The sequence below is a fragment of the Rhodospirillaceae bacterium genome (assembly GCA_016712715.1).
GTDB lineage: Bacteria > Pseudomonadota > Alphaproteobacteria > Dongiales > Dongiaceae > Dongia.
In genome coordinates this window covers 881,943-938,335 of the sequence record JADJQM010000001.1, presented here as the reverse complement: position 1 = coordinate 938,335, position 56,393 = coordinate 881,943, and the positions used below count along the sequence as shown (strand labels likewise).

The following is a 56,393-nucleotide window of genomic DNA, read 5'->3' as shown; positions in this document are numbered from 1 at the left end:
GGCCAGCATTTTCAAGACGGCCTCATTGGCACCGCCATGGGCCGGACCCCAAAGGCAGGCAATCCCGGCCGCAATGCAGGCGAACGGATTGGCGCCCGAGGACCCCGCCATGCGCACCGTCGAGGTCGAGGCATTCTGCTCGTGATCGGCATGGAGGATGAAGATCTTGTCCATGGCTTTCGCCACGACCGGGTCGATCTTGTATTCCTCGGCCGGCACCGCGAACGTCATGCGCAGGAAGTTCTCGGCGTAGGACAGGTTGTTCTGCGGGTAAACGAAGGGTTGGCCCACCGAGTATTTATAGGCCATGGCGGCGATGGTCGGCACCTTGGCGATCAGTCGGTGCGAGGCGATCATGCGCTGGCGCGGGTCATGGATATCCGTACTGTCGTGATAGAAGGCGGACAGGGCGCCGACGACGCCGACCATGACCGCCATCGGATGCGCATCGCGGCGGAAGCCTGAAAAGAAGCGGGCGATCTGCTCATGCAGCATCGTGTGATAGGTAATATTCTTCTCGAACTCGACCTTCTGCTTGGCGGTCGGCAATTCGCCTTCCAGCAGCAGATAGCAGACTTCCATGAAGTCGCTGTTTTCCGCGAGGTCCTCGATCTTGTAGCCGCGATGGGTGAGGACGCCGACGTCGCCATCGATATAGGTGATGGCAGACTGCGTGGATCCCGTCGACCCGTAGCCGGGGTCATAAGTGAACAGGCCCTGTTCACCATAGAGCTTCCGGATGTCGACAACGTCCGGACCGACCGTGCCCTTGAGGATCGGTAGTTCGAAATTCTTGCCGTTGCGGCTGTCTTTGACGGCAACCGATGCATAGGCCTTCGGCGCCGACGGTTTGATTCCGCTGTCGACTGTCTTTGAGCGCGGCTTGGCCGATTTGGCCGCGACCTTGGCGACCGTCTTTGCCTTTGCTGCGATGTTTTTCTTCTTGCTCGTCTTGCCAGCCATATCGCTTCCCTTCGTCGAATCCGGGGCCGTTCGACGCGGGCGCGCGAACGGGAAACCGCAGGTGTTGCTGCAGATGCTAATGCCAATAAGGTTAACGGATGGTGACGCTTCTGTCATCTGGCGTAAAATCACTATTCTACCGCCCAGTTGGCACCAGCCTCCCCATTGATCCGTAACGGAAAACCCACACACCTGGGGGGAAGCGGGGGGCTTTTCAATTTGGTCGAAAGCCGCAAGACTTGAACCATGTTGCGGATTGAAAACCTGGTTTTCGACTATCCGGGCCATCGTGCCTTGGACAACGTGTCGCTTGAGCTTGGCGTTGGCTCGATCACGGCTCTCGTCGGGCCTAACGGCGCCGGGAAGTCGACCTTGATGCGGATCTGCGCCGCTCTCGATCAGCCTTTCTCCGGCTCTGTCTTTCTCGATGATCTTGATGTTCACGAAGATCCGCGCGGCGCGCATCGGCGCATGGGGTTTCTGCCGGATTTCTTCGGGCTCTATGATGAACTCACGGTGTCGCAATGCCTGTCGTATCGCGCCGCCTCGCAAGGTGTGCCTGCCGCGCGACGCAAAGCCGTCGTCGACTCGGCCGCCGAACGCCTCGAGATCGCTGATCGGCTGGAGCAGAAAGCTGGTTCCCTGTCGCGCGGCTTGCGTCAGCGGCTGGCTATTGCCCAAGCGGTTCTGCACGAGCCGCGCTTTCTGATGCTCGACGAGCCGGCCGCCGGTCTTGATCCATCGGCGCGCATTGGGCTGTCCGGGGTTTTGCGTGCCTTGGCGCGGGACGGGATGACCATCCTGGTGTCGTCTCATATCCTGGCGGAACTGGAAGACTACTCGACCCATATCCTCATGCTGAAGCAGGGACGGGTGGTGGACCACGCACCGCTGACGACGATGGGGGCAGTCACGGGTCGGCGCATCGAAATCCGCCTGGATTTTGCCCGCGTGGTGCCTGACCTGCGTTTGCGCCTGATTGCCGTCGCGGGCGTTGAAGTGGTGAGTTGCGGGATTGACGAGGCCATTGTGATGTCGGATCCCAATCCCGCCGAACGCGCGACAATGCTGGCAGCGGTTCTCGCTGCCGGGTTGCCATTGGCATCATTCTCGCCCGAGCGGCGCAGCCTGCAGGACATCTACCTGGCACGCATGAAGGCCGTGGCAGAGCGACCGCCCTTGCGACTGGTTGGTCCGCAATGAGCCTGGATCTGAACCCTGAGTTCCAGCGAAACCTGTGGCTGCATCTCGGCTGGCAGCGGATGATGGCTGCTTTCATTGTCGGCGTGACGATCGCCTATGCCATCTTCCTGGTCAGCGACTACGACAAGGTTTCCTATGCCGCAAATCTCATTTCAACCATGGTGCTCGGCATGTGGGGGCCACGCCGGGCGGCAGATTCGCTGGCTGAAGAGGTCGCCGGTGGGACCTGGGAATCCCAACGCATGTCCGGCCTTTCCGCCTGGTCGATGACCTGGGGCAAGCTTGTCGGTGGTTGCAGCTTCGTCTGGTATTGCGGGCTTCTTGCCTTGGCGATCTACATCTTCGCCGGCATCAAGCTTGGCTTTCCGGCGGGACGTGCCGGGAATTTCTGGCTTGGCATCTATCTTGTCCTGGTCGGTGCCTGCCTCGCCCACGCTGTCGCCTTGGCCGTTGCCCTGGTGCGCTTGCGCAAGACGGTGCAGTACCGCCGCCTGACCATCACCCTGGCGCAGACCTGCGGCCTCGTTGTCTATCTCGCCGTAAGCGGCGTTGGAACGGCGCCGGTGCTGGACGAAAGCAGCTTTTCTCCAGGTTCCGGTTATGTCTTTGACAGCGCTTATTCCTGGCCGTTGATCCGGGCAGCTTGGAACCCTCTTCGTGATCTGGGCCATTGCCGCCGTGTTCCGCCTGATGCGGAGCGAATTGCAGTATCGAGCCTGGCCGTGGTTGTGGAGCCTCTTTCTGGTGTTTTGTGCCGTCCTCGCCGCCGCCATCGCGCCTTGGCCGGGGGGCGGTGCAGTAGGGGCCTCATTGCCGGTTCTTGTCACGATGATAGCCTTGACTTATCTCGCTGCCCTCGCTGATCGTCGCGATCCAATCCGATATCGCTCGGGCCTGTTGGCCCTGCGCCGGGGGGACCTGGGCCGGGCAGTGGCTGAATTGCCCTGGTGGCTGATCAGTTATGTGGCGGTGCTCCTGGCAGCAGCTTTCTGCTTTGCCGCGCTGGCAACAATGGGAACGGGTGATTGGCCCAGCAGTCTGTCGGAGCTTCTGCTGCGCCTGCAATTGCTCTCATTCGACCACCTCACCGAGACGATTGTGCTGGTGCTGCTGTTTATGACGCGCGATCTGATCGTGCTGCTCTGGCTCAGCTTCGGCAGCTGGCGCAACCGCTCGGACATAACCTGGCTGGTCTATCTGGCTCTGATTTATTGGCCCATCGGCATCATTCTGATCTTTGCCGGTTATGTCGACTTTATCACCCTGGTGCTGCCTGTCGCGGGCGAGAACGTGGTGTGGAGTTTCGGCCCGATCATCATTCAGGTCACCGTTCTGGGCGTCATGCTGCAACAGCGTTGGCGGCAGGCCACGCGCGGTGGTGTATTGGCATAGTCCGCGTCCCACATATCGGCCATGGACACTCAGACTTTATCCCTGTCATACTAGCGTCAAATAAGAAGTCGCTCATGGGTGAGGCTGGTTGTGTCGCGGGTGATGGCGCGTCCATATTTGTTGCTCTCTCCGGCAATTCTCTCGCTGGCGCTGCTGATGGTGGCGCCGGTGGTGTTTGTGCTGATCTATTCCTTCTGGCTGCGGACGGCCGAGGGGTTGGATGTGCCGGCCTTCCAGTTTGGCAATTGGGTCAATTTCTTCACCGACGGCTTCTATTGGCGGGCCCTGGCGAGCACCTTCAAGACGGCCCTAATCACGACGGTAATCTGCATTCTCCTTGGCTATCCCACGGCCTATTTCCTGGCGCGCGCCCAGATCAGGAACCGCGGCTTGCTTCTGTTCCTGATGTTCCTGCCGTTCTGGGTGTCCTACATCATCCGCACGATGTCCTGGATCAACGTTCTGGGGAAGAACGGCTTCGTCAACGCGGTGCTGGTGGGATCGGGTCTGATCGATGAGCCGATGAAGCTCCTCTACAACGATTTCTCGGTGATCATGGGGCTGGTCTATTTCATGCTCCCTTACATGATCATCAACGTCTATGTCAGCCTCGACGGGATCGACCGCAATCTTGAATCAGCGGCGCGCGTACTGGGTTGCACGCCTTGGCAGAGCTTCAGGGAAGTGACGCTGCCGTTGTCGCTACCCGGCCTTGGTGCTGGCTCACTCCTTTGCTTTGTCCTCGCCGCAGGGTCCTATGTGACGCCGCGCCTGCTGGGCGGCACGGACACCCTGTTCTTTCCGGATCTCATCTACGAAGCCATCATCTCACAGCTTGATTGGCCATTCGGCGCGGTCCTTTCCATCGTCATGCTCCTGGCATTGGGCCTGGTAATTGCCGTCTACAACAGGTTCATGAACTTGTCGGACGTCTATCGGAGTTTCGCGCGATGAGCGCCGCCGCTCCTCGCGCGAATTCTCGCCCGCCGCGGGAGGGGGCCTTTGGCTGGGCTTTGCTGAGGTTGTGCTCGATCGCTGTCTACATCTTTATGTTCGCCCCAATCGTCGTTGTGATCTTGCTCGCGTTCAATTCGTCGCGTAGCGGTGCTTTTCCGATGGAGGGGTTCAGCTTGCAATGGTTTGGCAAACTCTTTGCCAATGATTCCATAGTCGAGGCCTTCAAGACCTCACTCATTCTTGCCGCGACGTCTTCGGCCTTGGCCACCGTTATAGGCGTTATGGCTGCGCTGGCGCTGGTGCGCTATGACTTCCGCGGCAAGGAAGGTATCCAGACATTCCTCTCGCTGCCCTTGCTGATGCCGGAAGTGGTGATGGGCGTCGCATTGCTGATGTTCCTCAAGTTCCTCAGCATGCCACGCAGCTTTGCCGTCCTGCTGCTCGGCCATACCGTGCTGTCGCTGCCCTATGTCGTGTTGCTGGTGCAGGCGCGACTTGTCGGGCTGCGGTCGAGTTATGAGGAGGCCGCCTGGACCTTGGGCGCCAACCGTATCCAGACGTTCTTCGAGGTGACCCTGCCGTTGATATCGCCGGCCATCGTCGGCGGCTTCCTCTTTGCGGCAACCTTGAGCTTTGACAACATTACCGCGACCCTGTTCTGGAAGAAGCCCGGAATCGAGACGGTGCCGACAAAGATCTTTGCCATGCTGCGCACCTCGGTCAGTCCCGAGATCAACGCACTGGGTGCCGTGATGATTGTCATTACCATCCTGCTGCCGCTGATCGGCGGCTACATGGTGCGCCGTTTTGCCAAAGCTAGGTGAGAGTTGTTCAACGAGGCATTTTTCTTAACCCTGGGAGGAAAGCATGAAGAAGTTGACGGACCAAAAGCGCTATGAGCGGCTGCTCGCAGCCGTACAAAGTGGCGATATCGATCGCCGTTCGTTGCTGCGTATCATCGGTGCGACCGCCGCTGCGGTTGGCGTGACTGGCGGGCCAATGGGCCTGCTGACGCGCAAGGCGATGGCAGCGGGTGTCGAGTCCATCCGCTTCGATGGTTGGGGCGGGATCGTCTCAGAGGCATTCCACAACAATGCCTTCCCGCAGTTCACCGAGAAGACCGGGACCAAGGTGGTCGAGGGCGAGTTCGGTGATACCGACGAGTTCATCTCGCTGGTCAAGGCATCGCAGCCCGGTGAATACAACGTGTTCCTGGTGAGCGGCGTCTACGATTATTTCCGCTTCATCAAGATGGGTCTGGCTGACTTCGTGAACGAGGCCAATATTCCCAACCTCGACAAGCTGCTGCCTGCAACGCTTGCCGCTTTCCGCAATGAAAGCGAAGGCAAGCTCGCGGCCGTGCCCTTTGATTACGGCACGACGGGCATCGCCTATAACCGGAAGTACATCTCGGACGAAGAGGCTCAGGCTGGTCACAAGCTGCTCTGGGACGAGAAGTACAAGGGCAAGATCGGTCTCTATGACGGTTTCCAGACCCGTGCCTGGATGTCCAGCCTCTATACCGGCCAGGATCCGCAGGGGGCGACCGACACGGCGGCGATGTGGGAGGCGACCCGCAAGCAACGTGACCTGGTGCTGAAATACTGGGGTTCGGGGCAGGAATTCATCGACCTCATGTCGAAGGAGGAGATCATTCTGTCCGATGGTTGGTCGGGCCGTGTGGCCTTCCTGCAGCAGAATGGCCATGACATCGGCTTCATCGATACCGCACAGGCGGGCTTCGCCTGGATCGAGGGCCTGATGGTGCTGAAGGGCAGCCCGATGGAAGCGGCCGAGCAGTTGATCAATTTCTGCATCGAGCCCGCAGTTGCCATTGCCATCGCCGAAGGGCAGAACTATCCGCCTTCGCTCGACCCCACCAAGGTGGAACTGACCGAGAAAGTGAAGAAGTTGCCGGGCTTCGACCCCACCGGCAAATTCGATAACTATATCTGGGAAAAGGCGTCCTATTGGTTCGACAACCAGGATGCCTACAAGAAGGAATGGGACCGCATTTCAAAAGGTGCGTAACCATTCGTGACGCCCGGCTGCCCTGGGACGGTGGCAGCCGGGCGTCCAATCTTTTCGCTGGCGGATGGGTCTGATCGAGATGAGTTCTGTTGAACTGAAGGCCGTTGAGAAGCACTTTGCGGGCGGCGTTATCGCCGTGGATGCGATTGATCTCGATGTGCCGGATGGCGCTTTTGTAACGCTTCTTGGGCCCTCGGGCTGCGGCAAGACGACGACCTTGCGCATGGTGGCGGGACTTGAGCACCCGACCGGTGGTGAGATCCTGATCAAGGGAAAGCGCGTCAATGAAACGCCGATCCACCAGCGCAATCTCGGCATGGTGTTCCAGAACTATGCGCTGTTTCCGCACAAATCGATCTTCGACAATGTGGCGTTCGGTCTGAAATATCGCGGTGTCGAGAAGTCGGACATCGCCGTCCGCGTAAGGCGTGCGCTTGATATCGTGCGGCTACCGGGTGTCGAGGAGAGGTTTCCGACGCAATTGTCTGGTGGCCAGCAGCAGCGCATCGCACTCGCGCGGGCCTTGGTGATCGAACCGGATGTGCTGCTGCTTGACGAGCCCTTGTCCGCGCTCGATGCCAATCTGCGCGAGGAGATGCGCGGCGAGATCAAGGCCATCCAGCGCCGCATCGGTGTCACCGCGATCTTCGTCACTCATGACCAGGGTGAAGCCTTGGCCATGTCTGATCTGGTCGTGGTCATGAACAAGGGCAAGATTGAACAACGTGGTGCCCCTGCCGAGGTTTACGAGCATCCGCGTTCAGAATTCGTCGCCAACTTCCTTGGCAATGCGAATTTCCTGCCGGCAATTGTTGTCGCCGTGGCGGGGGGCGGGATCAGCGTCTCACTGGCAGACGGATCTCATCTTGCGGTCGCCGACGCTGCGCGCCCGGTTCAGGCCGGCGAGAAGGTGAATGTCGTCGTGCGCGCCGAGAAGATCCAACTCGATGGCAATGACGCATCCCATGCCTCGGTGCTGAAAGGCACGATCAGCGCGGTCGATTATCTAGGCTCGACCGCCCGCTATGACGTGACGCTGGCTGGTGGCGAAAAGGTCACCACGCTTGCCACCATCCGCGATGGCGCCAGGCGGGTGGGGGATCAGGTATCCCTGTCGATCGCCCCAGAGCATTGCCGCATCCTTTAGGTCTCATTTTTTTCGCCGTTCTCGTTTTGTTGCATAATGCGGGAAAATCCTGTATAGGATGCAGCGAAAGAGTGTAAGCGAAGAGAGGGACTGTGATGGGCTACGACATTGTTTCGCTGATTCCGGCTTTCTGCGCAGCGTTCCTGGGTGAAGGCGACTTCGAGGACGGCGGGATAGTCTTGCGCGACCAGATCAATGTTCCTGCGATGAACTATTCTGTCAGCTCCTTGGAAGAGGTCGACCGCTACCTCGAAGCTGTCCACGAGGTACAAGACCAAATTCCGAACCAGACCTATACAAATACCGTGCTGGCGACCGGCTGCTACGTCGGCGAAGTGATTCGGCGGAACGGCAAAAAAGAATATCGCTGGGTCAATTATGCGGATCATTTCCCTAAGAACCCCTCGCTTATGCCCCTTTTTCCGGAATACCTTGGCACGAGCGCGGTCCTGGTTGCTGCGGACGGGGAGGTGCTTGTCCCCTTCACCAAGGTCATCAAGTTCATTGAGAATGGGTCGGCGGACAGCTTGCACTATTTCGCCACCGGCTTTACGGCGAACAGTGATTGACCTAACCCGGCGATGTGATGCAATTCTGCCGCTGCGATGATCACGGAGTGGCGGTTCCATGTCCCAATTTGATTACGATCTATTTGTCATCGGCGGTGGGTCCGGCGGCGTGCGCGCGGCCAGGATTGCCGCCGGCCATGGTGCCAAGGTAGCGGTTGCCGAAGAGAGCCGGCTGGGCGGGACCTGTGTTATCCGCGGTTGCGTGCCGAAGAAGCTGCTCTCCTATGCTGCCCATTTCCATGAGGATTTCGAGGATTCGCGGAATTACGGCTGGACCGTCGGCGCGGCGAGTTTCGACTGGCCGACCTTGATCGCTAACAAGGACAAGGAGATCGACCGGCTCAACGGCATTTACAAGAAGCTGTTGTCGGGGTCGAAGGTCGACCTGCTGGAGACGCGCGGTGTGCTCGTCGATCCGCACACGGTCGAACTGGCCGGCAAGCGCGTCACCGCGAAGCACATTCTCATCGCTGTCGGCGGCTGGCCGGAGCGGCCGGACTTGCCGGGAATCGAGCATTCGATCACGTCCAACGAAGCGTTTCATCTGCAAACCTTGCCGGCCGAGATCGTCGTGGTGGGTGGCGGCTATATCGCGGTCGAGTTTGCCGGCATCTTCAATGGCCTTGGCGCCAAGGTGACACAGCTTTATCGCGGCGAGCAGATCCTGCGCGGTTTCGACGATGACGTTCGCAATTTCCTCGCCGTAGAGATGGCGAAGAAGGGCGTCGATATCCGCACCAAGAGCGATGTCGCGCGCATCGACAAGGCCGGTGACAGGCTTGCTCTGACATTGCTTGATGGACAGACGCTGAATTGCGATGCCGTGATGTATGCGACCGGCCGCCGCGCCAAGACCGGCGGCATGGGCCTGGTCGAGAGCGGAGTCAAGCTGAACGACAATGGCACGATCGCGGTCGACGAAACGTCACAGACCAGCGTTCCCAACATACACGCCGTTGGCGATTGCACCGGGCGGGTCAATCTGACGCCGGTCGCCATCCGCGAGGGCCATGCTTATGCCGATTCCATCTTCGGCGGTAAAACCTGGCATGTCGATCATCGCAATATAGCTTCAGCGGTGTTCAGCCATCCGCCCGTCGGTGTCGTCGGCCTGTCCGAGTCCGATGCACGCAAGGACGGCCGGGCGCTTGATATCTTCAAGGCGGATTTCAAGCCGCTGAAGCACACTGTTTCAGGTCGCGACGAGCGGACGTTGATGAAACTGGTGGTCGATCGGACGTCGCAAGTGGTGCTGGGCGCCCATATGGTCGGCATGGACGCGCCGGAGATCATCCAGGCCATCGCCATCGCGGTGAAGATGGGGGCCACGAAGGCGCAGTTTGATGCAGCGATGGCCGTCCATCCAACGGCTGCGGAGGAATTCGTGACAATGCGCACGCCGGTCTGACACATAGGTCTCACAAAGAGCGATGGAACTTCCCGATGCCTCATGGCATTGGAATGTTCACCGTCGCCTGACGACATTGGAGATATTGATGCGCCTGCAATTCTGCCTCGCCCTGGCCGTCCTCCTATCCTTGACCGCTATCCAGGCAATGCCGGCCGAAGCGCGGGACACACGTTATGAGCTGAAAATCGCCGATGTTGCGGCCGACCCGCGCTATGCCGAGGCGGTACCAGCCGGGGTGAAATTCTACTTCGCCGGCCAGTCGGCACCCGCTGGCCAAGATCTGGGCGAGTTCGTCACCAACCGGAAAACCAACTCCTTCGGCAAACAGGATGAAGAGGCCTGTACCTGGGCTATGCTCTCGGCCCTGAAGGAGCTTGGCGAGCGGGCCCTGGCGGAAGGTGGCAATGCCGTCGTCGGCATCGTCAGCTACTACAAGAAGAAGCCATTTTCGAGCGCCACCCACTATGAGTGTCATGCTGGCGCCATCGTGGCGGGCGTCGCTTTGAAGGGTCAGGTGGTAAAGGTTGCGCCTTGATCACGAACCCGTGAAGCAGTCAATGTCGCGTTTACCCCGATAGAATCTCTCATACCTAAGCCTTAGCATCGCCCTCCACAGGAGAGGGGACAAGCATGCTGCGCTGGTGGATCGTTGCCGCATTGAGCTGCCTTGCTGCGGCACCCGCCGTAGCGGAGGTGGATACGCTGAACTGCAACAGTGCGCGGGCCGTCTACATCTCCTATGAGGTATACGCACTCGATGAGCCAGCGCCAATTTACGTTCCCGGAATTGGTCGGAAGGCAAGCGGCGCCGCTTGTCTCCTCGGTGGCGAGACGCTGAAGATTCACGTTGCTCGCATTGAGGTGCGCGTCGCCATGATCGGTGTAACGCCGAGCCGGTCCGAACTGGTCATCTCGCATGACGCCTCCAGTGCCGTCTTTATCGGGCAGACCAGTTTTGAGACGAGCTGGATCTCGAATCAGGGTTTTGAAACGGGTGAAGGGACCGATTCACGCCTCGTGCGCAATTTGTCGCCAGAGACACTTGGGAGCACGACCCTTCGCATTCCTCTCCGCGAACGGCATCGCTATGATCCGGTGCGGGATGGCAACTGGCAATATGTGCCGCTGCGGGTAGATTATCTGGGTGAATTGGTTGTTCGCCTCGGCGATCCAGACATCGGGCGAGTGGAAGGCGGCCAAGGTCTTTGAGACGCCAGCATCAGTGCTCCGGATTGCAGTTTCTATATATAATACAATGGCTTGTGATGGATTGCGCCATAGTTTGCATGAAGGTCGCATAAATCATATATACAATGCCCCTGTTATCCATAGCGGGACAGTCCCGCGGGCGCTTAAGTCGAGGCATATGATGAGCACGAAATGGTCGCCGGAGAGCTGGCGCGACAAGCCGATCTCCCAGGTTCCGCAATATCCCGATGCCGCCAAGCTGGCCTCGGTCGAGGATCGCCTGCGCACCTATCCGCCGCTCGTCTTTGCCGGCGAGGCGCGGCGCCTCACCGAAGCGCTGGGTGCGGTGGCGGAAGGCAAAGCCTTCCTGCTGCAGGGCGGCGATTGCGCCGAGAGCTTTGCCGAATTTTCGGCCAACAACATCCGCGACACCTTCCGTGTGCTGCTGCAGATGGCGGTGGTGCTGACCTATGGCGCCGCGATGCCGATCGTGAAGATCGGTCGCATGGCCGGCCAGTTCGCCAAGCCGCGCTCGGCACCCACCGAAATGATCGACGGTGTTGAGCTGCCGAGCTATCGCGGTGACAACATCAACGGCATCGAATTCACGGCGGCGGCGCGTATCCCGGATCCGGAACGCTTGCTGCAGGCCTATAACCAGTCGGCGGCGACGCTCAATCTGCTGCGCGCTTTCGCACAGGGCGGTTTTGCCGATCTCCATAAGGTGCATCGCTGGAACCTCGATTTCGTGGCCGACAGCCCCTTGGGCCATCGCTACAAGGAACTGGCCGATCGCCTGTCCGAGACGCTCGATTTCATGGCCGCCTGCGGCCTCACCTCCGAGACCGTTCCGCAGATCCGCGAGACCGAATTCTTCACCAGCCATGAGGCCTTGCTGCTCAACTTCGAGCAGACCTTGACCCGTACCGACAGCTTGACCGGCAAGTGGTATGGCTGTTCGGCCCATATGCTGTGGATCGGCGACCGCACGCGTCAGCCGGACGGGGCTCATGTCGAGTTCATGCGCGGCATCCAGAATCCGATCGGCCTCAAATGCGGTCCGTCGATGGATCCCGATGAATTGCTGCGGTTGATCGATATCCTCAACCCGCAGAACATCCCGGGCCGCCTGACGCTCATCGCGCGTATGGCTCATGACAAGGTCGAAGCCAAGCTGCCGCCGCTGGTGCGCGCCGTGAAGCGCCATGGCGGCAAGGTGGTCTGGTCCTGCGATCCGATGCATGGCAACACGATCAAATCCTCGACCGGCTACAAGACGCGTCCGTTCGACCGGATCCTCGGCGAAGTGCGCGGCTTCTTCGACGTGCACCGGGCCGAAGGCACCCATGCCGGCGGCGTTCATTTCGAGATGACCGGCCAGGATGTGACCGAATGCACCGGTGGCGCCAAGGCGGTGACCGAGGAAGCCCTCGCTGACCGTTACCATACCCATTGCGATCCGCGTCTCAACGCCACCCAGGCGTTGGAACTCGCCTTCTTGATAGCCGAGCAATTGAAAGCGGAGCGCGCCGGTGGACAACGCATCGCCGAAGCCTCGTAACGCCAACGGGAAGGATGCCGGGCCGGTGAGCGGCCCGGCTTCCGACCAGGTTGCCGACTGGTCCGACCAGTATTTCCTGAAGACCAAGGCGACGGTCGCCAAGTTTGGCGACGTCAAGGTCACCTATGCGATCTTCATGCGCCGTCCCGTGATTTCGGCGCCGCGCCTGGCGCTCGCTTGGCTGCAGCAGATGGCCATCGAGCGGGGCACCGAGTTCGAAATCGACGTCCAGTACGAAGAGGGCAGGTGGGTCGGCGCTGGTGAGCCGATCATGTATGTCACCGGCTCCTTCGTGCATCTTGCCGATCTCGAGACATTGCTGCTGATGAAACTGGGTCCAGCTTGTGTGGCGGCGTTCAATGCCTTCACCATGTGCGCCGATCTTCCGAATATCGCCTTCCTCGCCATGGATGCGCGGCACTGCGCCGGGCTGGAAATGGCAGAGATGATGGCCTATGCCGCGTCGGTGGGTTCGGCCCGCGCTGGCCGCAAGGTCAAGGCGACCGGCTTCATCGGCAATGCGACCCAAGCAACCGCCCACTATTTCGGCCGCGAGAAGGCGCTAGGCACCATGCCTCACGCCCTCATCGGCTACGCTGGGTCGACATTGCGTGCGGCGGAGATGTTCCACGAAACGTTTCCCGACGAGCCGATGACCGTGCTGGTCGATTATTTTGGCCGTGAAGTGACGGATGCGCTCACGGTTGCCAGGCGTTTCGCCGCGATGGCCTCGCTGGGGCAATTGTCGGTTCGCATCGATACGCCGGGCAGCCGATTTATCGAAGGCCTCGATCCGCCGGCATCCTATGCCGTGATGGATCGCCATGTGCCGAAGGTCATCCGCGGCTATCGCAGCGAGAGCGAACTCCGTCATCTGGTCGGTGCCGGTGTTTCGGCGGCCGCCATCTGGCATCTGCGAGACGCCCTCAACCGCGAGGGCTTCCAAAAGGTGAAGATCGTGGCGTCCTCTGGTTTTGATCCGGCCAAGTGCAAGGTGATGGCTGAAGCGCAGGCGCCGATCGATGTGGTGGGGACGGGGTCGTTCCTGCCGCAGCGCTGGACCGAGACCTACGCCACCGCCGATATCATCGAATACAACGGCGTCAAGCGCGTGAAGGTCGGCCGCGAGTTCCTGTTCCGGAAATAGGCCTTACTTCGGCGCCTGGTTGAACGGTACTTCAGACCAGACATAGCCGTTCTCATTGCTGTTCTGCTTCACGCCGAATTCCAGGATCCAGGTCTTGCCGGTCTTGGTATCGAGCAGCATGTTGACCTTGGTACGGCCCTTGGTGAGGTCGCGCGACCCTTGGTCGAGCACCATCAGGATATAGCGGTTGCCGGCCGGTTCGATTACCGGCGTGGGTGTCAGGATCTCGGCACTTTGCGCCAGGGCTGGCGTCGCCGCCGCCAGGGCCAGCGCCATTGCGGCCAGTGTCATCAAAGACTTCTGCATCATACTCTCCTCTCAGCCGCCACCCGGTTGCAGCCTAGCATAAGCAAAACCGGGCCCAAAACCCGCCGCATGCCGGCCTTGTGTGCTGGGCAATTGACATCATCCGGACGGCAGTTAAGTTCCCATCATGACTGATAAAATCAAAATTGCCCTAGCACAGATCAACCCCAAGCTCGGCGATGTTGCCGGCAATGTGACCCGTATCCGCCAGGCGCGCGCCGAGGCGGCCGCCAATGGGGCCGACCTGGTGCTGGCGCCGGAACTGGTTGTCTCGGGCTATCCGCCCGAGGATCTGGTGCTGAAACCGGCGTTCCAGGACGCCTGCCGGCAGGGTGTCGAAACGCTGGCCAAGGAAACGGCGGAGGGTGGACCGGCGATCATCGTCGGCTCTCCCTGGATGGAAGAGGGCAAGCTCTATAACGGCGCCTTCCTGCTGGGCGACGGCCAGATTCTTGCCAAGCGGTTCAAATACGATCTGCCGAATTACGGCGTGTTCGACGAAAAGCGCGTCTTCGTGCCCGGTCCCTTGCCCGAGCCGGTCGATTTCAACGGCGTGCGCCTCGGCCTGATGATCTGCGAGGATCTGTGGTTTCCGGCCACCGCCGGGCATCTCAAGCAACACGGCGCGGATCTGCTGCTGGTACCCAATGGCAGCCCCTATGATCATGACAAGCCGGAACAGCGGCTCGATATCGCCGGGTCGCGCCAGGACGAGACGGATTTGCCGATCGTCTATGTGAACCAGGTGGGTGGCCAGGACGAACTGGTCTTCGACGGCGATTCCTTCGTGTTGGATCGCGGCCGGCAGATGCGCGCCCGCTTGCCGTCCTTCGAGGAGAAGGTGGTCGTGACGGAATGGCAGCGCGGCAATGCTGGCTGGCTGTGCCTGCCGGCCAACATCGCGCCGACCCTCGATTCCATGGAATCGATCTACCGGGCGATGGTCCTGGGCCTCAAGGACTATGTCGAGAAGAACCGCTTTCCTGGCATCCTGCTGGGCCTCTCGGGTGGTATCGATTCCGCCTTGTCGGTGGCCGTCGCGGTCGATGCATTGGGTGCTGACCGGGTGCGCGCCGTCATGATGCCGTCGCCCTACACCAGTCAGGACAGCCTGGACGATGCCGCCGCTTGCGCGAAACTGCTTGGCATTCGCTATGACATCGTTTCGATCGAACCGGCGATGCAAGCCTTCGACACGATGCTGCGCGACATTTTCGCCGGGACGCAGAAGGACACGACCGAGGAAAACATTCAGAGCCGCGCCCGCGGCATGACCTTGATGGCCATGTCCAACAAGCTCGGCCATATGCTGCTGACCACCGGCAACAAGTCTGAAATGTCGGTGGGTTATGCGACACTTTACGGCGATATGTGTGGTGGTTATTCAGTCCTGAAGGACATTTACAAGGTGACGGTTTTTGCGCTCTCCCGCTGGCGCAACCAGCACCGCCCGGATGGCGCCCTGGGACCGCTGGGACCGGTCATGCCCGACCGGGTCATCACGAAACCCCCCTCGGCGGAGCTGAAGCCGGACCAGACCGATCAGGACACATTGCCGCCCTATGACGTGCTGGACGGCATTCTGACCTGTCTGGTGGAGCAGGAGATGGCCGTGGACCAGATCGTCGCCAAAGGCTATGACAGGGCCACGGTCCTGCGGGTCTGGCGGATGCTGGATCTGGCCGAATACAAGCGCCGCCAGGCTCCCCCGGGGGTCAAGATCTCGCGGCGCGCCTTTGGTAAGGACCGGCGTTATCCGATCACCAACGGCTTCCGGCCCCAATAGGCCAGCGCCCCATTTAGGGGGGAAGTTTGGGGGATAGGCAAAACTGATGGAAATCGAGTGTTCTGATGTCGGTTCGCGTTCGCTTCGCACCCAGCCCCACGGGCCGGCTGCATGTCGGCAATATCTATATTGCCCTGCATAATTGGCTGTTTGCGCACCAGCGCAACGGCAGCTTCCTCCTGCGCCTTGACGATACCGATGTTGAGCGTTCGACGCCTGAATTCGCCGCCGGGATCGAGGCGGACCTCACCTGGCTGGGCCTGACCTGGGACAGCTTCGCCCGCCAGGTCGACCGGATTCCCGCCTATGACGCGGCGGCGGCGCGCCTCAAGGCCAGCGGACGGCTCTACCCCTGCTACGAAAGTGCTGAGGAACTCGCGCTGAAGCGCAAAATCCACCGGGTCTATGACCGTGGTGCGCTTAAGCTTACCGAGGAGGATCGCGCCAAGCTGGAAGCCGAGGGCAAACGCCCCTACTGGCGCTTCAAGCTCGATCATCGCCAGGTCCAGTGGGTAGATCTCGTGCGGGGTCCTGAACATATCGATACCGCCAGCCAGTCGGACCCGGTGCTGATCCGAGCCGACGGCAGCTATCTCTACACATTTACCTCGGTCGTGGACGATATCGATCTTGCCATGACGCATATCATCCGCGGCGCTGACCACGTGACGAACACCGGCACCCAGATCCAGATATTCGAAGCTCTTGGCGACACCGCGCCGAGCTTTGCACATCTGCCGCTGCTCGTGGATGCTGCCGGCGAGGGGCTCTCGAAGCGTTTAGGGGCATTGTCCATTGCAGATCTGCGCGCGCAGGGTCTGGAGCCGATGGCGCTCAACACCTATCTTGCCCATATCGGCACCGGCGTACCGCTGGTCGTGGTGCCGCATCTTGAAGACCTGGTGACGTCCCACGATCTTGGCAAGTTCGGCAAGTCGAGCCCGCGCTTCGATCCGGCCGAACTGCTGCATCTGAATGCGAAGCTGCTGCACCACCTGCCATTTGCGGAGGCCAAGGCGCATCTCGCCGGCGTCGGCTTGACCGATGTCGATGCAGCCTTGTGGGACGTAGCGCGTGCCAACGTAGAAAAGATCGAGGAGATTGGGGAATGGCAACGCATCTGCAGGGGCAGTATCACGCCGCACATCGCCGATCCCACTTTTGCGGCAACAGCTGTCGATGTTCTGCCGCCTGAGCCCTGGGACGAGGGCAGCTGGAAGACATGGACCGAAGCAGTGAAGGCAGCCACTGGGCGCAAAGGCAAGGATCTGTTCATGCCGCTGCGCCAGGCGCTGACGGGATTGGAGCATGGCCCGGAAATGCGCCTGTTGCTCCCGCTGATCGGTCGCGAAAAAACCCTGCGCCGCCTGCGTGGCGAGAATGCCTGAGCGCGCGCAGTTGAGGAAGAAAATGACATGACGATTCATCTCTACAATACGCTTAAGCGCGAGAAGCAGGTCTTCACGCCGATCGATCCCGACAATGTCCGCATGTATGTCTGCGGCCCGACGGTCTCGGATTACGCCCATATCGGCAATGCGCGCCCGGTGGTCTGCTTCGACGTGCTCTTTCGGCTGCTGCGTCATGTGTATGGTGCGGACCATGTGACCTATGTCCGCAACATCACGGACATCGACGACAAGATCATGGCCGCCGCCGAGAAAAACGGCGAGAGCATCGAGAGCGTCACGACGCGCACGACTGGCTGGTACCACCAGGACATGGCTGCAGTGGGTGCCATGCCGCCTAGCCGCGAGCCGCGGGCGACCGAATTCGTGCCGCAGATGGTGACGTTGATCGAACAGCTCATTTCCAAGGGCCATGCCTATGCGGCCGAAGGGCATGTGCTGTTCAACGTGCCGTCGATGTCGGATTACGGCGGACTGTCGGGCCGCAGCCTTGACGACATGATCGCCGGTGCTCGGGTTGAAGTGGCGCCCTACAAGAAGCACCCGGCTGACTTCGTGCTGTGGAAGCCGTCCGAGGCCAACCAACCTGGGTGGGACAGCCCCTGGGGGCGCGGCCGGCCGGGCTGGCATATCGAATGCTCGGCCATGGCGGGCGAGTTGCTGGGCGAAGTGTTTGATATTCATGCCGGCGGTATCGACCTCATCTTTCCACATCATGAGAACGAGATTGCGCAAAGCCGCTGCGCCCACGGCTCGGAAGTCATGGCCAAGTTCTGGCTGCACAACGGCTTCGTTCAGGTGAACGGGCAAAAGATGTCGAAATCGCTCGGCAACTTCTTCACGGTCCACCAATTGCTGGATGAAGGCTTTCGCGGTGAAGCGATCCGCCTTGCCCTGCTGTCGGCTCATTACCGGCAGCCGATCGACATCACCCGCGACGGCATCCAGGAAGCCAAGATCCAGCTGGATCGTTTCTATGGCGCCCTGGCCAAGGTCAGCGATATCGAAGTGGAGCCGCAGCCGACCGATCAGGTCCTGGCGGCGATTGCCGATGATCTCAACACGCCCTGGGCGGTGAGCCAGGTCCATGAACTGGTGACGGAGCTCAACAAGGCCACGACGCCCGCCAAGAAGGCCGCCGCCAAGGCCGCCATTCTGGGGGCGGCCGGCTTGCTGGGCATCCTCAACCAGGACCCGATGGCCTGGTTACAGCAGAATGACAGCGGGGCGGGGCGCAGCGCAGCTGAGATCGAAGAACAGATCGCAGCCCGGATTGCCGCCCGGAAGGCCAAGGACTTCGCCGAGGCCGACCGGATCCGAGACGCCCTGGCTGCCGAAGGCATTCTGCTGGAGGACGGTCCTACCGGCACAACCTGGAAGCGCAGCTAGTCACCCAAACTGGGGTAGCGGCAGACCAAATTATTAAGATTTGCCGCTACCCTGACCACCATCTTGTCCGGTCGAGGATTTGGGCGGATGATGTCCTGGGGACGACGTATTGCCGGGCGTAAACACGGTAGAGCAGGCGAGGCTGATATGACGTATCAGCGCCTGGTGTCGGAAGAGTTCTTGAAAATCTGTTCGGTCCGGACGGCGGCCATCTACCGCTACTGGGGCAGCAAGAAGCGCGGCCGAAAGCTGCCCCGCCGCGCTGACATCGATCCCGCTGAAATGAAGCCCTGGCTTCCGGGCCTGGTTCTGGTCGACATTGGCAATCGGCCACGCAGCATTACCTACCGCGTGGTTGGGACCGCCGTGTGCGAGCATCGAGGCTTCGATCCGACGGGCAGACCGGTGCAGGAAGGCCTCTATGGCAATGCCCGGGATGAGGTGCTCGAGAATTACCGGATCGCCATCGACGAGAAGTCGATTGTCTTCGACTATGACGTGACGCCGTCTCGTTCCGGCTATGGCCGCGAAGTAGGAACGCTGTTCCTGCCTCTCTCCAGCGACGATCAAACGGTCGATAAAATCCTCATCTACCAGGATATCGAGCAGATGTTTGCGTTGCCGTAATTCTAGCGACGCTCGGTCAGCGCCAGTCGGATGGCGAGGCCGATGAACACCAGGGCCGAGAGGCGATTTAGCCAGCGACCGATGCCTGCTGACCCCCCCAGCAATCCAGCCGCCATCGCTGTCGACAGAGTGACAATGCAGTTCACTGTCGTGCCGCTGATGTTGAATAGGGTACCCAGAAACAGGATCTGCAGCCAGACCGGGCCGGCGGCGGGATCGACAAATTGCGGCAGGAAGGCCAGGATGAACAGGGCCACCTTGGGGTTGAGGACATTGGTCAAGACACCTTCCCAGAACAGGCGCCACAGGGAATCCGGGGGCAAGGCCTTCGCCGCACCCGTGCTACTGCCGCTCGACATCAGTGCCTTCCAGGCGAGATAGAGAAGATAGGCCGCACCGACTGCCTTCACCGTGACGAAGGCCGCTTCCGAATGGGCAAGGATGGCAGAGACGCCGAAGGCTGCGAGGCAGGTGTGGATCACGCTGCCGCCCGCGATGCCGAAACTGGCGGCAATGCCGGCGGCGCGTCCCTGTGTCGCGGTCCGGGCGATGACATAGGTCATGTCAGCACCGGGTGTCAGGTTGAGTGCCAGCGCGGCGATGAAGAAGGGCCACAGGGTGGCGAGATCCGGCATTTCGCCCTCATTCCAATGGGTTGGCAATTTTATGTCGGCGGCGCTGCTTGACCGCCAAAGTCGCATGTGCTGAATAGCCGGTCAACGGACGACAAACGGCTGGAAAAGCCTCATAAAATCATGGCCCCACAAGTATGACTGACGACAAGCGGGTATATCTATTCGACAGCACGCTGCGCGATGGCGCGCAGACGCAGGGCGTCGATTTCAGCGTCAATGACAAGCTGGCGATCGCGCTGGCTTTGGACCGGATCGGCGTCGACTATGTCGAGGGCGGCTGGCCCGGCGCCAACCCGACCGACGACGCATTCTTTGGCGCGCCGCCCAGTTTCAAGCGGGCGAAGTTCGTGGCTTTCGGCATGACGCGTCGGCCTGGTCGCTCTGCGTCCAATGATCCGGGCCTGACGGCCTTGCTCAATGCCAAGACGGCGGCCGTCTGTATGGTCGGCAAGAGCTGGGATTTTCATGTCGATGTGGCGCTCGGCATCAGCCGGACCGAAAACATCGACATGATCGTCGAGAGTATCGAGCACGCCAAGGGTCGCTGTGGCGAGGTCATGTTCGATGCCGAGCATTTTTTCGACGGCTACAAGGCCAATCCGCAATATGCCCTCGACTGCGCGATCTCGGCCTACAAGGCCGGCGCGCGTTGGGTGGTGCTGTGCGACACCAATGGCGGGACGCTGCCGCATGAAATCGAACGCATTGTGGGCGAGGTGACCGCCAAAGTGCCGGGAATCAATCTCGGCATCCACTGTCATAACGATACCGAGAACGCGGTCGCCAACTCATTGGCGGCCATCCGCGCCGGCGTGCGACAGGTGCAGGGCACATTGAATGGCTTGGGCGAGCGCTGCGGTAATGCGAACCTGATCTCGTTGATCCCGTCCTTGATGCTCAAGTCTGATTTCAAGGTCGGCTTGACCGATCAGGACCTCAAGCAGCTGACACATGTTTCGCGCCTGCTGGACGAGCGGCTCAACCGCGCGCCCAATCGCAGTGCCGCCTATGTCGGCGAAAGCGCCTTTGCGCACAAAGGCGGGTTGCATGTCTCGGCGGTAGAGAAGGACCCGAGGACCTACGAACATATCGAGCCACAACTGGTCGGTAACCGGCGCCATATCGTGGTGTCGGACCAGTCCGGCCGCGCCAATATCCTGGCGCGTTTCCGCGAGATCGGCCTCGACGTCGACGCCGATGACGGCAAGGTGGGCGCACTGGTCGAGACGGTGAAGCTGCGTGAGTATGACGGCTATGCTTATGACGGCGCCGAGGCCTCGTTCGAGCTGCTGGCGCGCCGTGCCCTGGGATCGGTGCCGACCTTCTTCAAGCTCGCGCGCTTTCGCGTCATGGATGAGCGGCGCTGGAACGTGCGCGGAGAGCTGGAAACGGAATCCGAAGCGACCGTAACGCTCGATATCGATGGCGATCAACTGATGACCGTGGCGACCGGCAACGGCCCGGTGAATGCCCTCGACACCGCCCTGCGCAAGGCGTTGCTGCCGCACTATCCGGGTCTTGCCGACATGCGTCTGGTGGATTTCAAGGTCCGTATCCTGACCCCGCAGGCTGGCACCGAGGCCATCACCCGCGTCATGATCGAAAGCGCCGATGACGCTGGCGAACGCTGGACGACGGTCGGTGTGTCTCCCAACATCATTGATGCGTCCTTCGAGGCACTCAATGACGCGATCACCTGGAAGCTGCTGAAATCCGGTGCCCGTTGAGCACGCCAGCAATCATCCTCATCACGCCGCAGATGGGCGAGAATATCGGAACAGCCGCGCGCGCCATGCTGAATTGCGGGTTGACCGACCTTCGTCTTGTCGGACCACGTGATGGCTGGCCGAATGTGAAGGCGGAGCGCGCAGCGGTCGGCGCGTTCGAGAAGATGGAGCCGGTCAAGCTGTTCGAGCGCACAGAAGATGCGCTGGCGGACCTTACATATGTCTACGCCACCTCGGCCCGCGACCGGGATATGGTGAAGCCGGTCGTCACCGCGCGCTTTGCCGCGACCGAAGCGCGCGAGAAGATTGCCGCGGGTGGCAAGGTCGGCTTCATGTTCGGGGCCGAGCGCATGGGTCTCCTCAATGACGATGTGTCTCTGTCGGATGCACAATTGACGGTGCCGCTCAACCCCGACTTTACCAGCCTCAATTTGGCGCAGGCTGTGTTGCTGGTGGGCTATGAATGGTTCCAGGCGGGCGACGCGACGCCGCCGCAGCAGTTGGCGACCAATGGTGCGGAGCCGGCGACCAAGGATCAGATCTACGCCTTCTTTGCCCATTTCGAGCGGGAGCTGGATGCCTGCGGCTTCCTGCGCAACGAAGCGGCTCGCCCGACCATGGTGCGAAATCTCCGAAACATGTGGGGCCGGGCGGGTTTGACCGAGCAGGAAGTGCGCACGCTTCATGGCGTCGTCAAGGAGTTGACAACCCTGCGCGTGCCGCGAAAATAGCCGGCTTGTTTCTCAGCGATGCGCCAGGCGGCGCCGGCGAGGCGACTTGGCGAGGATTTCCTTTACCGCCCATCTGCGCAAGGTTGCACCGCCCGGTGCCACTGTGGTTGCGGCTGATACCCTCGGCGATGCCCTCGACCAGGTTTTCGCACAAGCGCCAAAACTCAGAAGCTATGTCGTTGATGAGCAGAACCGGCTGCGCCGACATGTCGTGATCTTTCTGAACGGGTCACGCCTGTCGCCAGCAAACTGGTCTGCGCAGGTACTGGCTGCGGATGACGATATCTATGTGATGCAGGCACTTTCTGGCGGTTGAGGGAGGGGGGCGTTCATGGCACGAAAACTGGCGATCGGGTCGCGCAAGGGATTGATCCTCTACGTCGCCGACGTCGATGGTTGGCGTTATGATGGCGTTCGTTTTCGCGGTACGCCCGTCAGCATGGTGATGCAGGACCGCCGCGATGGCAGTCTCTATGCGGCACTCGATTACGGTCATTTTGGCCCGAAGCTGCAGCGCTCCGACGACAGTGGCGCTACCTGGCAAGAGGTGACCCCGCCGGCCTTCCCAAAATCCGACGCGAAAGATGCGCCGGCGGTCTTGAACATCTGGGCACTCGAGGCTGCCGGCAGTGACATGCCGGGGACCATCTGGGCGGGCACGGTGCCGGCCGGCATTTTTCGCTCTGACGACAAGGGCATGAGCTGGGAAATGAACGAGCCGTTCATGGCCCTGCCGCAGCGGTCGGAATGGGGTGGGGCCGGCAATGATACGCCAGCGCTGAGTTCCATGGCCATTCATCCCAATGACAGCCGCAACATGGCGGTCTCGATCTCCGCAGGCGGCGTGTGGCAGACGGCCGATGGCGGCAAGTCCTGGCGCAATACGTCAAAGGGGCTGTGGGCTGCCTACATGCCGCCGGACCAGGCCGAAAATCCAAACGTGCAGGACGTCCATCAGATGCGACGGTCGCTGTCTCAACCGGACCGCCTCTACATCCAGCACCACAACGCGGTCTTTACCTCGGCCAATGGTGGCGAGACTTGGCAGGAGATCTCGAAGGCGTTCGGCTTTGCGGTGGCGGTTCATCCAAAGGACCCGCTGACGGCCTGGTTCGTGCCGGGCGAGAAGGACGAGTACCGACTGCCGAAGGATGAGGTCTTCTGCGTGACCAAGACCACGGATGGCGGCAAGAGCTTCCGGCAGATCACAAAGGGCCTGCCGGTTGAACCTGCCTTCGACCTGGTCCTGCGCCATGCCATGGACGTGGATCGCAGTGGAGATTGGCTGGCTTTCGGATCGACAACCGGCAACCTGTGGACAAGTTTTGACGGCGGAGAAGGATGGCAATTGCTGTCCGGGCACCTGCCACCGGTCTATTGCGTCCGCATGCTTGAGTAATTGTTCATATATTGCAGCATGTTAGCGGCGCCAGTTGCCGCGTCCACAATGCTTGACTGGGTTGATTTAGCGGTTATATTCCGCCCGCTCCCGCGCCGGACTGCCCATGAGGCATGCCCAGCCGCCGGTTTTTACCGGGTCGGACAGCCGGGACATGAACAACGTCGTGAAAAAACGAGAAGGTAACCTATGTCGAAGCGTATTGAAGCCAAGCACAAAATTGACCGCCGTTTGGGCGTCAACCTCTGGGGCCGCCCCAAGAGCCCGATCAACGACCGTGAATATGGTCCGGGCCAGCACGGCCAGCGCCGCAAGAAGCCGACCGATTACGGCATCCAGTTGATGGCGAAGCAGCGCCTGAAGGGCTATTACGGCTCGATCGGCGAGCGCCAGTTCCGCAAGCTCTATCAAGAGGCTGTCCGTCGCCGTGGCGACACCTCCGAAAATTTGATCGGCCTCCTCGAGCGTCGTCTCGAGACCGTCGTCTACCGCGCGAAGTTCGTGCCGACCGTGTTCGCCGCCCGCCAGTTCGTCAACCATGGCCATGTCCTGGTGAACGGCAAGCGCGTCAACATCGGTTCCTACAAGCTCTCCGATGGCGATGTCGTCGAGGTGCGTGACCGTGCCAAACAGCTGACCCTGGTGGTTGGCGCCGCGCAGTCGTCCGAACGCGACACGCCGGACTATCTCGAAGTTGACCACAAGAAGATGACCGCGAAGTTCGTGCGCGTCCCGGCGCTGGGCGATGTGCCGTACCCGGTCAGCATGGAGCCGCATCTGGTGGTCGAATACTACTCGCGCTAATCCGCGCAAACGATCCCGAACGTCAAAGGGCCGGTCCAGTGGACCGGCCCTTTTCGTTTTCAATTGCCACCCATTCAGTTGCCACGGAGCCGGTCGAGGCCACTGGCGAGATCTTCTATGAGATCCTGCGGATCCTCGAGACCGGCATGAAGGCGAACGGTCGGTCCGGCTGCCTCCCATTTCGTGGCCGTCCGCGCGGTGGTGAGTGCCGAGGGCACGATCAGGCTTTCATAGCCGCCCCAGGAAAAGCCAAGCCCGAACAGCTCCATTCCATCAATCATGGCATTCACCCGTTCCTCTGCCGCCGGTTTCAGCACGACGCCGAAGAGGCCGGTTGAGCCCAGGAAATCACGCTTCCACAGCTGATGACCGGGATGATCCGGCAGGGCCGGATGCAGCACACGCTCCACTTCCGGTCGGCCCTGCAGCCATTTTGCCAGGATGAGGGCGCCTTCCTGATGCTGAGCGAGACGCGCCGACAAGGTGCGGATGCCGCGGAGTGCCAAATAGCAATCGTCACCACCGACAGCAAAGCCCATGCCGTGAACTTGGGTCTTCACCTGCTTGAAGAACTCTTCGCGCATGGTGATGATTCCCATCATCACGTCAGAATGGCCAACCAGATATTTCGTCGCGGCGTGGACCACCAGATCGACGCCGTGGCGATAGGGTTTGAAATAGAGCGGGCTCGCCCAGGTATTGTCCATGATGACGACGCAGCCCTTTGCATGGGCGGCTGCGGATATCGCCGGCACGTCCTGGATCTCGAACGTGTGGGAGCCGGGACTCTCCAGATATACGACTTTAGTATTGGGTCGGATGAGGTCGGCGATGCCGGCGCCGATGAGCGGGTCGTAATAGGTCGTCTCGACACCGAATTTCTTCAGTTGGCTGTCGCAGAAGAAGCGGGTCGGTTCATAGACGCTGTCGACCATCAGCACGTGATCGCCGACGCCGACAAAACTAAGCAGCGCCCCGGCGATGGCGCCCATGCCGGACGGGACGGCAACCGCCCGGTCGGCTTCCTCCAGCGCCGCCACGGTCTCCTCAAGGGCGAAGGTGGTCGGGGTGCCATAACGCCCATAATAGACGTTATTGAACTTGTCACGGCCGCGGGCGCGCATGTCGGCGACGTTGTCGAACAGGACCGTGGAAGCATGGTAGACGGGCGGATTAACGATACCCTTGTTGGCTTTCGGGTTGTTGCCGGTATGTGTAATAAGCGTACGATCGCGCCGTTTCATGGGCCGTTCCGATGTGCTGAAGTTAACGTTCATTGCATTTAGCACCCTCAGGGCTCAGTTCCTAGCCCGGCGTCCACGAGTGCCGGCGGCTAAATCATCTACCCGTCGCCGCCATGCTTGCCTTCCCAGATGGTCAGGAAGCTTGTGAGGGAAAATTCCTTGTGTTACAGAAAATTCAAGCTGCTTTCGTCTCTGGGAACTGCACCCGCAAATGGGGCATTGGCGAGATCAGTGATGAATGAAGAAGAACTCCAGGGAAGGACAATAAAATGAAGCATCTTAAGTATGTCGTTGCCGGCGTGGCGCTGTTGGCTGGGATGGCCACGGCCGCCCAGGCAGGGACACTTGACGACGTGAAGGCGCGTGGCAAATTGCTCTGCGGCGTGACGACGGGCCTCGCTGGTTTCGGCGCGCCCAACGACAAGGGCGAATGGGCCGGCCTCGACATCGACCTGTGCAAAGGCATTGCCGCCGCCGTCTTTGGCGATGCGACCAAGGTTGAGTACAAGCCACTGTCGGCCGAACAACGCTTTACCGCACTGACCTCGGGTGAAGTGGACGTCCTGGCGCGCAATTCGACCTGGACCCTGAAGCGAGACACGGAACTCAAAATGGATTTCGTCACCGTCAACTATTATGACGGCCAGGGCTTCATGGTTCACAAGGACACCGGCGTGAAGAGCGCGCTTGAGCTCAAGGGTGCCACGGTCTGTGTGCAGGAAGGCACTACGACGGAAAAGAACATGGGCGACTTTGACAAGGCCAACGGCCTCGGCTTCGAGCCGGTCAAGTTCAAGGAAAACGACCAGGCCCGTGCGGCCTATGACGAAGGTCGTTGCGACGCCTACACCACCGACGCTTCCGGTCTTGCCGGCGAGCGTACCGCGTTGAAGGACCCGGCAAACAACATCATCCTGCCGGAAATCATCTCCAAGGAGCCGCTTGGCCCGGTCGTCCGTCATGGTGACAACCAATGGGGCGATGTCGTCCGCTGGACGCACTATGCAACGCTGGTCGCCGAAGAAAAGGGCATCACACAAGCCAATCTCGGCGAAGTGATCGCTGCGAACGGTGCCGACAATGCCAGCGCCGATCCGGAAACCCAGCGCATGCTGGGCATCACCGGCAATCTTGGTGAAGGCATGGGCCTGACCATTACCTGGGCCCAGGACGTCATCAAGGCCGTGGGCAATTACGGCGAGATCTTCGACCGCAATATCGGCCCGAAGACGAACATCGGCCTTGAGCGTGGTCTCAACGCCCTTTGGAACAAAGGCGGCCTGCAATACGCACCGCCGTTCAACTGAGCCATTGATCTTCGATCACCCGCGTCCGGCATAATCGCCGGGCGCGGGTCTTTATCTTAACGCGACCCGATCGGGGAGGCGTGGGTATGGCTTTGGCCAAAGGGGCGTCTGAATCAGGCGCAGCCGCCAATCTGGTGGCACCTCAAGCAGTTGCCTTCTGGCGTGACGAACGAAAGCGCGGCATCCTCGCCCAGGTCGTCGTCATCGCTTTGCTGGCTGGTTTCTTCTGGTTTCTGCTGCGCAATTTTCTCATCAAGCAGGAACTGAGCGGCGCGCCGCCCTTAAGTCTCTACTTCCTTCAGGATGTAGCCGGCTTTCAGCTGAGTTTCTCGCTGATCCCACTGACTCTCGATTCTCCGATTGGCCGACTGATCCTCGCCGGCGCCCTCAACACGCTCATTGCGGCGTTCTTCGCTGGGATCATCGCCACGTTCCTGGGCCTGATCGTGGGCATTGCCCGTCTCTCCAAGAACTGGCTGATCTCGCATATTGCCGCGACCTATATCGAGATCATTCGCAACATCCCGCTGCTGCTGCAACTGGTGTTCTGGTATGGCGGCGTGCTGACGGCACTGCCCAAGCCCAAGGACAGTATCAGTCTGTTCGAGATGTTCTTCCTGAACATCAAGGGACTGTTTCTGCCGATGCCCATCTTCCAGGAAGGAGTGGGCTGGTTCTTCATGTCCATCGCCGTCTGCATCGTGCTGGCGATCGCTATTGCGCGCTGGGCGCGCAAGCGGCAGATGGCGACGGGACAGCAATTTCCGACAGTGATCGTCAATACAGCGGTGATCATCCTGCTCCCATCCTTCGTGTTTATCCTGCTGCACGATCCGATTGGCTGGGAATTCCCGATCAAGGGCGCCTTCAACTTCAAAGGCGGCCTCACGGTTCAACCGGAAATGACGGCGCTTATCATCGGCATCGGTATCAGCACGGCGGCCTACGTTGCCGAAATCGTGCGGGCCGGCATCAACTCCGTGAGCCACGGCCAGTCGGAAGCAGCCCATGCGCTCGGGTTGAAATCAAGCTGGACCTTGCGGCTCGTCGTATTGCCCCAGGCCTTGCGGGTCATCATTCCGCCGATGATCAGCCAATACCTCAATGTCGTGAAGAACTCGACCCTGGCCGGGTTCATCGGGTACGCGGACCTCTTTGCCGTCATCGGGACCTCGCAGAACCAGACGGGCCGCGCGGTCGAATGCGTCATCATCCTGATGGTATTCTACCTCACCATCAGTCTCATCATTTCGACCATCATGAACGTCTACAACAAGCGCGCCGCGCTCGTGGAACGGTGAGGGCGACATGACTGACATGACCGATAATCCCGTCGTCCCCGGCACCCGCCCGGACCTTCCGCCGCCGGTCACCGAGTCCGGTGTCATCGGCTGGCTGAGGCACAACCTGTTCTCAAGTTGGTGGGATACGCTGCTGACGCTGTTTGCCATCTACCTCGTCTACCTTATCCTGCCACCGTTCATCTCCTGGGCATTCATTAATGCCGACTGGCAGTTCCTGCCGGCCGTCGAACTTGGCGAAAAGGCACCGGAGTTTTCGGACTGTACATCGGGGGGGGCCTGCTGGATCTTCGTGCGTGCGCGCTTCGGTCAGTTCTTCTATGGCTTCTATCCGGATGCGGAGCGTTGGCGTGTAAATCTGGTGCTCATCATGCTGGTTGGCTCGATCTATGGCCTGCTGTCCGAGCGCATCAAGCACAAGAAACCCATTGCCTGGTTCTTCTTCGCGATCTTCCCGTTCATTGCGTTTTTCCTGCTTTATGGCGGTCTCGGGCTGCCGGTCGTACCGACCCAGCAATGGGGTGGCTTCATGCTGACCCTGACGCTGGCCGGTATCGGCATCGTATTCTCCCTGCCGATCGGCATCCTGCTGGCGCTTGGCCGGCGATCACAATTGCCGATCGTTCATTTGCTCTGCGTGCTGTTCATCGAGTTTGCCCGTGGCGTTCCGTTGATCACGATCCTCTTCATGGCAAACGTCATGCTGCCGCTGTTCCTGCCGCAGGGTGTCGACTTCAATATCCTGCTGCGCGTCCTCATTGGTGTGACGCTCTTTGCTTCAGCCTATATGGCCGAAGTGATCCGCGGCGGTCTCCAGGCATTGCCTAAAGGGCAATATGAGGGCGCCATGGCGATGGGGCTCGGCTATTGGTCGATGATGCGCCTCATCATCATGCCGCAGGCGCTGCGTGTTGCCATTCCGGGTATCGTGAACAACTTCATCAGCCTGACGCAAGACACGACCCTGGTGGCCATCGTTGGCCTCTATGACTTCCTCAATATCGTCCGCGCCGGTTCCAGGGATTCCAACTGGATCGGTACCGAGATCGAAGGCTATGTCTTCTGCGCCTTCGTCTATTGGGTCTTCTGTTTTGCGATGTCGCGCTACAGCATGCGCATCGAACGCAAACTTCACACCGGCCACAAGCGCTGAGGGGCTAGACATGAGCACACAAGCACAAGCCAATCCGCCACAGGGTAATCCGTCCGGCACCGAAATGGCGATCAGCGACGAGGTCATGATCGGCCTCACCGGTGTCAACAAATGGTATGGCCAGTTCCATGTCCTCAAGGACATCGACCTCACCGTCTTGAAGGGCGAGCGGATCGTCATCTGCGGCCCGTCGGGCTCCGGCAAGTCGACACTGATCCGCTGCATCAACCGCCTGGAGGAACATCAGCGCGGCCGCATCGTCGTGGACGGCATCGAACTCACCCATGACCTCAAGAACATCGAAAAGGTGCGCCGCGAGGTCGGCATGGTGTTCCAGCATTTCAACCTGTTTCCGCACCTGACCGTGCTCGAGAACCTGACCCTGGCGCCGATCTGGGTGAAAAAGGTACCGAAGAAGGAAGCGGAGGAGGTGGCGATGCACTACCTCAAGCGCGTGAAGATTCCGGAACAGGCCAACAAGTTTCCGGGGCAGCTCTCGGGCGGCCAGCAGCAGCGCGTGGCGATTGCGCGTTCGCTCTGCATGAGCCCCAAGGTCATGCTGTTCGACGAGCCCACCTCGGCACTTGATCCCGAGATGATCAAGGAAGTGCTCGACGTGATGATCGAGTTGGCGCGCTCCGGCATGACGATGATCTGCGTCACCCACGAGATGGGCTTTGCCCGCACGGTGGCGAACCGGGTCATCTTCATGGACAAGGGCGAGATCATCGAGCAGAACGAGCCCGAAGAGTTCTTCAACAACCCGAAATCAGACCGGACCAAGCTTTTCCTCAGCCAGATCCTGCATCACTGAGGCAAAGACTGATCAGGCTTTCAGCAGGGCTGCGATCGCGGCAACAGGATCGGCGGCCGACCAGATGGCAGCATCCGGGGCGAGGAAGTCAGCACCCGCTGCGATAAACTGCGCGGCAGTTACTGGTGTGAGCGGCCCGGCAACGACGCTCGGCACCGTCATGATTTCGGTCCACCAGGATATTAGGTCCACCGCGTCATCGTGACGATCGGCGGCGACGCTGAACATCACATAGTCGGCGCCGGCCTCGCCGACCTCCATTGCGGTATGACGTTCGAGCGGGCAGGCCACGCCGACGATACTGTCGCTACCGACATTGCGCCGGACTTTCGTATATTCCCCGGCATTTTGGAGATGCACACCGTCGGCGCGCAACTTCAGGGCCAATTCCGGATCATCGAGGAGGACAGCCACGCCGCTCTCCTGAGCCACGGTCAGCACAGCCTTGGCGACTGTCATGACACGTGCCGGATCATGCCCGGCGATGCGCAAACATGCGACATCGGCGGCTGCAATGACGGAATTCAACTGTTCGGCAAATGCCGTGACACTTACGCCGCCCGAGACGAGCTCGGGCGGCGTCGTGAGGTAGAGCCGGCAGGTCGGGGTTTCGGCAGAGATCGCCTTATTCCTTGCCCTGATAGATCTTGATGATAGTGTCGAGCATCTTCAGCGCTTCTTCGCGCGGGCGCTGGAAGGTGTTGCGGCCGATGATCGAGCCGTTGCCACCGCCATCGCGGATGCCGCGGACTTCGTCATAGAGGCCGTCGAGGCCCTTTGAGGCACCGCCCGAGAACACCACGATGCGCTTGCCATTGAAACAGGCTTGCGTGACGTGACGAATGCGCGCCGCCATGGTGGCGATGTCGATCTTTTCCTTCTCGTAGACCTTCTTCGCCTCGCCCTGCTGAAGGAAGGCCGTCGGAGGCTTCACCTTGATGATGTGGGCGCCGAGGAGGGCGGCCATGTGGGCGGCGTATGCGCAGATGTCCATGGCGGTCTCGCCATCCTTGCTGATGCCGTCGCCGCGCGGATAGGACCAGACCACGACGGCAAGGCCAGCGGCCTTGGCTTCTTCCGACATTTCGCGGATTTCTTCCATCATCTCGAACGCGAAGTCCGAGCCCGGATAGATGGTGAAACCGATGGCCGAGCAGCCGAGGCGCAGCGCGTCATTGACCGAGCCGGTGATCGCCTGGTCCTTCAGTGTCGCAAGGCTGTTCGAGCTGTTGACCTTGAGAATGGTCGGAATCTGGCCGGCAAAGGTATCCGCGCCGGCTTCGATCATGCCGAGTGGGGCGGCATAGGCCGAGAGGCCGGCCTCGATTGCGAGTTCAAAATGATAGTGGGGATCATAGGCCGCCGGGTTCGGCGCAAAGCTGCGCGCCGGGCCATGTTCGAACCCCTGGTCCACAGGGAGGATGACCAGGCGACCGGAACCACCCAGACGGCCCGTCATCAGGATGCGTGCGAGGTTGCCTTTGGTACCAGGATTGTCGGATTCGTAGTTGGAGAGGATTTTACGAACTTTTTGGGTCGTTTTCATGCACTTAGCTCCCGAAAGCCGGTCTGGCAAGGATGCTGCCAAGGAATAGTTGGATCGGGGCTGGTTCATAGCCAGATTCTGCCGCCAGTTCAATCCGTGCGGACTGTGGCAACGCTTAAGTCACGGATAGATCGGATTTTGGATAATCCTGCCGCCACAACTCAGGGCCACGTCGGCGACCTTTGCCGTGACTCCGGGCGAGGCCGCGAGGGCTACGTCCTTCAGCCCATTGCGAAATGCTTCGACGGCCAGGTCGCCGCGATTGCCGCAATCCAGCACCAATCTAGGCTGGCGGTCGGGAAAAGCACTGTTCAACGCCCGCTGCAGCATCACGAACCACATTACTCCCTGAATCTCGGCAGCGTTTTCAGGGGACCAAAGCTCCAGTTCCTCAGCTTCGCATGCCTGCAACGCCGCGGCCGCCTCCGCGAGGGTGGCAACACGCTTGATCATGGTTGAACAAGCGGTGGCATGTTGGGGACCCAGACTTTCGGGTCAGGTGCGTGGAAGGCAAAGGCGAGCTTGAAGCTCTCCGCAATGCGATTGGCGCGTTCAATGAAGGCGTTCGCGAGTGGCGGGGCAAAGAGGTCGTGGGCCGTCGCCTTGAAGAGCTCCAGCCAGCGCGCGAAATGGCGGGGCTCAATTTCGGTGATTTTGATATGCGCCGGGAAACCCGCCCGAAAATAGGTCCCAGTTCCGGGTCCTCGCGGATATGCCCGTAAAAGGTCGCGACCAGATCTTCGATTTGTGCCTCGGTCGGGAGGGCGTCGTGCCCACTCGCTGCGTCTGAAACAGACATTTCATATGCCTAATTAAGGTGTATGTAAGATACATAATTTAAGCATACCCCCTCGGCAAGGGTGATGGTAGGGCCTGCGACAACCGGCCCTGCAGGCCTCCGCTGCTCGCGATGAAGTGATCGGCCTGCCCCGTCGGCGGTCTGGCGAAGGGTGGGGCGACGTGAGATATCGATATCCACGGGACGGCATCCACCGATTGTCGCCAAGGAAAGATTGTCATGCGTCGTTGGATAACAGCCTTTGCCGGATTGCTGCTCGGCGCCTGTTCGCCGAATTATGCTGGCCCCATGACGGCGTCGTCTGGTCATGTCGTGGGCGCATCGCCCTACGCCTATGGTGCGGCATCACCCTATGGTTATGGGGCGACACCCTGGAGCTCTCCCTATGGGTTCAATTCAGGCTATGGCGGGGCCAATCGGTTTTCGCCTGAAAAGGGCCTGACCTGCGATCGCTCCCGGAAGATCTGTTATGACCGATATGGGGTCGACTATTTTGAAACCCAGAAGTATCTGGGGTCGAAATCCGCCAAGTACGGCGCCAAGCGTTACGGCGAACAGGTGTTTATCTTCGCGCCACAGCAGGGCGTGGTTTGCGATCGCCGCAGCCAGTCCTGTTCCGACAGCGGGGGGCTTAATGCCACCCTGACGCGCAAATATTTCAGTAAGGATGACACCAGGCGCGTCGGCGCCTGGACCAATGCCGACATGTTCTCGCCGCAGGCCGGCGTCGCCTGTAATCGAACGACCCGGATCTGCAGTGACAATGGCGGGCCTAACGTCAATCTGACGACACTCTATCTGGGGCAGCAGGCAGGGCTCGACCTTGCCAATCAGCAGAACCAGCCGGCGCCCCTTGCCGTGCCTGCAAACGCACCGGACACGCAGGATCCGGTTCCAACGGCGGCCAGCGAGCTGGTCGACCTGCCACAATCTCTTGCCGCGTCGGCGGAAAATGAAGTCCTACCGCCGCATACCCTGGATCCGGTCCCGGAAACCCAGGTTTTGCTGCCGGACCCCCTCCCGGCGGTTGAACCTGTGGTCGAGCCGACCCAAGTCGTTGAGCCTGTTTCAGCGCCGGAACCCGTCTTCGTGCCCGAGCCGGGCCCAGCCATGGCTCCTGAGCCGGCACCGGAACCGGCTCCTGCCGTAACCCAGGAACCGGCCCCGGCTGCCGTTTGTGAGGGTGAAAACTGCCCTTAGCGCGGTGTTGCCGGGCCGATGGCGGAATATGTCGCATCCCGCAATGGCGGGTTTCCTTGCTATTCAGAATAACTCGCAATATCGTTTTCGCTTGATCATCAAGCGACGCCGAACCGTGTCAGCGGGACTGGGCGTTGCGTTGCGCGAGAGTTGGTCCCTTGGCTACGACAGACACTAGAGCCGATGCGCCGGGGCGCCAACCAACCTCCCGCCTCATGCGACCGCAGATCTGGAACATTCTGGCCTGGATGATCGCCTTTGCCGTCGCCTTTCCGATCCTGGTCGTGTTCTCCAATGTCTTGGCCCCCAGGGGCGTGATTTGGAGTCACCTCGCTGAAACGGTTCTGCCTAGTTACATCGCCAACTCGATCCTTTTGGTGCTTGGAGTGGGGCTGGGTGTTCTGCTGATCGGCGTGCCGGCGGCATGGATGGTGACCCTTTGCCGATTTCCCGGCCGGCGCCTGTTTGACTGGGCACTGCTCCTGCCGATGGCGATGCCCGCTTATGTCATTGCCTACACTTATACGGGGCTGCTGGACTATGCGGGACCAGCACAGACGGCCCTGCGCGAAATCCTCGGCCTGCAAGGTGGATTGCGCTGGATTCCGGATATCCGGTCACTGCCCGGCGCCATCGTCATGCTGGTACTGGTGCTCTATCCCTATGTCTATCTGCTCGCGCGCGCTGCCTTCTTGGAGCAATCAGCCTGTGTGCTTGAAGTCAGTCGTACCTTGGGTTGCTCGCCCTGGCGTGGCTTCTGGCGTGTGGCACTGCCGCTGGCACGCCCGGCACTGGTGGCCGGTGTCGCCCTGGCCCTGATGGAAGCGCTCAACGATTTCGGCACCGTGCAGTATTTCGGCGTCGATACGTTGGCGACCGGCATTTACCGCGTCTGGCGCGGGATGGGTGATGCTGCGGCTGGCGCGCAGCTCGCTGCCTTGCTGCTGGTTTTTGTGTTCATCCTGCTTGGCTTTGAGCGCTGGTCGCGGGGGCGGCGCAGCTTTGCCCATTCAACCACACGTTATCGCCCGCTGCCCCGCTACCAGCTGACCGGAAGCCGCGCCCTGGGCGCCATCATCGGCTGCTTGATACCAGTTACCTTCGGATTTCTGTTGCCAGCCTCAGTGCTGCTCTACTGGGCGGTCGCGAACATTGATGCCTGGGCCGGCGAGAAATTTCTGATCCTCATTCGCAACAGTTTCTTCATGGCAGGGTTTGCTGCCTTGCTGGCAATCTGCCTTGCTTCGATCCTTGCCTACGCCTTGCGCCTGCATCCGACCCGACCGACACGATGGGCTGTCCGGGTTGCCAGCCTTGGCTACGCCATTCCGGGGCCAGTACTGGCAATCGGCATCCTGCTGCCTTTCGCCGCCATCGATCACACGCTCAATGCCTGGGCCAAAGCCACGATCGGCGTGTCGCCGGGTCTGATCCTGAGCGGAACCTTGGTTGCGATCACATTCGCCTATCTGGTGCGTTTCTTGACGGTCAGCCTGAATGTCGTGGAGGCCAGTCTTGGCAAGGTGACGCGCTCGATGGATTTTGCGGCCCGGTCGTTGGGACGGACGCCATTTCAAACGCTTACAGACGTACATCTTCCCATCATGCGCGGCAGCCTGCTGACGGCTGGAATCGTTGTCTTCGTCGACGTGCTGAAGGAGCTGCCGGCAACTCTGGTCCTGCGGCCATTCAATTTCGACACGCTGGCGACGACGACCTACAACCTCGCCAGTGACGAACGCCTGGCGGAGGCGGCCGGCCCGGCCTTGGCAATGGTTGCGGTCGGCATCATCCCGGTCTATCTGATGGCGCGAGCCAGTGCCGTCGCGCGCCCCGGCCAAAGCAATTTCGTGGAAGATGCCGGCAGGTCGGACATGACGAAGCACTACGCATGAACGGTCGGCCAAACCGCTCTCTGGAGCTTTTTGATCTCAGCCATGACTTCGGCGATGTCAGGGCGGTAGACCATGTCTCGCTGCATGTGGACGAGGGCGAGGTCATCTGCCTGTTAGGTCCATCAGGTTGTGGCAAGTCCACCATCCTGCGCCTCGCCGCTGGGTTGGAGACGGTGCAGCAGGGCCGCGTTGCCATGCAGGACCAGTTGGTCGCGGATGGCGCGTTGGGCCAAAGCCTGCCGCCGGAACGGCGTGGTGTCGGCCTGGTATTTCAGGATTTCGCACTGTTTCCGCATCTGACCGTGGCACGTAACGTGGCCTTTGGCCTTGCGCGGCTGGACGCAAGCCAACGTGCGGTGCGGATCGCCGAAGTACTGGGCCAGGTCGACATGGCCGACTATGCGGATGCCTATCCGCACGCCCTTTCGGGGGGGCAGCAGCAACGTATCGCCTTGGCGCGGGCGCTAGCCCCTCAACCTGCCATCCTGCTCCTCGACGAGCCGTTCTCGGGCCTCGATGCGAGGCTCCGCGAACAGATCCGCGATGATACTCTGCATGTCCTCAAGCGGAGCGGGACCGCGACGCTGATGGTGACCCATGATCCGGAAGAAGCCATGTTCATGGCCGATCGGATCTATCTGATGCAGGCTGGACGGGTGGTCCAAAGCGGGTCGCCGGATGCCATCTACCACCGCCCGGTCAGTCCGTTCGTCGCTCGTTTCTTTACCGCAACCAATGATCTTGGTGGAGTGGTCCATGGTGGTATGGTGCAGTGCCCGCTTGGGGACTTGCCAGCGCCAGGTTATGCCGAAGGCGCCGTCGTCCAGATACTGCTCCGGCCGGAGAGCATCCACCTTGTTGGGGCAGGTGGCGTGGATCCCAGCGGCTGGATCGTTCCAGCAACGGTCGAGGAAGTGCGTTTCCTGGGTAGCAGCAAACTATTGGTGGTCAGACTTGCAAGCGGCGAAAATCGGTCGTTAACCCTGCGGGTGCGTCATGCCGGCCGCCTGTTGCCGGAACCCGGCAGCCAGATCCTCCTGCAACTCGATCCCGCGGATGCGCTGATCTTTCCGGAGAGCCGCGCGGGTGATGATCAATATCGTCGAGCGAGCACGGAAATTCCGGACTTGTCAGCAGGTTAGCGAAGCCTAAATGATAGTGACTGGCTATTGTAGCGAGGCGGCGGATTTGCCATAGTCCGCCCGGGTCCGGCGCCCACCGCCGGAGAGGTCGTTAGTTGAGGAGTTTCCCGTCATGGGACTTGGAGCGTGGTGGCATTGGGTCGTCGTTTTGATTGTCGTCCTCGTGATTTTTGGCGGCAAGGGCAAGATTCCGGCGCTGATGGGTGACTTTGCCAAGGGCATCAATGCCTTCAAAAAGGGCATCAAGAGCGAATCGGAAACACCCCAGGACACGACGGCGGCAAAAGCGGACGAAAAGATCGTCGATCGCAGCTGATCTCTGTTTTGAACTTGTGGCTCGTTGTGGCGACGCTTGAAGGGTAGTGCTTTATGTTCGATGTCGGCTGGAGCGAGATGGCGGCGATCGCCGTCATCATCTTGGTCGTACTCGGACCGAAGGAATTGCCGCACGCGTTGAAGTCGATTTCGCATTGGATGCGCGCTGCTCGCAAGCTCGGCAACGAGTTTCAAAGCGGCGTAAATGAGATCGTTCGCGAAGCCGAACTTGATGATGCCAAGAGGGAGCTGCAAAAGCTGACCGCCAACTCGATCAAGCAGAGGATCGAAAAGGAAATCGATCCCGGCGGCGAACTCAAGAAAACGGTCAACGCCTCGGTTGAAGAAGCCAAGACGGCACTCTCCGCGCCGGCAGCTGCAGCGGCGGTACCGGAACGGGCGGATAACTTGCCGCCGTTCCCCGGGTTGGTCGGTTCCGAGACGCCGACGTCAGTACCCAGTCAGACGACCGAGGCGCCGGTTCTAACAAGCACCGATTCCTTGCCGGCCGATGACAGCAAATCCGATAAAGCCTTTCAGTATGAGTATCTGCGAATGAGCGGCGCCGAAGAAGACAAGAAGATGCCGTTGCTCGAACACCTTGTCGAGTTACGGTCACGTCTCCTTTATGCGGCGATCGGCTTCATTCTGGCGTTCTTCGCCTGCTTCTATTTTGCCCAGGATATTTTTGATTTCCTGGCCGAACCTCTGGCCAGCATTCTCCAGGAATTGGGCGAGGATCGTCGGTTCATCTACACGGACCTGACCGAGGTCTTCTTTACCCAGGTCAAGGTCGCGGCATTTGGCGCACTCTGTGTCTCGTTTCCGGTGATAGCCTCCCAGATCTGGGCGTTCATTGCCCCGGGTCTGTACAAGAACGAAAAGCAGGCGTTCCTCCCATTCCTGATTGCGACGCCGGTCATGTTCGCGGTGGGTGCGGCCTTCCTCTATTACGTCTTGATGCCATTCGCCTGGCGCTTCTTCCTCGGCTTTGAGCAGGCCGGCAATGCTGAGGCCGGTTCCTTGCCGATCCAGCTCGAGGCCAAGGTCTCGGACTATATTGACCTGGTCATGAAGCTGATCTTCGCCTTCGGCTTCTGCTTTGAACTGCCTGTCCTGCTGACATTGCTCGCCAAAGTCGGCATCATCAGCGCACAGAGCCTGAAGGATAAGCGTCGCTATGCGATCGTCGGTGTCGTGGTGGTGGCAGCGGTCGTGACGCCGCCCGATCTCTTCAGCATGTTCTCCCTCGCGATACCTATGCTGCTGCTCTACGAGGTGTCGATTTTGCTCGCCCAGCTGGTCGAAAAGAAGCGGGCTGAAGCGGAGGCAAAAGAGAATGATGAGGAGCCCGGTACGGACGTCAAACCGGCCTGATTGATCTTTGTGATTTTCCGATCCGAGCTTTGACCGAACCCGGGTTCCGTCCTATAAGTTGAGCCGAATCGGGGGATTTGGAGCTCGACCGCTAAATGTTTGACCCTAAATGGATTCGTGACAATCCCACGGCGTTCGACGCGGGCCGGTCGCGGCGCGGTTTGCCGCCGTTGGCAGAGACCGTCATTGCGCTCGATTCCAGGCGACGGGCCACGCAGACAGCCTGGCAGGAAATGCAGGCCAAGCGGAACGACCTCTCCAAGCAGGTTGGCCAGTTGAAGGCCAAGGGCGGCGACGCCGCCGCTGTCATGGCCGAGGTCGCCAGCCTCAAGGACCGCATGGTGGCGGCCGAGGCGGAAGAGCTGAAGGCGGCCGAAGAGCTTGAAGCCCTGCTGGCACAGCAGCCGAACCTGCCGGCCCAGGACGTGCCCGAGGGTGCCGACGAGAAGGCCAATCGGGTCGAACGCGAGATCGGCCACCGGCGAAATTTCGCCTTTTCGCCGAAGCAGCATTTTGAAATTGGTGAAGGCCTCGGGTTGATGGACTTCACGGCCGCGGCAAAGATCTCCGGCGCCCGCTTTGTGGTGCTGAAGGGAGCGCTTGCCAGATTGGAGCGCGCCCTTGGCCAGTTCATGCTCGACCTTCATACCGGCGAGCACGGCTATACCGAGGTCAATCCTCCGTTCCTGGTGCGCGACTTGTCGCTCTACGGCACCGGCAACCTTCCGAAATTTGCCGAGGATCTCTTCAAGACCGAACAGGGTCTCTATCTGATCCCGACATCGGAAGTACCGCTCACCAACATGGTGGCGGACGAGATTGTCGACGAAGGCAAGCTGCCACTCCGCTTTACTGCCCTCACACCCTGCTTCCGTTCCGAAGCGGGTGCCGCCGGGCGCGATACGCGCGGTATGATCCGCCAGCATCAATTCTTCAAGGTCGAGATGGTGTCGATCGCGCATCCGGATGACTCGGACGCCGAGCACCAGCGCATGACCAAATGCGCCGAGAATGTTCTGGCCAAACTGGATCTACCCTATCGTGTCGTGACATTGTCAACCGGCGATATGGGCTTCTCGGCTCAGAAAACTCACGACATCGAAGTCTGGTTGCCGGGCCAGGGCATGTACCGGGAGATTTCGAGCGTGTCCAATTGCGGTGAGTTCCAGGCGCGCCGCATGAAAGCGCGCTGCCGCAAGCCGAGCGAGAAGGGAACGCGCTTCGTCCATACGCTCAATGGGTCGGGCGTCGCGGTCGGCCGCGCCTTGATCGCTGTGCTCGAAAACTACCAACAGGAAGACGGTTCAGTCGTCATCCCGATGGCCCTGCGTCCCTATATGAACGGTGTCGAGGTCATACGCCCCCATGCTTAAATTGCCCTTCGATCTCAAACGCGCCCGCATCCTCGTCACCAATGACGACGGCATTCACGCGCCGGGCCTCAAGGTCCTTGAGCGCATCGCCAAGGCCCTGTCGTCCGATGTCTGGGTTATCGCGCCGGAAAGTGAGCATAGCGGTGCGTCACATTCGTTGACCCTGCGCCGGCCACTGCAGATCAACAAGATCAATCCACGCAAGTTTGCCGTCTCCGGCACACCAAGTGACTGCACCCTGATTGCCGTCAACCACATCATCACGGGTCGGCGCCCCGATATTGTGCTGTCGGGGGTCAATCGCGGCGCCAATCTGGGTGAAGACGTGCTGTACTCCGGTACCGTCGCCGCAGCGATGGAAGGGGCAATGCTGGGAATCCCGGCCATTGCCTTCAGCCAGGTGCGTGTGAAGGACAAGCTGCACTGGGAAACAGCTGCGGCCTTTGCGCCGCAGGTCATCCGCAAGCTCGTATCGCTGCCCTGGCCCAAGGGTGTGCTGATGAGTGTCAACTTCCCGGGAGTTGCCCCCAAGGACGTGACCGGCATCGAGGTCGGCCGTCAGGGCCGCCGCATGTCCCATGTCGAAGTGGTGCATGCCCGCGATCCGTTCGAGCGAGAAGTGACCTGGATCGGCGATTTTCCGACCGACGAGCCTGAGCATCCGGAAACCGACCTCGGCATCATCCTCACACGGGCCGTGTCGGTAACACCGCTTCATTTCGACCTGACCCATGCGGCGATGTTGCGCCGGATGGATGGTTTGTTCGAAAAGGTCTCAGTGAAGAAGAAGCCCGCAGCCAAACGGTCGGCCAAGAAGCAGACAGCTAAGACGGACGGCCTGCCTCGATGAGCCTGCACGCGCGCAAGATCCGCATGATCATGAACTTGCGGCGGGCGGGACTGACCGATACCAACGTCCTCAACGCGATCGAACGGATACCGCGCGAACTTTTTGTTCTCGATAGCTTCCATGATCAGGCCTATGAAGACCAGGCGCTGCCGATCAGCCATGGCCAGACGATCAGCCAGCCGCAGATCGTTGCGCAGATGACCGAGGCGCTCGAGGTCAAGAAGACGCACAAGGTGCTGGAAATCGGTACGGGTTCAGGTTACCAGGCCGCTGTGCTCTCGAAGCTCTGCCGCCGGCTATATACCATCGAACGGTACAAATCGCTGCTGGCCGAGGCCGAGCATCGCTTTCATCATTTGCGCCTCCACAACATCACCAGTCGCTGCAGTGATGGGTCGCGCGGATGGCGCGAGCAGGCGCCCTTCGATCGCATCATCGTGACGGCGGCCGCCGCTGAAGTACCCGAGGCGTTGGTCGAGCAGTTGGCTGTGGGCGGTATCCTCGTCATTCCCGTCGGGCCAGAGCGCGGCGACCAGATGCTGGTCAAGCTCACCAAGGCGGAGGATGGGAGTCTTACGGCAAAGATGATTGCTGATGTTCGGTTTGTGCCGCTCGTCGGCGGCGCCTTGCCGGAGGGAGAAGGGCGCCCGGTACCGCGACGGATGGAGAATTGACTATGGCGGCAACGTCATCTGGCCGCGTTCTGCGATTGAGTGCCCTGGCTGCCGCGATGCTGCTCGTCGCAGGTTGCGGCAATCTTGTGGCGCCGAGCATGGGTTCGCCTTCGGAAACCGCCAGCGCGCCAGCGAACCCGAACATGGGGCAGGTGGTGAACGGCGCCTACATCGTCGCGCCCGGCGATACATTGGCTTCCGTTTCCAACCGCACCAACACGCCGATCCGAGCGTTGATCGACAATAACGAGCTTCAGCCACCCTATAACATCCGTCCCGGGCAGGAACTGCGCATTTCCACGCGCCAGACCTATGTCGTAAAGGGTGGTGACACGCTGGGTGGACTTGCCAGGCGCTTTCGCGTCCAGCAGAGCGCCTTGGTCGAACTCAATGGTTTGAAGCCACCCTACAAGCTGCAGGTTGGGCAATCGCTGGTCCTGCCGAGCGCGGTCGAGGCTTCGCAATCGGCCTCGAACGGTGCAGCGTTGCCCGCCTCGACGACGCCCCAGATCCCGGCACCCAAGGTTGATGTGGTGCCCGAAGCGTCGAATGCGGGATCGGTCTCGGCCACAGCCCTGCCGCCGCCACCGGGCAGCACGACTGCCCCTGCCTCAACGCCCGCCGCCAGCCAACCTGGCGCCAAGCCGCTATCACCGGCGCCAGGTTCTACAAGCTCACTGCCCTTGCCGCCACCCACGACGGTACCGGATGTTCCTACCAAGACGGTGCCCGCAGAACCTGATCTGACCGCTGCGGAAGAAGCTGTCGAAGGGGCCTATGAGAAGGCGACGCAGCCCCAGCCAACGCCGCCCCAGGCAACACCGCCGGCGGCAAAGCCCGTTGCAGCGCCCCAGGTCGCAAGTGTAGCCCCGGCCAGTGCCGCGGGCTTCTCATGGCCGGTTCAAGGCAAGGTCATTCTGAAATACGGCGCCACTTCGGATGGCTTGCGGAACGACGGTATCAACATTGCAGCACCCGCCGGTGCGCCAGTGATGGCGGCGGCGGATGGAACGGTGGCCTATGCCGGAAACCAGTTGCGCGGCTTCGGCAATTTGGTGCTGATCCGGCATGCAAACGGCCTGATCACGGCCTATGCGCACAACGAATCCTTGCTGGTGCAGAAGGGTGACAAGGTCACGCGCGGCAAGGTCATTGCCCGCGTTGGCTCCACTGGCAATGTCGCGAAGCCGCAACTGCATTTCGAGATCCGCAAGGGCGAGGAGCCCGTGGACCCGATGAAATATCTCGACGGCGGCGCCTAGAGGTTGATCGTCTTGCCGAGGCGCCCGGCGAGGTCCTGGATGAACTGCCAGGCGACGCGGCCAGAGCGGGCACCGCGCGTCACCGACCATTCGATGGCCTGGGCATGCACCTCATCGACCGGGAGATCAAGGCCAAAGCTCCGGCAATAGCCATCGATGATGGCGAAGAAGGTTTCCTGGTCGCAATTGTGAAAGCCGAGCCAGAGGCCAAACCGGTCGGAGAGGGATACCTTTTCTTCTACGGCCTCCGACGGGTTGATGGCGGTCGACCGTTCATTTTCGATCATGTCACGCGGCATCAAATGCCGGCGGTTCGAGGTGGCATAGAACAGGACATTGCCGGGTCGCCCTTCGAGCCCACCTTCCAACACGGCCTTTAGTGATTTGTAGCTGGCGTCGGTCGCATCAAAGGAGAGGTCGTCGCAGAAGATGACGCTGCGGCGCGACTGATCGCGCAGCAAACTCAGCAAGCGCGGCAGGGTGACGAGATCTTCGCGGTGAATCTCGATCAATGTGAGCGGGGTGGCCGGATCCAGATTCACCGAGGCGTGGACCGCTTTGACCAGCGAGCTCTTGCCAGTACCGCGCGCTCCCCATAGCAGGGCGTTATTGGCCGGCAAGCCGCGTGCAAAACGGCGGGTATTGTCGAGGAGGATATCCTTGTTGCGGTCGATGCCCTGCAACAGATTGATATGAACGCGTGAAACGGTCGGCACCGGTTCCAGCCAGCTGGTCTCGGACTGCCAGACAAAGGCCTCGGCCGCCGCCAGATCGATCACTCTGGCAGGGGCCGGCGCCAAGCGTTCAAGACTTTCGGCAATTCTTTGCAATAGGGGAAGCATGTCATTGTCAGTCATCTGCAGCACCTCATCGGCATGCAGATTTCATAACGGCTTCAAGAGGGAAGCGCCAGTCCCGGCGCGATGAAACAAAGGTGGAACCGGGCCGATCGTCGATCGGACCGCGCTAGATGCGTGACCAGCCAAGCGAAGCTTCGTCCATGACATAGTGGATATATCCGAACAGGACGTCGATGCTGTTGTTGCGCCGGAGCGGCAACAGCAGGATCAGATAGTCGACATGTTCGCGGCTGTTGTCGCGGCACCAGCGCAGGCTGTCATAGCGCAATTCGATGGCGCCTGCCGCGGCCTTGAGGTGATGTTCCCAGATCAAGTGATAGGCATCGGTTCGCGGCACCATTTGGCTGAGCATTGAGCCGCTATAATCGATGCCATCAATTGCGACGATTGCCGTGCCGAGCAGCCGGTAGTGAAAGTCATAGGCCGGGTCGCCAACTACCTCGATCAGCAGCACATTGGGCAGAAGTGCCGGAATTTCCGTGGGATCAATGGCCGCCCGCAGTGGTGGTCGTTCGTCGGTGCGCTTGGACTTCCAGTACTCGAAGAAGGATCGCAAATTGGCTTGTTCATTGGCCGCGATAGCAGTGTCGAATGCTGCTGTGCCGAGCGCCACGCATGTCCGCGGTGCTGCCGAAATCAAGGTCGGCACGATGAAGTGGTTCACGGCGTCACCTCAGAGTCGGTTAACCGCGATCTAGCTTTCCCAGTTCATGTGTCAACTATATCGTTCTTAGGAAAGATGTCCAATGCTGCTTTTGGATGCAGAGCTTTCTTCAGTTTCTGCCCAAAATGACTTGATCGAGGCTGCCAGGGGCGTCGAGTTCTCCTCGGTAAGCGCGTGGCCAGTGCCACCAAGCACCTGGAAATCGGTCTGTGGCATGAGCCTCCTCGCCTCCAGCGCTTGGCGCAGGGCTATCACGGGATCTTCTTCGCCATGGATCATGAGCGATGGCGCGGTGACAGTCCTGAGGAGAGCTTGCCGATCGTCCGATGCGCGCATGGCACAAGCCTGTCGCCAAATGCCTGCCGGTCGATACGCGCGCGCGACAGATTGCGCAAGTGCCAGCCGGCGGGTGTCCCAGTCGGGTAGCGACATCGGCCCGGCATAGATCTCCTCGGCTTCCAGCCACATTTCCAGGAGTCGTTCTTCATCGTGTTCGAAGAGGATCGACCGGCGCAGCATGTGATCCGCGGCTGCGGTGCTGTCGATCCAGGGTTGGCCTGCACTGGTCATGAGACCGACCAGCGATGCCACTCGAGAAGGATGATAGGCCGCCGTAATCTGGGCGATCATGCCGCCCATCGAAAAGCCGACGAGATGAACTCGGCCGATATTGAGGGCGTTCATCAGCAGGACAACGTCGTTCGCCATGTCGAAGAGGGTGTAGGCCACCGGATGCGGCCATGGGCGATGATCGGGGAAAGTGCTCGGCACAAGAGTCTGGTCAGTTGCGACGCCGAACAACTGCGACAGGCCGGCATCGCGATTGTCGAAGATGATCAGGCGTCGGTCGCCGGCAAGTGCCGCAATGAGTGTGCCCGGCCAGTCACTGGCTTGCATGCCAAGACCCTGGATCATCACGGCCGGTATGGCCATTGGGTCCGCGCCAGGGTCTTACACGCAATCGTACCAGAGTGACAGGCCGCCTACGTCGAGTAACGGCATATCCGGCCCGCGCTGGTTGGGGTTTCAGAGTCCCAGCGACCCTTTGATGGCCGCCAGGGCGTCACCACCGTCGGCGGTCGTGACGCCAGCCAGCCATTTCTTTCGAGATGGGCGGGATTTTCTTTGAGTGCCTTTTGGCGGCGTCTGTGGGGCTCAGACTTTCCTTGATGAGATAGCCCATGCCCCTCGCTCTCCAAGGCGATGTCGAAGGTCACATTGCTGAGGAGGGCAGCTACGTTCGGGCATTCCTGCATATAGCCCTTGCGCACCTGGGTATGAACCGTTGCCGCTCCGAGGTCAGCGCCGTAATAGGCATCACCGCCGGACAAGTAGGCGAGCGGAAAGTCGTTGTTCATGGGGTGCGGCGCCCAGCCCTGGAACACGATCCAATCCTGCTTGCGGGTCGCCTTGTCGACTTGTGTGAGCATGCCTTGTTCGCTGGACTCAACCACTTCCCAACCGGTCAGGTTGAATTTCGGATCCTTGATGATGTCAAACATCAACTGATTCGAACCCGGCTCGATGCCGTACATCTTGCGTTCGAATTTGTCGGCAAATTTCGCAAGATCGGCGATATCGCGAACGCCGGCATCGTAAACATATTGTGGAACGGCGAACGTGTACTTGGCACCCACAAGGTTCTGATGGACGGTTTCGACCGACCCATCCGCCTTGTAGGCCTCGTAGTAACTCACCATGGCGGGATCCCAATACCCCATGAACACATCGAGATCCTTGTTCTTGAGACCCTGATAGATGATGTCGAGGCTCACCAGCTTCGAATCCGCATCGTAGCCAAGGGCTGTGAGGAGTGTCTGCATCACCCCCGTGGTGAAGGTTAGGTCGTTCCAGCCGGGTTCCGCCATGCGGACCCTTTGACAGCTCTCTGGCTCCGCGGCCTGCGCGGGTAGTGATAGTGTCAAGGCAGCGACACCCAGGGTTACGATGAGTTTGTTCATGATCAGCCTCCCATTCCTGCGACTTGATTGAAAAATTGACCGCTTGGATTGTAAATTGACCCTTGGGTCAATTTATAGACCGGATGGACAATGAAAACAAGCGGAGGCAAGAATGCTGGCCTGGACCATCGGAGAATCGGTTTGTCGCGTCTGAGCATCGAGCAATTGCGCCGGCAGGAATTGGCCCGCGCCGCCTATGAAGTACTTCAGGAAGAAGGTATCGCCGGGACGACTTTGTCCAAGGTCGCGGAGCGGCCGGCATGTCCAGGGGAATCGTGCTGCATTACTCAAGGGAAGGACGAGCTCCTCGAAGTTGTGATGCGGCATGCGAATGCGCTGCTACGAGACGAAGTAGCGGCACTGATGGCGCGGGCAGCGACGCCGCGTGCGCGGGTCGAAGCCATCATTGCCGGCAACTTCACCAAGTTTCTTCAAGCCAGAGATCTGCAATGCATGGCTCTCGCTTTGTGCCGAGGTTCCGCGAAATTCCAAGTTCGCCCGAATCCAGCGGGCCATCCACGCCCGCATGCGCAGCAACCTTCTGTCCGGCTTGAAGGAATTGCTGCCGCCGGCGCGCGCGCGGAAGCCGCCGTCATCGGCATTACCGCCATGATCGACGGGCTCTGGTTGCGTTTCGGCCTAAGCCAGGACGGATTGAGTTTGGCCGAGGCCAAGGCCCAGATGGACAGTATTCTGGAAATTCACCTTGGGCCCGCCCGTAAGACCACCGGCGGCTCTAGACGCCGCTTGGCATGAAGGTCAGCCAATCCACCTCACCCGCGAGCGGCGTAATCGGCAACACGGCGAGCGCGAGGTTCATTTCCGGGGTAAGGCGACGGTGGGAGAGGTGCCAGCCCTGCCATTGCCAACTGCCCTCATCGGGTCCATCCGCCACCCGGTCAACCCGGTCGCTGACCATGGTCAGACCTGTTCCCAAAGCCTTTGCCATCGCCTCCCTCAGCGTCCAGATGCGATAGAAGGCCGACCCTCCTTGTTGGGCGCATCGTGCGCGCTCGCCTGGCCCGAAGGCCGCCTCGGCTATCCCAAGCAGGTCACGGTGCCGACGTGGTGATTCGATATCCACCCCGATCGGACCCAGCGTCGTCGCAGCACAGGCAAGCTTCCTGCCGGTATGCGACAGGGAAACGAAGATCCCCAACGGCCCACCCTCGGCCGTCAAAGCGACGGGCCGGCCGCTGGCTTCTGTTGCGATGCAAAATGGACCTGCTTTGGCATGTCCCAGGTCGGCGATCATTTGCTGCAGCACCCATCGTGCGGATTGGTGCCGATCTGCTTCTTCAGGGACGTCCACGATGGCAAAATAAACTCGGTTATCGGGCATATCACACTTGTCTGCCTCTTCAGGGCACGTATAACAACCCGAGCAAATCGCGCGCCATTAACCATATTGGGTCGGCAAATTGCGGGCGGGGAGTAGTCATGATCGCGGCTGAGCCTGCCAGTCTAAAGTCATCCGGCAAATTGTCGATCATCGTCCGTGATTGGTTTGCCTGGACACCTGGCCGGGAAACGCGTGGCGATTGGCTGGATTGGGCTGGGAGGGCGGATGCGCGCGCTGCCTTGGACCAGGGAATGCCGGTGCTGCCCATGATGTTGCGGCGCCGGGCGACATCGATCGGGCAGAAGGCGCTTGGTGCGGCCCTCGCATGTACCGGCGTATCTGAGGCTCGCTTCGTGCTCGCCTCGCGCCACGGGGAATATGATCGAACGGCGCTGCTTCTCGCCTCACTTGCTGACGAGGAACCGCCTTCGCCCGCCGATTTCAGCATGTCGGTGCATCACGGACTTGTCGGTCTTCTGTCGATCCATACTGGAAATCGATTGGGGCATACTGCCGTGGCATCTTCTCTCGATAGTTTCGGTTACGGCCTTCTCGAGGCTGCGTCCTGCCTTGAGGACAGGCCGGATATACCGGTTCTATTTCTCTACTTCGATGCACCGCTACCGGAACCTTACGTTTCATACCGGCTGCCGGCAGAAGCGAATCTGCCTTTGGTTCTTGCCCTGCTGCTCACCGCCGGTGACGGTGATCGGATCTCAATTGACTGCGCCGTGAATAGTGCTGGCAATGCATCAGACAGTCTGCCCGAAGCGTTTCTGAAGTTCCTCCTGACGAATGCGCCGGCCGCGACAGCGACCGGCGAGCAGATGACATGGCGATGGGACCGTGCGGCTTAAAAACTTGAACTATGCCTGGCGGTTGGTCGGAACCGGCGTTTCCTTCGCCGCCTTCTTTGGTGGCGGGCTGGTCCTGGCCGTCACCGTCTTCCCTGCGATCGCGCTCATTGTCCGGCGCGAGGAGCGGCGCGTGCGCGCGACACAAATGGTCATTCACCATACCTTCCGGTTCTATGTTGCAATGCTGGAGGTACTCGGAATTATCAAACTGCAGGTATCCGGCGGTGCGGCTCTGATCGATGGAAAAGGCCGGCTCATTATAGCCAATCACCCGACCTTGCTTGATGTCGTCCTGCTGATGTCGCTGATTCCGCGCACACAATGCATCGTGAAGGCGGAACTTTGGGAAAGTCGCTTCCTGGGTGGTGTCATGCGGTGGGCGGGATATATCCGCAACGATATGGACCCGGAAGCCCTTCTGGAGGCCTGCAAGAAAGCGATGGCGGAAGGCAAGGGATTGATCATTTTCCCGGAAGGGACCCGCTCTCGTCCCGGTGAACCCCTGCACTTTCGACGGGGATTCGCCAATATTGCCCTCCTGACCGAGGCCGAAATCCAGCTCGTTACCATCGATTGCCGGCCCATCATGCTCAGTAAGGGGGATCCATGGTGGAAAATTCCGCTAAAACGCTCCTTGTTTCGGGTCACGGTCGGGGAGCGTCTGGACGCCGCTGCGACCCTTGGCTATCAATACCGCTCGCTGGCGGCCCGCCAATTGGTGCGCCGCCTCCAGGCCTATTTCACGGAACAGTTGGAACTCGGATAACGGCGTATGGACGACCTTGAACGCGACATAAAGGCGCTGATAATCGATGCGCTGAAGCTGGAAGACATCAAGCCAGAAGACATTGATAGCCAGGAAATGTTGTTTGGGACCGGGCTTGGCCTCGATTCCATTGATGCGCTGGAACTGGGCGTGGCTCTCCGTAAACGATACGGCCTCAAGATCGAAACGATCACGGATGAGGTGAAGGCCCATTTTGCCAATGTTCGAAGCCTTGCAGCTTTCGTGCACAGCCACACCAATACCGGCGGTGGACCAAATGCTGTCGCGTGACGAGGTTCAGGCCAAATTGCACGGCTACCTGGAAGAAATGTTCGAGATTCCCGGCAGCAAGATCACGCCGCAGGCGCGGCTCTATGAGGATCTAGATCTCGATTCGATCGACGCTGTTGATCTGGTCGTCAAGCTGCAGGAACTGACCGGCCGCAAACTCAAGGTCGACGAATTCAAATCCGTACGCACGGTCGGCGACGTGATTGACCGCGTCCATGCCGTTCTTTCCGAATAATCACAAGCGATCTGCCGGGTTTGGCGCGGTGCTCTTCACCACACTCGCGGCGGTCTATCCAGTTATTGTCTATTTTCTTCACGATCAAGCGTCGTACCTACTGTTCGCTGCGGGCGCCTGCTGCCTGCTGCTTGTGCGGGCGCTCTTTGTGCGGGACGAACTGAGCACCGCGCTCCGGATTCCTTTGCTTCTGGCGGCTTGTGCAATCGGGGGCCTGAGCATGTTCGATGCGGCGATGGCAACCAAAGGCTATCCAGCTTTGCTCAGCCTCATCATCGCCAGCGCGTTTGGAACCTCGCTATGGCATCCGCCCAGTTTGATAGAACGACTGGCGCGCTTCAAGGATCCCGATCTCACCCCTGCCGGTCAAGCCTACTGCCGCAAGGTGACCTGGGTCTGGACCTTGTGGCTGCTCCTCAATGCCGCCATTGCGGCTGTCCTGGCATTGTGGGCAAGCCTCGCCCTCTGGACGCTGTGGACCGGCCTCATCTCGTACCTGTTCTTTGGTGTTCTGTTCCTAGGAGAGGTTGTCTTGCGTCCATGGCTCCAGCGCCGCGCCGCAGTGAGCCGGCAATGAGTGACTTGCAGTCCATATCCGATCTACTGACAACACCTGGTAACCTTGGCCGAATTGTCGCCGCGACCAGGGGAAGGGTGATCGACGTTTCGCAATTGCGCCGCGACGTGTATGCCAACGCAGAGTGCCTCCGCGCAAGCGGTTGCAAGCGCGGCCTGTTGATCACCGAAGATACCTATTGGGCCATCGTTGGGATGTTGGCGTTGTTTCAAATGGGCGCGGAAGTCGTGTTGCCGCAGAACGCCACGGTCGGTGCCATCACATCTATCCAGGAACATTGGGATGTCCTGGTCTGCGACCGCTTGCCAGCAGGGCAGGTGGGCGGAATCATACTTCAGTCCGCGGGTGAAGGTTCCGGGGAATTGCAGCCACTCGATGCCACGAAATGCTATCTCAATCTTTTCACCTCGGGATCGACGGGGATTCCCAAGCGCGTTCGCAAGACGTTGGCCGTCATGGAACGCGAGGCCGAAGCAATCGAATTGATTGCCGGTGGCAATGTCGAAGCAACCGCTCGAATCCTTGGGACGGTCACGCATCAGCACCTTTTCGGGCTTAGTTACAAGCTCTTCTGGCCGCTGTGCAGCGGCAGGATCGTCGACGGCACCGTGCATGAACTCTGGGAAAGCCTCTTGGCACAGGATCTGCGCGGAAGCGTGGTCATCACCAGCCCCGCCCACCTCTTGCGCCTCGGTCCGGTCAATCCATTGCCAGCCGGGCGACAACCTTCTCGCATCCTGTCGGCGGGCGCCGTGCTGCCACTTTTGGCGAGTGCCGCGGCATCGACGGTATTTGGCTCAGCGATATGCGAAATCTATGGCAGCACGGAGACCGGCACGATCGCCCGGCGGGAACGTCACCGGGTCGACTTGCCCTGGCAGGTTGCGCCGGGCGTTGCGGTTGAAATTGCAGATGATGGTACGATGTGGGTGACATCGCCCTTCCTTAGCGAGACAACCCACCATCGCTGCGATGACCTCGCCGAACGAGATATCAACGGCGGATTCCACCTCCGCGGGCGCACCGACCGTGTCGTCAAGATTGACGGCGCGCGCGTTAGCCTTGCCGCGGTCGAAGCTGGCATCGCCGCTTCGCCATGGGTTGCCAATGTCGCCTTGGTCGTTCTGCCGGGCGATGTCCCGGCGCTTGGCGCGGCTGTTGTGCCCAGTGAAGCGGGCCGCCTGAAATTGCTTGAAGTTGGCAGTTTTCGGTTCAGCCGACTGCTTCGGCAGGGTCTCCAGGATCTGCAGGAGGCCCCGGGCAGACCGCGTCGCTGGCGGTTTGTCGAGGCCTTGCCGGTAAATGACCTTGGCAAGACAGTACAGCGGGATTTGCTGGCACTCTTCGATGTCCGGCGGCCGACTGAACCTGAGATTCGAGCGGTTCGTGCCACGAGCGACGGAATCGAACTCGACTTGTTCACCTCCCCTGATCTGCAGCAGCTGGAGGGACATTTTCCGGGTATGCCCATCGTTCCCGGCGTGGCGCAGATCGACTGGGCGGTCAAGCTTGCGGCACGGCATCTTGAACTGCCGGTCGGCGTGGCGATGTCCTATCAGGTGAAATTCCATCGCCTGACATTGCCGGGGACGTTGTTGACCCTGAAGCTGGACCTTGATGCGGAAAGGCAGCGCCTGAACTTTGCCTATCGTCGTGACGACGTCGTCCTCACCTCCGGAATCATCCGGACTTGCGCGCCATGACGCTCGCCTTTCGTCCCTGCGCGATTATCCCCAGCCACAATCACGCACAATCTGTCCAGGGCATCCTGGCGGCGCTGCGCGAACAGGGGCTGCCCGTATATATCATTGATGATGGCAGTGATGAGGCAACCAGGGTCCGTCTCGCCGCGCTGGCCGATGCCGATGGCAGTGTGTGGGTTGTGCGGCTTGAGCCAAATCAGGGAAAGGGCGGGGCGGTGAGGCATGGGTTCCAGCTCGCCATGGCGGCCGGATACACGCATGCGCTGCAGATCGACGCCGACGGTCAACATGATATTGCCGCCTTGTCCGGTCTCCTGCGCCTGGCTCAGGCTGAACCGGACGCGTTGATCACCGGCGTGCCCGTCTATGATCGCTCGGTCCCATTTGGACGAGCCATCGGGCGCTATGTGACGCATGTCTGGGTCTGGATCGAGACTTTGTCGCTGAAGATTACCGACAGCATGTGCGGCTTTCGGGTCTACCCTTTGGCCGACGTGGCGGCAATCGAGGCGGCGGGAGAGCGGATCGGGCAACGCATGGATTTCGATACCGAGATCATGGTCCGCCTGTTCTGGCGCGATGTCAGGGTCGTCGAATATCCGGTGGCGGTCACATACCCACCCGGCAACACCTCGAACTTCCATTTATGGCGCGACAATCTGCTGATCACGGCCATGCATACGAGATTGTTCTTCGGTATGCTGCGGCGATTGCCGGCCATCCTGCGGCTCCGCACGCGTCGATCCAGTCATTGGGCATGGTTGGCAGAGCGTGGTAGCTATCTCGGACTTCAGGTGTGGATATCAGCCTACCGAGTGCTGGGAAGACGGGCCAGCCTGACTCTGATGTCGCCGGTTGTCCTCTATTTTTATCTCACGGGGGTGAACAGCGGCGCGCCTCACGAGACTTCCTGGCGCTGGTTCATGCCGTGAGACCGGGCAGGGAAACGTCGCCGGGTTTGGTGAACGAGTTGCGCCATTTCATGTCCTTTGCCGCTCGCGCCCTCGACACATTCCGCGGCTGGATCGGCGACACGCCAGCGGATGCTGTTCGCCTTGGAAAAGTCGACGATCTGCGCGCTGCCGAAAAGATGCCCGGTGGCGCGCTCTTCCTGATCGCCCATCTCGGCAATGTCGATTTGGCCCGTGCGCTTCTGGATGAGGAAACGCGACAGCGTCTCCTAGTCCTGGTTCACACCCGACATGCGGAGAACTTCAATCGGCTGTTGCGCCACCACCGACCGGCGGCCGGTATCAATACTTGGCAGGTGACGGAACTTGGTCCGGCTGCGGCCATGGAACTCAAAGAGAGGGTCGAGCATGGCGCCTGGGTGGTGATCGCCGGCGACCGGGTCCCGGTCGGCAGCGCGCGCGTCACCAGATTGCCGTTCCTGGGGCATGAGGCCCCATTCTCTGAGGGCCCCTATATTCTGGCATCGATTCTCGAATGCCCCGTCTACACTCTCTTTTGCACACGGCAGGGAGATCATTTCGTTCTCGATGTCGAGAAATTGGCCGACCGGATCGATTTGCCGAGGCACCAGCGGCAAGCCGCCCTGCGACGTCATGCCGAGATCTTTGTTGGCCGGCTGGAGCAGTATGCGGTACGCAATCCGTTGCAGTGGTACAATTTCTTCGACTTCTGGAATCCGGGTCGGAAGGAGCCCCGTTCATGATCTCGGCAGAGACCGAAATAGTCGCGCAGTTCTATGACCTGGATCCGATGCAGGTTGTCTGGCATGGCAACTATGTCCGCTATTTCGAACAGGCGCGCAGCGTCCTCCTCGACAAGATCGACTATAACTACCCTGAGATGGAGCGGTCTGGCTATCTTTGGCCCATCGTCGACATGCGGATCAAGTTCGTGCGCCCGGTCCGCTATCAGCAGAAGCTGCGGGTCGAAGCAATCTTGATGGAATACGAGAATCGACTCAAGATCAGCTACCTATGCCGCGATGCCGGCAGTGGCGAGGTGCTGACCAAGGCCCACACCATCCAGGTTGCCGTTACTCTAGCGACCCAGGAACTCAATCTCGAATCACCCTCGGTGTTGTTGGAAAAAGTGCGACGGGTCCTATGCTCAACCGTCTAGCACGTGCCTGCCTCGTGATGGCTCTTGCACTTCTGGTGCCGTTGGCTCGGGCCGGTGCAGAAACCGTTCCGTCGCTGCGCGCAGATGAATTGTTGCGTGGCCGGTTCGTCCAGGAACGGATCCTGGTTGGGTTCGATGCGCCGCTGCGCAGCGAAGGCAGTTTTGTCCTGGCTCCCGGGGTTGGCCTGATCTGGCGGGCGGAGAAGCCCTTCGCCGTGACAACCCTGATGACGGCAGACGGCTTGGCACAGCAGAGCGATGGGGCAACCACTCTCAACCTGCCGACGAGCCGAGCGCCGTTCATGAGCAGCCTTTACGACATGCTGAGCGGTGCGTTTGCCGGCGATTGGAGGGGCCTTGAACGGGACTTCAGCGTCGCGCGGTCCGAGGCGTCCGGCAAATGGACGCTGCAACTCATTCCCAGGAATGGTGCGTCGTCGAATGCTCTGCCGATCGTGCAAATCAATATCGCGGGCGGCGATTTCGTCGATCGTGTCGAGATCGTGAAGCCGGGTGGCGATCGCGACACCCTGACCTTTCTCGATCAGCAGCGCGTTTCGGGGCCACTCAGCGCCGATGAGCAGAAATTGCTTCAAGAGGCGGGACAGCCTTGATTGAGCGGCGCGCATCCCTAAGCCTTGCCATTGTCTGGCTCGCCCTGGTCGGGAGCTGGCCGCAGGCTATCTTGGCGTCGCGGCATGGCGTGGCATCCCATTGCGCACGGATCTCCTTTCTCTGCTGCCGGCCGATCCGGCGGCGCTGAATCAGCACCAGGCCGGCCAGAAGCTGACCGATACCGTATCGAGGCACTTCGTCCTTCTGGTCGGCCATACCGAACGCAACGCGGCGCGAGCCGCCGCTGGGAAAATTGAGGACGCGCTGTTGGCTGATGGTGTCGCCAACATCACCACCGCTGATTCCACTGCGCCACGCGCTCTGGGCAGCTTCTACCGCCCCTTTGCCGACAGGCTGCTGGCGCCCGGCGATCGCGACCTGCTGCGGGCAGGGCAGGGTGAAACGATTGCCAGGCGGGCGCTGGCACAGATTTACGGTGTGGGCAGTTATGCGGATGCTCGGTTGTTGGCAAGCGACCCCTTTCTGCTGCTGCCGAGCTTTCTTGGCCAGTTGCCGGCGCCGCTCTCGAAACTGATACCCGACGACGGGCGGTTGACGACGCGGATCGATGGGATTGTCTGGGTACTCGTAAGTGGCGATGTCTCAGGCGATCCCTATGCCCTGGATGTTCAGGAGCGCTTCACGGAGAAGGTTGATCTCAGGATTGCTGCCCTGATGGCTCAGTATCCGGGGCTGCTCGTCAAACGCACCGGCGCCGTCTTCTTTGCGCGGGAGGGCGCACAATCGGGCCTTCAGGAAACCTCGACGCTCGGTACTGTCTCCATGGTCGGCACTGTCCTGCTGCTGGTCGGGGCCTTTCGGCGTGCCGGGCCGCTATTGATGAATCTGTTGGCACTTGGTATCGGCATCGGTGTTGGCCTTGCCGTCAATCTGCTGCTGTTCCAGGAAATTCACATTGCCACATTGCTGTTCGGTGTCGGTCTCACGGGCGTAGCTGTCGACTATGGCATTCACTACACGGCATGTGTCTTTGATCCAGCGAAGCCTGATCCCTGGGAACGGCTGGCGCATATCCTGCCCGGGATTACCCTTGGACTCATTACCACGTTGATCGGCTATGCGATTCTGCTGGTCGCGCCATTTCCCGCCCTGCGTCAGGTCGCGGTGTTCTCAATTGCCGGCCTGATCGCATCCTTTCTCACGGTCCTGTTCTGGTTCCCCTGGCTCGATCGTGGGCAGGCGCCGGCCTATGGCCCGGCCCTGCTGCGCCTTGCTGATATCTTCTGGCAGATCTGGGAGACTCCGCGCTTGCGCCGCATATGTTGGCTCAGCCTTGCCGGGTTGGCGTGCGTCGCTGCAGTCGGCCTTTCCCGCATGTCGGTCGATGACAATGTGCGGCGCATGCAGTCCCTCTCGCCGGATCTTCTTGCCCAGCAGGCGGATATCCAACGCCTCGCCGGGACCAGCGGCAACCTGCAGTTCCTCGTGATTGATGCTGCCGACGATGAATTGGCGCTTCAACAGGGTGAGGCCCTGGCGCCGATCTTGAGGCGGCTGCGTGATCAGGGCGTGCTCACGGCCTATCGCGGTCCGGCGGATTTTGTGCCATCGCTGGCAATGCAAGAGGCTGATCGCACGTTGCGGCGCTCGGCGCTCGATGAGCCCTTTCTGGCCGCACATGCCGCCCAGTTGGGCCTTCCCGCCAGGACCGGTGGCAGCGTGGACAGTGGCCAGAAATTGACGGTCGAAAGCGCCATGGCTTCCGGCGCCTTCCCCTTCCTGAGACAATGGGTGCTGGCGCCGGGGCAGCAGGTGATTGCGCTGGATGGGCTCACG

The 56,393-nt window shown here is 60.4% G+C and carries 57 protein-coding genes and 2 pseudogenes (2 of these 59 cut by a window edge); 47 read left to right on the top strand and 12 right to left on the bottom strand.

Annotation, left to right across the window (positions count from 1 at the left end):
* Window positions 1-963: the 5' portion of a citrate (Si)-synthase gene (gene gltA, locus IPK59_04740; protein MBK8158105.1), read on the bottom strand. Its footprint begins 462 nt before the window's first position; the window shows 963 of its 1,425 coding nt (coding positions 1-963); the start codon lies at window positions 961-963; its stop codon lies beyond the left edge, outside the window.
* A gap of 246 nt (window positions 964-1,209) precedes the next feature.
* Between gltA and IPK59_04735 the strand changes: the two genes are divergently transcribed.
* The 13 genes from IPK59_04735 to IPK59_04675 all read left to right on the top strand — a co-directional run bounded on the left by IPK59_04735 (window position 1,210) and on the right by IPK59_04675 (window position 13,569).
* On the top strand, window positions 1,210-2,166 hold the full coding sequence (locus tag IPK59_04735; GenBank protein ID MBK8158104.1) for an ABC transporter ATP-binding protein: 957 nt from the start codon (window positions 1,210-1,212) through the stop codon (window positions 2,164-2,166).
* The gene (locus IPK59_04730; GenBank protein ID MBK8158103.1) at window positions 2,163-3,029 is read left to right on the top strand and encodes a hypothetical protein; all 867 of its coding nucleotides are present in this window, start codon (window positions 2,163-2,165) and stop codon (window positions 3,027-3,029) included. The genes IPK59_04735 and IPK59_04730 overlap by 4 nt, the downstream gene beginning before the upstream one ends.
* Window positions 2,977-3,558 (top strand): hypothetical protein, encoded by a 582-nt coding sequence (locus tag IPK59_04725; protein MBK8158102.1) that lies wholly within the window; start codon window positions 2,977-2,979, stop codon window positions 3,556-3,558. Before IPK59_04730 ends, IPK59_04725 begins: the two co-directional genes overlap by 53 nt.
* Window positions 3,559-3,660: 102 nt before the next feature.
* Entirely contained in the window at window positions 3,661-4,512 is an 852-nt protein-coding gene (locus IPK59_04720) for an ABC transporter permease (protein MBK8158101.1), read from the top strand.
* A complete protein-coding gene (locus tag IPK59_04715) occupies window positions 4,509-5,339 on the top strand; it encodes an ABC transporter permease (protein ID MBK8158100.1) in 831 nt (276 codons plus the stop codon). Before IPK59_04720 ends, IPK59_04715 begins: the two co-directional genes overlap by 4 nt.
* Before the next feature lie 52 nt (window positions 5,340-5,391).
* Window positions 5,392-6,546: an extracellular solute-binding protein gene (locus IPK59_04710; protein ID MBK8158099.1), complete on the top strand. Its 1,155-nt coding sequence runs from the start codon at window positions 5,392-5,394 to the stop codon at window positions 6,544-6,546.
* A 79-nt stretch (window positions 6,547-6,625) separates the two neighbouring features.
* On the top strand, window positions 6,626-7,693 hold the full coding sequence (locus IPK59_04705; protein MBK8158098.1) for an ABC transporter ATP-binding protein: 1,068 nt from the start codon (window positions 6,626-6,628) through the stop codon (window positions 7,691-7,693).
* 95 nt (window positions 7,694-7,788) lie between these two features.
* A complete protein-coding gene (locus IPK59_04700) occupies window positions 7,789-8,262 on the top strand; it encodes a hypothetical protein (protein ID MBK8158097.1) in 474 nt (157 codons plus the stop codon).
* Between the two features lie 58 nt (window positions 8,263-8,320).
* Window positions 8,321-9,670 carry a glutathione-disulfide reductase gene (gor, locus tag IPK59_04695; GenBank protein MBK8158096.1) on the top strand — a complete coding sequence of 450 codons (1,350 nt, stop codon included), beginning with the start codon at window positions 8,321-8,323 and terminating at the stop codon, window positions 9,668-9,670.
* 88 nt (window positions 9,671-9,758) lie between these two features.
* Window positions 9,759-10,208, top strand: a complete 450-nt coding sequence (locus tag IPK59_04690) for an excinuclease ATPase subunit (protein ID MBK8158095.1) — start codon at window positions 9,759-9,761, stop codon at window positions 10,206-10,208.
* A gap of 95 nt (window positions 10,209-10,303) precedes the next feature.
* Complete coding sequence (locus IPK59_04685; protein MBK8158094.1) at window positions 10,304-10,882, top strand: hypothetical protein; 579 nt, start codon at window positions 10,304-10,306, stop codon at window positions 10,880-10,882.
* 160 nt (window positions 10,883-11,042) lie between these two features.
* Window positions 11,043-12,422 (top strand): 3-deoxy-7-phosphoheptulonate synthase class II, encoded by a 1,380-nt coding sequence (locus IPK59_04680; GenBank protein MBK8158093.1) that lies wholly within the window; start codon window positions 11,043-11,045, stop codon window positions 12,420-12,422.
* Window positions 12,423-12,447: 25 nt separating this feature from the next.
* A complete protein-coding gene (locus IPK59_04675; GenBank protein ID MBK8158092.1) occupies window positions 12,448-13,569 on the top strand; it encodes a nicotinate phosphoribosyltransferase in 1,122 nt (373 codons plus the stop codon).
* Window positions 13,570-13,572: 3 nt separating this feature from the next.
* On the opposite strand, the gene IPK59_04670 is transcribed toward IPK59_04675, so the two are convergent.
* Entirely contained in the window at window positions 13,573-13,875 is a 303-nt protein-coding gene (locus IPK59_04670; protein ID MBK8158091.1) for a hypothetical protein, read from the bottom strand.
* Window positions 13,876-14,002: 127 nt separating this feature from the next.
* Between IPK59_04670 and IPK59_04665 the strand changes: the two genes are divergently transcribed.
* The 4 genes from IPK59_04665 to IPK59_04650 all read left to right on the top strand — a co-directional run bounded on the left by IPK59_04665 (window position 14,003) and on the right by IPK59_04650 (window position 19,086).
* Complete coding sequence (locus IPK59_04665) at window positions 14,003-15,661, top strand: NAD+ synthase (protein MBK8158090.1); 1,659 nt, start codon at window positions 14,003-14,005, stop codon at window positions 15,659-15,661.
* A gap of 65 nt (window positions 15,662-15,726) precedes the next feature.
* Complete coding sequence (locus IPK59_04660) at window positions 15,727-17,049, top strand: glutamate--tRNA ligase (GenBank protein MBK8158089.1); 1,323 nt, start codon at window positions 15,727-15,729, stop codon at window positions 17,047-17,049.
* A 27-nt stretch (window positions 17,050-17,076) separates the two neighbouring features.
* A complete protein-coding gene (locus IPK59_04655; protein MBK8158088.1) occupies window positions 17,077-18,459 on the top strand; it encodes a cysteine--tRNA ligase in 1,383 nt (460 codons plus the stop codon).
* Between the two features lie 147 nt (window positions 18,460-18,606).
* The gene (locus IPK59_04650) at window positions 18,607-19,086 is read left to right on the top strand and encodes a PAS domain-containing protein (GenBank protein MBK8158087.1); all 480 of its coding nucleotides are present in this window, start codon (window positions 18,607-18,609) and stop codon (window positions 19,084-19,086) included.
* Window positions 19,087-19,088: 2 nt separating this feature from the next.
* Here IPK59_04650 and IPK59_04645 read toward each other — a convergent pair whose 3' ends face one another.
* Window positions 19,089-19,721 (bottom strand): LysE family translocator, encoded by a 633-nt coding sequence (locus IPK59_04645; GenBank protein MBK8158086.1) that lies wholly within the window; start codon window positions 19,719-19,721, stop codon window positions 19,089-19,091.
* 134 nt (window positions 19,722-19,855) lie between these two features.
* On the opposite strand from IPK59_04645, the gene IPK59_04640 reads away from it, so the two are divergent.
* The 5 genes from IPK59_04640 to rpsD all read left to right on the top strand — a co-directional run bounded on the left by IPK59_04640 (window position 19,856) and on the right by rpsD (window position 24,382).
* Window positions 19,856-21,448: a citramalate synthase gene (locus tag IPK59_04640; GenBank protein ID MBK8158085.1), complete on the top strand. Its 1,593-nt coding sequence runs from the start codon at window positions 19,856-19,858 to the stop codon at window positions 21,446-21,448.
* Entirely contained in the window at window positions 21,445-22,179 is a 735-nt protein-coding gene (locus tag IPK59_04635; GenBank protein MBK8158084.1) for an RNA methyltransferase, read from the top strand. Before IPK59_04640 ends, IPK59_04635 begins: the two co-directional genes overlap by 4 nt.
* 46 nt (window positions 22,180-22,225) lie before the next feature.
* The gene (locus tag IPK59_04630) at window positions 22,226-22,495 is read left to right on the top strand and encodes a MoaD/ThiS family protein (protein ID MBK8158083.1); all 270 of its coding nucleotides are present in this window, start codon (window positions 22,226-22,228) and stop codon (window positions 22,493-22,495) included.
* A gap of 15 nt (window positions 22,496-22,510) precedes the next feature.
* The gene (locus tag IPK59_04625) at window positions 22,511-23,578 is read left to right on the top strand and encodes an exo-alpha-sialidase (protein MBK8158082.1); all 1,068 of its coding nucleotides are present in this window, start codon (window positions 22,511-22,513) and stop codon (window positions 23,576-23,578) included.
* A 189-nt stretch (window positions 23,579-23,767) separates the two neighbouring features.
* Entirely contained in the window at window positions 23,768-24,382 is a 615-nt protein-coding gene (rpsD, locus tag IPK59_04620) for a 30S ribosomal protein S4 (protein ID MBK8158081.1), read from the top strand.
* A gap of 74 nt (window positions 24,383-24,456) precedes the next feature.
* Here the strand turns inward: rpsD and metC are convergent, their stop codons facing one another.
* Complete coding sequence (metC, locus tag IPK59_04615) at window positions 24,457-25,626, bottom strand: cystathionine beta-lyase (protein ID MBK8158080.1); 1,170 nt, start codon at window positions 25,624-25,626, stop codon at window positions 24,457-24,459.
* A 269-nt stretch (window positions 25,627-25,895) separates the two neighbouring features.
* Here metC and IPK59_04610 point away from each other — a divergent pair, with 269 nt between their 5' ends.
* The 4 genes from IPK59_04610 to IPK59_04595 all read left to right on the top strand — a co-directional run bounded on the left by IPK59_04610 (window position 25,896) and on the right by IPK59_04595 (window position 30,201).
* A complete protein-coding gene (locus tag IPK59_04610) occupies window positions 25,896-26,933 on the top strand; it encodes an amino acid ABC transporter substrate-binding protein (protein ID MBK8158079.1) in 1,038 nt (345 codons plus the stop codon).
* Window positions 26,934-27,019: 86 nt separating this feature from the next.
* A complete protein-coding gene (locus tag IPK59_04605) occupies window positions 27,020-28,234 on the top strand; it encodes an ABC transporter permease subunit (GenBank protein MBK8158078.1) in 1,215 nt (404 codons plus the stop codon).
* A gap of 16 nt (window positions 28,235-28,250) precedes the next feature.
* Complete coding sequence (locus IPK59_04600) at window positions 28,251-29,387, top strand: amino acid ABC transporter permease (protein ID MBK8158077.1); 1,137 nt, start codon at window positions 28,251-28,253, stop codon at window positions 29,385-29,387.
* An 85-nt stretch (window positions 29,388-29,472) separates the two neighbouring features.
* On the top strand, window positions 29,473-30,201 hold the full coding sequence (locus IPK59_04595) for an amino acid ABC transporter ATP-binding protein (protein ID MBK8158076.1): 729 nt from the start codon (window positions 29,473-29,475) through the stop codon (window positions 30,199-30,201).
* Between the two features lie 12 nt (window positions 30,202-30,213).
* Here the strand turns inward: IPK59_04595 and IPK59_04590 are convergent, their stop codons facing one another.
* The 3 genes from IPK59_04590 to IPK59_04580 form a co-directional block, all read right to left on the bottom strand.
* Window positions 30,214-30,843 (bottom strand): thiamine phosphate synthase, encoded by a 630-nt coding sequence (locus IPK59_04590; protein ID MBK8158075.1) that lies wholly within the window; start codon window positions 30,841-30,843, stop codon window positions 30,214-30,216.
* A complete protein-coding gene (locus IPK59_04585; GenBank protein ID MBK8158074.1) occupies window positions 30,827-31,747 on the bottom strand; it encodes a class I fructose-bisphosphate aldolase in 921 nt (306 codons plus the stop codon). The genes IPK59_04590 and IPK59_04585 overlap by 17 nt, the downstream gene beginning before the upstream one ends.
* A 120-nt stretch (window positions 31,748-31,867) precedes the next feature.
* The gene (locus IPK59_04580) at window positions 31,868-32,200 is read right to left on the bottom strand and encodes a hypothetical protein (protein ID MBK8158073.1); all 333 of its coding nucleotides are present in this window, start codon (window positions 32,198-32,200) and stop codon (window positions 31,868-31,870) included.
* A gap of 565 nt (window positions 32,201-32,765) precedes the next feature.
* On the opposite strand from IPK59_04580, the gene IPK59_04575 reads away from it, so the two are divergent.
* From IPK59_04575 to IPK59_04535, 9 genes are all read left to right on the top strand, one after another.
* Complete coding sequence (locus IPK59_04575; GenBank protein ID MBK8158072.1) at window positions 32,766-33,746, top strand: hypothetical protein; 981 nt, start codon at window positions 32,766-32,768, stop codon at window positions 33,744-33,746.
* Between the two features lie 215 nt (window positions 33,747-33,961).
* Entirely contained in the window at window positions 33,962-35,641 is a 1,680-nt protein-coding gene (locus IPK59_04570) for an iron ABC transporter permease (protein ID MBK8158071.1), read from the top strand.
* Window positions 35,638-36,783, top strand: coding sequence for an ABC transporter ATP-binding protein (locus tag IPK59_04565; GenBank protein MBK8158070.1), 1,146 nt, complete (start codon window positions 35,638-35,640; stop codon window positions 36,781-36,783). Before IPK59_04570 ends, IPK59_04565 begins: the two co-directional genes overlap by 4 nt.
* 112 nt (window positions 36,784-36,895) lie before the next feature.
* Window positions 36,896-37,099, top strand: coding sequence for a twin-arginine translocase TatA/TatE family subunit (tatA, locus tag IPK59_04560; GenBank protein MBK8158069.1), 204 nt, complete (start codon window positions 36,896-36,898; stop codon window positions 37,097-37,099).
* Between the two features lie 53 nt (window positions 37,100-37,152).
* The gene (gene tatC, locus IPK59_04555; protein ID MBK8158068.1) at window positions 37,153-38,475 is read left to right on the top strand and encodes a twin-arginine translocase subunit TatC; all 1,323 of its coding nucleotides are present in this window, start codon (window positions 37,153-37,155) and stop codon (window positions 38,473-38,475) included.
* A gap of 95 nt (window positions 38,476-38,570) precedes the next feature.
* Window positions 38,571-39,848, top strand: coding sequence for a serine--tRNA ligase (gene serS, locus IPK59_04550; protein MBK8158067.1), 1,278 nt, complete (start codon window positions 38,571-38,573; stop codon window positions 39,846-39,848).
* On the top strand, window positions 39,841-40,698 hold the full coding sequence (surE, locus tag IPK59_04545) for a 5'/3'-nucleotidase SurE (GenBank protein ID MBK8158066.1): 858 nt from the start codon (window positions 39,841-39,843) through the stop codon (window positions 40,696-40,698). The genes serS and surE overlap by 8 nt, the downstream gene beginning before the upstream one ends.
* The gene (locus tag IPK59_04540) at window positions 40,695-41,372 is read left to right on the top strand and encodes a protein-L-isoaspartate(D-aspartate) O-methyltransferase (protein MBK8158065.1); all 678 of its coding nucleotides are present in this window, start codon (window positions 40,695-40,697) and stop codon (window positions 41,370-41,372) included. The genes surE and IPK59_04540 overlap by 4 nt, the downstream gene beginning before the upstream one ends.
* A gap of 2 nt (window positions 41,373-41,374) precedes the next feature.
* Window positions 41,375-42,634, top strand: a complete 1,260-nt coding sequence (locus IPK59_04535; protein ID MBK8158064.1) for a peptidoglycan DD-metalloendopeptidase family protein — start codon at window positions 41,375-41,377, stop codon at window positions 42,632-42,634.
* Here IPK59_04535 and IPK59_04530 read toward each other — a convergent pair.
* The 4 genes and pseudogenes from IPK59_04530 to choX form a co-directional block, all read right to left on the bottom strand.
* The gene (locus tag IPK59_04530) at window positions 42,631-43,491 is read right to left on the bottom strand and encodes an ATP-binding protein (protein MBK8158063.1); all 861 of its coding nucleotides are present in this window, start codon (window positions 43,489-43,491) and stop codon (window positions 42,631-42,633) included. The two genes, IPK59_04535 and IPK59_04530, sit on opposite strands and share 4 nt — an antisense overlap.
* A gap of 109 nt (window positions 43,492-43,600) precedes the next feature.
* A complete protein-coding gene (locus IPK59_04525) occupies window positions 43,601-44,158 on the bottom strand; it encodes a PAS domain-containing protein (protein ID MBK8158062.1) in 558 nt (185 codons plus the stop codon).
* A 66-nt stretch (window positions 44,159-44,224) separates the two neighbouring features.
* Window positions 44,225-45,091 (bottom strand): alpha/beta hydrolase, encoded by an 867-nt coding sequence (locus tag IPK59_04520; protein MBK8158061.1) that lies wholly within the window; start codon window positions 45,089-45,091, stop codon window positions 44,225-44,227.
* Between the two features lie 93 nt (window positions 45,092-45,184).
* Window positions 45,185-46,119 (bottom strand): annotated as a pseudogene (gene choX / locus IPK59_04515) (choline ABC transporter substrate-binding protein).
* Between the two features lie 90 nt (window positions 46,120-46,209).
* Here choX and betI point away from each other — a divergent pair.
* Window positions 46,210-46,875 (top strand): annotated as a pseudogene (betI, locus tag IPK59_04510) (transcriptional regulator BetI).
* Here the strand turns inward: betI and IPK59_04505 are convergent.
* Window positions 46,856-47,461 carry a 4'-phosphopantetheinyl transferase superfamily protein gene (locus IPK59_04505; GenBank protein ID MBK8158060.1) on the bottom strand — a complete coding sequence of 202 codons (606 nt, stop codon included), beginning with the start codon at window positions 47,459-47,461 and terminating at the stop codon, window positions 46,856-46,858. The pseudogene betI and the gene IPK59_04505 sit on opposite strands and share 20 nt — an antisense overlap.
* Before the next feature lie 98 nt (window positions 47,462-47,559).
* Here IPK59_04505 and IPK59_04500 point away from each other — a divergent pair, with 98 nt between their 5' ends.
* The 11 genes from IPK59_04500 to IPK59_04450 form a co-directional block, all read left to right on the top strand.
* Entirely contained in the window at window positions 47,560-48,318 is a 759-nt protein-coding gene (locus IPK59_04500) for a beta-ketoacyl synthase chain length factor (GenBank protein MBK8158059.1), read from the top strand.
* Window positions 48,308-49,084, top strand: coding sequence for a 1-acyl-sn-glycerol-3-phosphate acyltransferase (locus IPK59_04495; protein MBK8158058.1), 777 nt, complete (start codon window positions 48,308-48,310; stop codon window positions 49,082-49,084). Before IPK59_04500 ends, IPK59_04495 begins: the two co-directional genes overlap by 11 nt.
* 6 nt (window positions 49,085-49,090) lie before the next feature.
* The gene (locus tag IPK59_04490; protein ID MBK8158057.1) at window positions 49,091-49,375 is read left to right on the top strand and encodes an acyl carrier protein; all 285 of its coding nucleotides are present in this window, start codon (window positions 49,091-49,093) and stop codon (window positions 49,373-49,375) included.
* Window positions 49,362-49,610, top strand: coding sequence for an acyl carrier protein (locus tag IPK59_04485; protein ID MBK8158056.1), 249 nt, complete (start codon window positions 49,362-49,364; stop codon window positions 49,608-49,610). Before IPK59_04490 ends, IPK59_04485 begins: the two co-directional genes overlap by 14 nt.
* Complete coding sequence (locus tag IPK59_04480) at window positions 49,579-50,187, top strand: hypothetical protein (protein ID MBK8158055.1); 609 nt, start codon at window positions 49,579-49,581, stop codon at window positions 50,185-50,187. The genes IPK59_04485 and IPK59_04480 overlap by 32 nt, the downstream gene beginning before the upstream one ends.
* Window positions 50,085-51,890: an acyl-CoA synthetase gene (locus IPK59_04475; protein ID MBK8158054.1), complete on the top strand. Its 1,806-nt coding sequence runs from the start codon at window positions 50,085-50,087 to the stop codon at window positions 51,888-51,890. The genes IPK59_04480 and IPK59_04475 overlap by 103 nt, the downstream gene beginning before the upstream one ends.
* Entirely contained in the window at window positions 51,887-52,822 is a 936-nt protein-coding gene (locus tag IPK59_04470) for a glycosyltransferase family 2 protein (protein MBK8158053.1), read from the top strand. Before IPK59_04475 ends, IPK59_04470 begins: the two co-directional genes overlap by 4 nt.
* Window positions 52,823-52,872: 50 nt before the next feature.
* A complete protein-coding gene (locus tag IPK59_04465) occupies window positions 52,873-53,565 on the top strand; it encodes a hypothetical protein (GenBank protein ID MBK8158052.1) in 693 nt (230 codons plus the stop codon).
* Window positions 53,562-53,981, top strand: a complete 420-nt coding sequence (locus tag IPK59_04460; protein ID MBK8158051.1) for an acyl-CoA thioesterase — start codon at window positions 53,562-53,564, stop codon at window positions 53,979-53,981. Before IPK59_04465 ends, IPK59_04460 begins: the two co-directional genes overlap by 4 nt.
* A 17-nt stretch (window positions 53,982-53,998) precedes the next feature.
* Window positions 53,999-54,595 carry an outer membrane lipoprotein carrier protein LolA gene (locus IPK59_04455; protein ID MBK8158050.1) on the top strand — a complete coding sequence of 199 codons (597 nt, stop codon included), beginning with the start codon at window positions 53,999-54,001 and terminating at the stop codon, window positions 54,593-54,595.
* Window positions 54,596-54,695: 100 nt separating this feature from the next.
* Window positions 54,696-56,393 carry the 5' portion of a hypothetical protein gene (locus IPK59_04450; protein MBK8158049.1) on the top strand. Its footprint extends 528 nt past the window's final position, so 1,698 of the gene's 2,226 nt are visible here — the first part of the coding sequence; it begins with the start codon at window positions 54,696-54,698; the stop codon falls past the right edge of the window.

Excerpts from the sequence above, each read along its gene's own strand:
- IPK59_04490 (MBK8158057.1), top strand. The coding sequence starts at position 49,091 with ATGGACGACCTTGAACGCGACATAAAGGCGCTGATAATCGATGCGCTG.
- rpsD (MBK8158081.1), top strand. The coding sequence starts at position 23,768 with ATGTCGAAGCGTATTGAAGCCAAGCACAAAATTGACCGCCGTTTGGGC.
- IPK59_04685 (MBK8158094.1), top strand. The coding sequence starts at position 10,304 with ATGCTGCGCTGGTGGATCGTTGCCGCATTGAGCTGCCTTGCTGCGGCA.
- tatC (MBK8158068.1), top strand. The coding sequence starts at position 37,153 with ATGTTCGATGTCGGCTGGAGCGAGATGGCGGCGATCGCCGTCATCATC.
- IPK59_04580 (MBK8158073.1), bottom strand. The coding sequence starts at position 32,200 with ATGATCAAGCGTGTTGCCACCCTCGCGGAGGCGGCCGCGGCGTTGCAG.
- IPK59_04460 (MBK8158051.1), top strand. The coding sequence starts at position 53,562 with ATGATCTCGGCAGAGACCGAAATAGTCGCGCAGTTCTATGACCTGGAT.
- IPK59_04535 (MBK8158064.1), top strand. The coding sequence starts at position 41,375 with ATGGCGGCAACGTCATCTGGCCGCGTTCTGCGATTGAGTGCCCTGGCT.
- IPK59_04530 (MBK8158063.1), bottom strand. The coding sequence starts at position 43,491 with ATGACTGACAATGACATGCTTCCCCTATTGCAAAGAATTGCCGAAAGT.
- IPK59_04575 (MBK8158072.1), top strand. The coding sequence starts at position 32,766 with ATGCGTCGTTGGATAACAGCCTTTGCCGGATTGCTGCTCGGCGCCTGT.
- IPK59_04640 (MBK8158085.1), top strand. The coding sequence starts at position 19,856 with ATGACTGACGACAAGCGGGTATATCTATTCGACAGCACGCTGCGCGAT.
- IPK59_04470 (MBK8158053.1), top strand. The coding sequence starts at position 51,887 with ATGACGCTCGCCTTTCGTCCCTGCGCGATTATCCCCAGCCACAATCAC.
- IPK59_04645 (MBK8158086.1), bottom strand. The coding sequence starts at position 19,721 with ATGCCGGATCTCGCCACCCTGTGGCCCTTCTTCATCGCCGCGCTGGCA.
- IPK59_04720 (MBK8158101.1), top strand. The coding sequence starts at position 3,661 with ATGGCGCGTCCATATTTGTTGCTCTCTCCGGCAATTCTCTCGCTGGCG.
- IPK59_04680 (MBK8158093.1), top strand. The coding sequence starts at position 11,043 with ATGAGCACGAAATGGTCGCCGGAGAGCTGGCGCGACAAGCCGATCTCC.
- IPK59_04595 (MBK8158076.1), top strand. The coding sequence starts at position 29,473 with ATGATCGGCCTCACCGGTGTCAACAAATGGTATGGCCAGTTCCATGTC.
- IPK59_04565 (MBK8158070.1), top strand. The coding sequence starts at position 35,638 with ATGAACGGTCGGCCAAACCGCTCTCTGGAGCTTTTTGATCTCAGCCAT.
- IPK59_04455 (MBK8158050.1), top strand. The coding sequence starts at position 53,999 with ATGGCTCTTGCACTTCTGGTGCCGTTGGCTCGGGCCGGTGCAGAAACC.
- IPK59_04665 (MBK8158090.1), top strand. The coding sequence starts at position 14,003 with ATGACTGATAAAATCAAAATTGCCCTAGCACAGATCAACCCCAAGCTC.
- IPK59_04700 (MBK8158097.1), top strand. The coding sequence starts at position 7,789 with ATGGGCTACGACATTGTTTCGCTGATTCCGGCTTTCTGCGCAGCGTTC.
- IPK59_04505 (MBK8158060.1), bottom strand. The coding sequence starts at position 47,461 with ATGCCCGATAACCGAGTTTATTTTGCCATCGTGGACGTCCCTGAAGAA.
- IPK59_04465 (MBK8158052.1), top strand. The coding sequence starts at position 52,873 with ATGTCCTTTGCCGCTCGCGCCCTCGACACATTCCGCGGCTGGATCGGC.
- IPK59_04600 (MBK8158077.1), top strand. The coding sequence starts at position 28,251 with ATGACCGATAATCCCGTCGTCCCCGGCACCCGCCCGGACCTTCCGCCG.
- gor (MBK8158096.1), top strand. The coding sequence starts at position 8,321 with ATGTCCCAATTTGATTACGATCTATTTGTCATCGGCGGTGGGTCCGGC.
- IPK59_04570 (MBK8158071.1), top strand. The coding sequence starts at position 33,962 with ATGCGACCGCAGATCTGGAACATTCTGGCCTGGATGATCGCCTTTGCC.
- IPK59_04690 (MBK8158095.1), top strand. The coding sequence starts at position 9,759 with ATGCGCCTGCAATTCTGCCTCGCCCTGGCCGTCCTCCTATCCTTGACC.
- IPK59_04485 (MBK8158056.1), top strand. The coding sequence starts at position 49,362 with ATGCTGTCGCGTGACGAGGTTCAGGCCAAATTGCACGGCTACCTGGAA.
- IPK59_04625 (MBK8158082.1), top strand. The coding sequence starts at position 22,511 with ATGGCACGAAAACTGGCGATCGGGTCGCGCAAGGGATTGATCCTCTAC.
- serS (MBK8158067.1), top strand. The coding sequence starts at position 38,571 with ATGTTTGACCCTAAATGGATTCGTGACAATCCCACGGCGTTCGACGCG.
- IPK59_04655 (MBK8158088.1), top strand. The coding sequence starts at position 17,077 with ATGACGATTCATCTCTACAATACGCTTAAGCGCGAGAAGCAGGTCTTC.
- tatA (MBK8158069.1), top strand. The coding sequence starts at position 36,896 with ATGGGACTTGGAGCGTGGTGGCATTGGGTCGTCGTTTTGATTGTCGTC.
- IPK59_04520 (MBK8158061.1), bottom strand. The coding sequence starts at position 45,091 with ATGGCCATACCGGCCGTGATGATCCAGGGTCTTGGCATGCAAGCCAGT.
- IPK59_04670 (MBK8158091.1), bottom strand. The coding sequence starts at position 13,875 with ATGCAGAAGTCTTTGATGACACTGGCCGCAATGGCGCTGGCCCTGGCG.
- IPK59_04715 (MBK8158100.1), top strand. The coding sequence starts at position 4,509 with ATGAGCGCCGCCGCTCCTCGCGCGAATTCTCGCCCGCCGCGGGAGGGG.
- IPK59_04730 (MBK8158103.1), top strand. The coding sequence starts at position 2,163 with ATGAGCCTGGATCTGAACCCTGAGTTCCAGCGAAACCTGTGGCTGCAT.
- IPK59_04735 (MBK8158104.1), top strand. The coding sequence starts at position 1,210 with ATGTTGCGGATTGAAAACCTGGTTTTCGACTATCCGGGCCATCGTGCC.
- surE (MBK8158066.1), top strand. The coding sequence starts at position 39,841 with ATGCTTAAATTGCCCTTCGATCTCAAACGCGCCCGCATCCTCGTCACC.
- metC (MBK8158080.1), bottom strand. The coding sequence starts at position 25,626 with ATGAAACGGCGCGATCGTACGCTTATTACACATACCGGCAACAACCCG.
- IPK59_04605 (MBK8158078.1), top strand. The coding sequence starts at position 27,020 with ATGGCTTTGGCCAAAGGGGCGTCTGAATCAGGCGCAGCCGCCAATCTG.
- IPK59_04585 (MBK8158074.1), bottom strand. The coding sequence starts at position 31,747 with ATGAAAACGACCCAAAAAGTTCGTAAAATCCTCTCCAACTACGAATCC.
- IPK59_04705 (MBK8158098.1), top strand. The coding sequence starts at position 6,626 with ATGAGTTCTGTTGAACTGAAGGCCGTTGAGAAGCACTTTGCGGGCGGC.
- IPK59_04540 (MBK8158065.1), top strand. The coding sequence starts at position 40,695 with ATGAGCCTGCACGCGCGCAAGATCCGCATGATCATGAACTTGCGGCGG.
- IPK59_04660 (MBK8158089.1), top strand. The coding sequence starts at position 15,727 with ATGTCGGTTCGCGTTCGCTTCGCACCCAGCCCCACGGGCCGGCTGCAT.
- IPK59_04650 (MBK8158087.1), top strand. The coding sequence starts at position 18,607 with ATGACGTATCAGCGCCTGGTGTCGGAAGAGTTCTTGAAAATCTGTTCG.
- IPK59_04610 (MBK8158079.1), top strand. The coding sequence starts at position 25,896 with ATGAAGCATCTTAAGTATGTCGTTGCCGGCGTGGCGCTGTTGGCTGGG.
- IPK59_04500 (MBK8158059.1), top strand. The coding sequence starts at position 47,560 with ATGATCGCGGCTGAGCCTGCCAGTCTAAAGTCATCCGGCAAATTGTCG.